The sequence below is a fragment of the Massilibacteroides sp. genome (assembly GCF_028705895.1).
Taxonomy (GTDB): Bacteria; Bacteroidota; Bacteroidia; order Bacteroidales; family Tannerellaceae; genus Massilibacteroides.
Map to the genome: position 1 here is coordinate 1 of NZ_JAQWCQ010000031.1, position 43,007 is coordinate 43,007.

Below are 43,007 nucleotides of genomic sequence, written 5' to 3' on the forward strand. Positions count from 1 at the left end.
TTTGCATCGTTCTATTATTTTATCATTATTATTAAAAGTTATCGTTTTATGAAAAAAGTTATTTTAAGTCTTTTAAGTTTATTAGTTGTTTCTGCAGTATCTGCACAATCATTTAACAAAGGTGATAAAGTCCTCAATCTTGGAATCGGATTAGGTAGTACCGTATATAGTGGTAGTGGGTATAAAATCACTATACCTCCTGTTTCTGCATCATTTGAATATGGTGTAGTTGATAATCTTTTTGATGAAAAAAGTTCAATTGGTGTTGGTGGATATTTGGGATATACAGCAAGTAAATATGAATGGGGTACTAACTATGATTATAAGTATTCAAGCGCCATTGTTGGAGTAAGAGGTAGTTTCCATTATTCATTTATAGAAAAATTAGACACATACACCGGCTTGTCTTTAGGATACAATATTGTTTCTGCTAAATCGGATTATAAAGAATTAGGCAGTTATAGTGCACAAGGTAGTGAAATGTATTTAGGTTGGTATCTTGGTGCTCGTTACTATTTCAAGGAAACATTTGGTGTTATGGCAGAACTCGGTTATGATATTGCCTACCTGAACATAGGTGTAGCATTTAAGTTCTAATTTCTTTATCTCTCAAATAGCAGTTTGTAGAACAAAAAGGGGAATGATGCAAAACATTCCCCTTATTTTCAAATAAAAACCTTAATGTGACCCGGGTGGGAGTCAAACCCACGACCTTCAGAACCGGAATCTGACGCTCTATTCACTAAGCTACCGAGCCAAAGACGTGCAAAAGTAAACATAATCCACCAGTAATACAAGGACTGTTTGAAAAATGACAAAATGAAAGCATTCGTTAAATTAATGCTTCCAATTTGTAAATAATAACCGTTTTCCATTGTTCTTGTTTCATTATTCCTTTATCTTTGTGCTCTAAAATAAACAAACACAAAGGAATAAACAGAATATGAGTTACCTGATTAAGCCAACAGGATACACGGCTTTGCTTAACCTATCCCAAACAGAATTAGGAATCAAAAAGATTAAGGACTTTTTCCAACAAAATCTTTCTTCAGAATTACGCTTGCGACGAGTAACTGCTCCATTGTTCGTGCTGAAGGGCTTGGGAATTAATGATGATTTAAATGGCATTGAAAGACCGGTGACTTTTCCGATAAAAGACCTGAACGACAATAAAGCTGAAATTGTACATTCTTTAGCTAAATGGAAGAGACTCACTCTTGCTGATTATGAGATCGAACCCGGTTATGGTATCTATACAGATATGAATGCAATCCGTTCTGATGAGGAATTGGGTAACCTGCATTCTTTATACGTGGATCAATGGGATTGGGAATTGGTTATGACCAATGAGGAACGAACTGTAAGTTTTCTGAAAGAAGTTGTGCAACGTATTTATGCTGCACTTGTACGAACGGAATATATGGTATTCGAGATGTTTCCGGAAATCAAGCCTATACTACCTAAACAGATTTACTTTATCCATTCGGACGATCTGTTGAAGAAATACCCTACATTATCTCCAAAGGAAAGAGAAGATGCGATTTGTAAGGAATATGGTGCTGTATTTATTATAGGAATAGGTTGTGATTTAAGTAATGGAGAAAAACACGACGGACGAGCTCCTGACTATGATGATTGGTCAACCGTTGCGGAAAACGGGCAAACCGGTCTGAACGGAGATTTGTTAGTCTGGAATACCATATTGAATAGAGCTGTTGAATTATCGTCTATGGGTATTCGCGTTGACAGGGATGCTTTAATTAAGCAGTTGAAATTGGCTAAGGCGGAGGATAGGAAAGAATTATATTTCCATCGTCGTTTGTTAAACAACGAATTGCCTCTCAGTATCGGAGGAGGAATCGGACAAAGCCGTCTTTGTATGTTTTATCTTCGCAAGGCGCATATAGGAGAAATACAAGCCAGTATATGGCCGGAAGAAATGAGAAGAGATGCTAAATTTGCAGGAATGCCACTAATCTAAATTAAAAGGATCATGAATGTCAAGATTGAACAGAGCTGGAAAGGACAACTGAAAGACGAGTTTGAGAAAGACTACTTCAAACGACTAACCGATTTTATTCGATTGGAGTATCAGCAACGACAAATATTTCCTCCTGGGCGAGATATTTTCAATGCATTCGAGCACTGCCCTTTCGATAAGGTAAAAGTTGTTATTCTTGGGCAGGATCCTTACCATGAACCGAAACAGGCTCATGGTCTTTGCTTCTCAGTTCAGGAAGGTACTCCTCCTCCGCCCTCATTACTAAATATCTACAAAGAAATCGAATCTGATCTCGGAAAGTCTGCGCCAAAAGATGGGGATCTAACTCGGTGGGCTGATCAAGGTGTTTTATTACTCAATGCGACATTAACTGTCCGTGCGCATCAAGCAGGATCTCATCAGAATAAAGGCTGGGAAACGTTTACTGATGCCGTAATTCATCGTCTTGCTGAACATCGTCAACATCTTGTCTATATATTGTGGGGATCTTACGCGCAACGCAAAGGGGCATTTATTAATACGTCAACCAACTTAGTCTTAAAATCAGTGCATCCATCTCCATTATCAGCATACAGAGGATTCTTTGGATGCAAACATTTCAGTAAAACAAATGATTATCTTATCGCAACAGGTCAAGCTCCTATCAACTGGTAAGTGATTAATACCAACTCTGTCCGTCTCTGTAATTGCTGCTTTGATCCCATTTCAGGTCTTTCAATAAAGAGGAGTTTACCGCTATAGAAAAAGAGTAGGTTTTATATGGCCCTATAGGAACAAAACTTGCGGTCATCTGCCAGCAGTGAAGTGAACGTGATATGTTGCAATTCATAAAGGCAATCTTTTTGTTATCAAAGTCATAGGTTGCATTAAAGTTAAATCGCCAGTTCTTTGTTGGCTGTATATTCCCGTTAAAGCTCAGGTTATGGGTTAATTTATACTTATACTCTTTATTCTTAATGTCAATCTTTTGATTGTCATATCCTAAATTCATGCTATAATTAAAAGACAAACTCCAGGGGACTTTATTCATATAATATCCATCTGCATCAGCGTCTGATGCTTCGTTTGACTGATCTTTTCGGAGTCTTCCTCCCGAAGCTGTTTCCGTTTCCTGTTGCCCCGTTTGTTCCTGTCCAAAATCATCCAAGCCCGTCTGTCCCTGTTCTTCTCCTGTACCGTCTGTTCCTTTTGCTCCTTTTTTATCAGAGCCTCCTCCGAACCATTTTGAGAACGTATCATTATTCAGGGTATAAGAAAAGCTGGTTCCGGTTGAACGTAAACGTCCAAAACCTTTCCCTGCTTCCCAGCGAGTCTTGTTTTGTCTGCTTAACGTTTTAGAAACTTCATTATACTCGTAAGTATATGTATCAAAAGTTGCATTCAGATTCAGCGTATAACTTTTTGATAATTTCAGACGTAGAGAAGAATTAATATCACTCCATTGAAAAGAGTCAGCCGCCAGATTATTACTAATAGAGAACGACAGTTTATCGATCAAACTAATCTTCCTAAATCCAGTAGAATCTTTGTCCGAACGAATCTTTGCTTCCACATTATTGGATACAGAAAAACTAACACTTCCTCTTTTCCCCTTGGAAGGATATCCGAATTGACCATTTTCAAAGGGACTATAAGAGTATTCTTTCTTTTCACCATTTATATCCTCATATATAAACCGTTCGTGATATCCATAATGAGAAGCGCCAAAATCAGGAGCGGCACTAAGTGAGACAGAAGGTTCGAAACGATGTCGTATCATCTGAACTTTGTCTCCGAATATTGTCCATGGTTTAAAGTTTCCATAAACTGTTGTCGATGCAGAAACCGATGCGTCGTAATCATATACCCGATAAAAACCATAGAGCGTATCTTTGGCAACAACGGAGTTGGTCTTTAAATCATATTCCTTATTCACTTTGTTAGAATACCAGCGTTCCGTATAATTTACACTTGGTGTAATATTAATATAGTTAAAGAGGGAGAATGTTGCACTTATCGGAATCTTATGTTGCATTGCATTCTTCCAATCTTTGATTATATTGGCATTAAGGAATTGATCTTCTTTCGTGTTTATGTTATTACGTAAATATCCTGTATAAGACATGGATATTTTTTCGTACCAACGTTCTGCTCCGACTCGTTGTTTTCTTTTGAATGGGAATATACGGCTCATAGTTACCGTAATGTCGGGAAGGGTAACCGCTAAGGATGAATCTTTCATACGTTGGTTTACACTCATTGTACCCGAAAGACTAAACGGGCTATTTGGAAAACGTTTCGTGATATTTACAGTAGAACTTTTGTTGTTTTCCGTTGCGTTCAGGTATCCACCTCCACTATTGGAATGTAATCCGTTTGCATTATTCCGGTCAAAACTACTTGTCGAGAAGTTTACACTTGCTGAGAATGTTAAGTATGGATTTGCTTTTGCATCTTGCGAATGCGACCAGTTTATTTTAAAGTCTTTTGACAAAGAATAATCAGGGAGTTTATCGCCACGGATCACATCACCGTAGCGTGAAACCTGATAAGCGGCATTGAAGCTGCCGGAATATTTGTATCGTTTCCGGTAGGATGAACGTGCCGCTAATCCCCAGGAACCCTTTGTGTAAATCTCACCGGTCAGGGCAAGGTCTATATAATCACTTAAAGCAAAATAGTATCCCCCGTCACGCAGATAAAAACCACGCGTGTTCTCCTCCCCGAAAGTCGGCATTAGTATTCCCGAAGAATAAGTGCTCGTAAAAGGGAAAAATGCAAAAGGTAATCCAATTGGATAGAGAGGTACGTCTTCGAGTACAAGATAAACCGGTCCGGTTACAATATCTTTTTTAGGCCTTACTTTAGCCTTAGTCATATGAATGTAGAAATGAGGGTGGTCGTGATTGTCACAAGTCGTATATCGTCCCGGTGCCATATTTAAAGCATCCGAAGGCATCTTTTTTGTGCGCCCCGAGGTTACATATCCTTCTCCTTGCTGTGTAATAACATCTGTAATAAAGCCCTTTTTGGATTGGAAGTTATAACGCATTGTCTTCGACTCATACTGTTGTTCTCCTTCTTTGAAAAGAGGATATCCAAATTCGAGTCCGGCAGAGTCTAAGCCAAAAGTAGCATATACAAGACTACTGTCCATATTCAACTCGATCTCTTCAGACTCAAGCTCAATGTTTTGATAAGTTACTTTCCCCTCTCCAAACAGGTAAGCCCAGTTTCCTGCGGTCATTACAATAGAATCTTTCGCCTGATAATTAACAGGAGCCTCTAATCCGGTCTTTTTAGGAAGAACAGTATCTGCAGGCGTCACATCCAGACTATCCGCAGGTGTAATACCTTCCTGAGCAGATGCGATGAAGCTTCCGGTTAAAAGAAAAAGCAGAATTATAAAGACTCTGTATTTTAAGAACATTTTGTTTACTTGACCGTTATCAAACTGCAAATGTATAACAAAATACTGCTTTAGACTTCTTTTATTCTCCTAAAAAGAGTTTACACCACGCCTCAAAGCGCGCTTCAGTTTCATTCCCATACTTGGAAAGCCCCTTTTTTATCTTGTCAATAGGCTTTTCTTTATCCAATTTTGTCTTACTGAAAAACTTATCGGCAAAACAAATGAGTTGCTCTTCCATTGAGACCGGCAACATGTCCCGATGCGGAAGAGGTAGTTCTTCTTTTTCTATCATTTCCAAAGAAATACCCGTTCCGGTATGACGCTCACAGACCAGAGCATGTTTTGGTAACCCCTCTTTACGTAATAACTCTGCCCCCAAATATCCATGACAGATATAAGGCGCTTCTCCATGGCAATCTATCCCCGGTGCATTACACAAGAAAACTCCTATGTCGTGCAGCATCGCAGCTTCTTCTATAAAGTTCGTATCCATGTCGAATTCCGGGTGCATAGCTGCGATAGCTAATGCTTTGTCAGCAACACTTCTACTATGAGAAACCAGTATTCGATATGCCTCAGAAGATGGATCGTAATATTTGGAAATAGTATCTAATGGATTCATAAATAAACGACTTAATTGTGATAATGAAAATATTTTTTAAGAACATTCTTTTTTATTAGTTTTTTAAATGAAAAAGAAATAAGTTTTGATAATCAATTGTTTATGAATGTTCTTTTTTAAATTCTTTTTTCTTTCTTTTCTTTTTTACCATTTAGGTAAACTATAGCGTCTGTTTGTTTTAGCACCTTCGGTATTTAGTTCGTTGTTTGCAACCATCGAATAGATGATCTTTCTTATTTCTTTTATCTCTGTATCCGGCAGACGAGCAGCAATATCAGAAATTTTGCTCTGAGAATACTTTTTAATATCTTCCACGATAAGCGCTTTTAGTGCATGAGGCTCTAATGTTTTAAGACTTGTTTTAATATTAACTTTAGCATTTCTAATTAATGTAGGATTCACATAAAACTGAGTTCCTTTTTTTATTCCACTTTTACAAATTATCCCATCTTTAAGTAAGCGTTCGGTATAACTTCTTAAGCGATCTTCCTCTGTTAATTGTAAATAGGATGAGAGTTGAGTTGAAGAGATTTTCTTTTCTCTGACAATAATGCCAAATGCAATGTATCCTTTTTGAGTTAGTTGATAATTCTCCAAAACGAAATCGAGTAACGGTAATGATTCAATATCTATAATTTCTGCAGATTGAGAAACTGTTACTTCATTATACGACGATTCAATAAATGGCTGATTTTTCGCCTCCATAGCATTTAATTCATAGATTAGATCATAACCAGACCCTTCGCCTTCCATCAATTCTAAAACACTCATAATCTCAATTAAATTCGGATTACGCCTGTGTTTTGCATGTAAAATATTGTCTTTAGTAATACCTAAAGGTAAACCTCCGGGATTTGATATTTCCAATCTATCAGGAAATACTCTGATCATTATATCGCTTGAGATAGTAAAGCTTTTATGCGCAAAAGCATTAACTAATAGTTCTCGAATTAATTTAGGATGATAATGACGGATCTGTTTTCTGAACAAGCCGCTTGGGAATTCGTAAGAATAAGTCAATTCTATGGCTTGTTTTTCTATCTCTAAAAGCAATTCTTTGGGGTTTAGTCGATTGTCGTGCCATTCTTCTTTTCTTACTTTCCTTTCTAAACTATCATATACAATATATTGTACAGTAATGGGATAAGAAATTGTGCTTCTCTGTTTGGCACTCCCCAACCAAAGTACACCTAAATTTGTGAGAAATCCATTGTCTATCAGATGATAATTTTCTGCGATTTCAATATCGTCTAATTGCTTAACGTGATCTTTGACTCTTGGCGAGCGCCGTATCTCGTTTGCGAGCAATTTCAAATTCTCTAATGTAGAATTCTCAAATTTAAACCGAGAATGAACAATTTCCCATTGATAAGTACCTTTTTCTTCACTCAATCTTTGTATATCTTCACTTCTTACCGGCTCACATTTATCAGCAACACGAAGATATATTTTCCCGTCAGAAGTTGTCGCAATAGACTTGGTGGAGGGGTACACGTATATTATAAAATATTGACTGTCAGTTTCGCTATTAAGGATTTCAGAGCTTGTTAATGCAACATTAAAGCAGAGGCTCCTGAGTTTTGTTATTGCGTCATTTACTTGAAGCAAAGATAACGTCTGACCAGATAAAGGTTTTTTCTTTTTATCATCGTAACCGATATAAATTTTCCCTCCTTGGGCATTTGCGAAAGCAACACAAGTTACGGCTAAATCTTTGAAACCTTTATCTCCTGTTTTTATCTTCTGAATACTTTTATACTCTGTTGTCTGTTTTTCACTATCCATTATTTGCTTATTTTGTGATAAACATTTCTGCAAATATAGTGATATTTATGCCATGAGTATCTATTAAATAAGTTTGTCCAATGCTTGTTCGATATCTGCGATCAGATCTTCGGGGTCTTCTAATCCTACGCTGAATCGGAAGAAGCCGAGGCTGAATAGATCGGGGTAGAGATATTGACGTTCATCGTCTGGCCCCAGGAATACAATCAGGCTTTCATCGTGGCCGAGCGATACGGCTGAGGTGATGACTTTCAGATGGCTTACGAATTTATTATGTTCATCGAAGTCGGTTTTAAGTCCGAATGCGATTAATCCCGAAAAGCCTCCTGTCATTTGCCGTTTGGCTATTTGGTGTCCCGGATGACTTGGTAAGCCGGGATACGACACAAAACTAATTAACGGATGGCTTTCTAAATAATGAGCAAGAAGAAGTGCATTATTGTTGTGTTGTTTCATTCTAAGGGGAAGTGTCACCGCTCCGCGCATAATCAACCAGGCGTTGAAAGGGCTTATTGCACCACCTACATTGATCATTGCTTCTTTGCGGATCCGATCGATCAGTTCTTTACTACCCAATACAGCTCCTCCCATTGCGTCACCATGTCCGTTGATGTATTTTGTCAGGCTTTCTACTATAAGATCAGCCCCCAATAGAATGGGTAATTGATTATAAGGAGAAGCAAATGTGTTATCCACCGAGAGCAAAGCCCCTGCTTTACGCGCAATGGCTGCGACAGCCTCAATATCGGTTATTCCCACAATGGGATTTCCCGGCGTTTCGATATGAATCAAACGAGTGTTCGGGCGTACGGCTTTTCGCACGGCTTCAATATCAGAGGTATCCACCAATGTTGCCGTGATATTGTATTTTTTTGGAAAATACTCGTTGAGAAGCCTATATACAGCGATATAAGAGATGGACGATGCGATTACGTGATCTCCTGAACGCAGAAATGTGAAAAACACACTGTGAAGCGCGGCGACTCCCGTTGCCAGAACAACGGCATCTTCAGTTCCGGACAAAGCTGCCAGTTTTTGTTGGAGGTATTCCTGGTTTGCTCCGCCATTCCGAGTGTATAGTTTTTCTCCCGCTTCACTCCAGTTTACATTTGTCGGATCATAAGGTAGGGCATAACTGTTTGCCATTGTAATCGGGCGACGTATCGCTCCTGTTTCACCATCAATCTCATTCCCTGTATGTATGCTTCTTGTTGCAAAACCAAAAGAAGCATCTATATTTTTTGCCATAATAATTAAAAGTTTATCTACAAAAATACAGACTTCTTTTGGTGTGTTAAATCACATAACTAAGGGATTTTCATACCATGAACAAGGTATTAGGCCTTCTTTCGCATCACACGTGCAGCTTCAACCATACGAATAAGAGAGTCTTTCGTTTCAGTCCAGCCACGAGTTTTTAGTCCGCAGTCCGGATTTACCCACAATTGTTCGGCAGGAATTACTTTCTTCGCTTTTTCCAACAAAAAGACCATCTCGTCCACGCTCGGAACGCGAGGTGAATGAATATCATAAACACCCGGTCCTATTTCATTTGGATATTTATATTTCACAAAAGCATCCAACAGTTCCATTTGCGAGCGTGAACATTCAATCGTGATGACATCTGCATCCATCAGTCCGATATGCTCTATAATATCATTAAACTCAGAATAACACATATGCGTATGAATCTGCGTTGCATTTTTTACACCCGCAGAAGAAATACAAAACGAACTAACAGCCCAGTCAAGATAGCTTTTCCAATCGGCCTTCTTCAACGGTAAACCTTCCCGAATAGCCGGTTCATCAATCTGAATGACTTTTATATCCGCCTTTTCCAAATCGCATACCTCATCACGGATAGCCAATGCGATCTGTTGACAAGTCACAGAGCGGGGCTGATCATTACGCACAAAAGACCATTGAAGGATGGTGACAGGTCCCGTAAGCATACCCTTTACCGGTTTAGTCGTCAAAGACTGCGCATATGTACTCCAATAAACGGTCATAGGAGTAGGACGCGAAACGTCACCATAAATAATCGGAGGTTTAACACATCTGGAACCATAACTTTGCACCCATCCATTTTGAGAAAACGTGAATCCCGATAATTGCTCTCCGAAATATTCCACCATATCATTTCGTTCGAACTCTCCATGTACTAAAACGTCCAACCCAGCTTCTTCTTGCCATTTAATAGCTTTTTTTGTTTCCTCTTTCAGGAGTCTGTCATATTCAGCATCTGATAATTCCTGTTTTTTATTGCGGGCACGCCAGGAGCGAACTTCCGTTGTCTGTGGAAACGAGCCGATAGTTGTCGTCGGATAAAGTGGTAACCCTAATTGCGCTTGTTGTAGGCCTTTGCGTTCACTAAACGGCTTTCCTCTTCTGGCATCCTCAGGACGTATTGCACTTACTCTTTCTTTTACCTCATTATTGTGAATAAGAGAAGAATTTTGTTTGTTGTAATTCGCCTGTTTATTAATGAAGAGTGCCTGTTTGGCTCTTTCCGGAATCGTTTCGTTTGTCAACTCTTTTAGTACGGTCAACTCCTGTACCTTTTGTTTTGCGAAAGCCATCCATTGTTTTATTTCCGGTGAAAGCACTTCTGTTTTTGTTTCCAGATCCAGATCATAAGGAACATGCAGAAAAGAAGAAGATCCCGCAATAAATATACGCTCCTTCCCAATGCTCTCTACAGCCTTTTTTACAATATTAGCTGCTCCCTCAAGATCAGAACACCAGATATTCCGTCCGTCAACAACGCCTAATGATAACCCTTTATCCAAAGGAAGCTGTTCCAACACATCGTCAAGTTGTTCGGGACATCTGACTAAATCAATGTGCAAAGCTTCAACCGGCAAATTGACAGCCAGATGCGTGTTTTCTTTCAGACCTTCAAAATAGGTTGTCAATATAATCTTGAGTTGGGGACAAGAACTGCTGATCAGGTCAAAGGCCAATTTATATAATTCTTTTGTTCTCTCGTCTATATCCAAAGCTAAGAAAGGTTCGTCGATCTGGATCCACGTCACCCCTTCCTGTTCCAATTCTTTCAGGTATTGAATATAAACCGGTAAAAGAGATTCGATCAAATCAAGACGATTGAACCCGTCCTCTTTTTCTTTTCCCAAGAGAAGAAAAGAAACAGGGCCGAGGATAACAGGTTTTGTCTCAATTCCGGCATGTTTTGCTTCTTTATATTCAGCAAGGGCTTTGTTGTAAAATAGAGAGAACTGTTGACCTTTAATAAACTCTGGAACAATATAATGATAGTTCGTATCAAACCATTTCGTCATTTCCATTGCAATCACATCGTGTCCATCCTGCTGAAATCCTCTTGCCATTGCAAAATATAACGATAGACGATCAGATTGAAGCGATTTATAACGAGCGGGAATAACACCCAATGACAACGATAGATCGAGTACCTGATCATAATAAGAAAAATCATTAGACGGAATGAGATCTATCCCGGCTTCCTTTTGCAATTTCCAGTTTTCCAAACGCAAACCTGCAGCCACTTGTTCCAGTTCCGGCGCTGTCGTTTTTCCTGCCCAGAAACTTTCGCAGGCCTTTTTCAGCTCTCTTTTACTACCAATACGGGGGTATCCCAGAATATTTGTCTTCATGTCTTAAATCATTTATTGAAATTCTTTACAAAAATAGAAATACAGATAATACAATCAACAAATTGATAAAATACAGAAAATATAACTAATTTAGCCTCTTAATTAAGAAAATATACAACAAAACAATCCCGAAACAAAACAAAATCAGAATAATTATCTATGGATAATCTTGACAATATCGACATCAGTATATTAAAGCACCTCCAAGAGAATTCGAATATCACGACAAAAGAACTGGCCCAAAAAGTTAGTTTGTCCTCAACGCCTGTTTTTGAACGAGTAAAACAATTAGAACGGAAAGGATATATAAAAAAATACATGGCCATTCTCGATGAAGAAAAACTGAACCGCGGTTTTATAGTTTTCTGTTTCATAAAACTGAAACAACACAGTAAGACATACGGACAAGATTTTATGAAAGAAATCAATAATATCGATGAAATCACCGAGTGTTATAATATTTCAGGAGAATTTGACTTTATGATAAAGGTGTACGTAAGAGATATGAAAGAGTATCAGGATTTTGTATTAAACCGTTTAGGATTGATTGATAGCATCGGAAGTTTGCAAAGCACATTCGTGATGGCAGAGACAAAACACAATTACGGCATTCCGGTTTTAAGCCGGCACTGACTACTATGTTTGTTTTATTTAATACAGGGTAAACTCTTTTTCCACATATGTGGAAAAACTTTATCACAGATATGGTAAAGTTTTACGATAACTATAGAAAAACTTTCCGACAGTTATTGAAAAAACGTTTGCTCTTTTATAGTCAGGAAAATATGTATCTTTACCTCACAAATGAAATAAGGAAAACGACATGGCAAAAGAGAAACCCCTTATCCTTATCACGAATGATGACGGAATAGGAGCGAAAGGTATTAATGAGTTGATAGTATGTCTGAAAGACTTGGGTGAATTAGTCGTTATGGCGCCTGACGGTCCTCGTTCTGGAATGGCGAGTTCGATTACTTCTTTGGTGCCGATAAAACACACCTTAATAAAAAAAGAAAATGACCTGACGGTTTATAGTTGTTCGGGAACACCTGTGGACTGTGTTAAATTAGCAATCAACGAGGTGTTGGATCGGAAACCGGATTTGTTGGTTTCCGGAATAAATCACGGAACCAACGTGGCGGTTTGCGTGCATTATTCAGGCACGCTCGGTGCTGCTGCTGAAGGATGTATATTCGGGGTGCCCTCTATTGGGGTCTCTCTAACGGATGGTGATCCCGATGCGGATTTTACAGAAACCTGTCGTTTTGCACGTAAATTATCCCGAAAGATATTAAGAAGTGGACTTCCCGAAGGTATTTATTTGAATCTCAATGTTCCGGATATGCCTCATGTAAAAGGAATAAAAGTATGCCGACAGGCAAGAGGTCGCTGGACGAATGAATTTGTTCATTCTCACAACGCAAAGAACGAAACAGTTTATTGGCTTTCCGGAAACTTCGAAAATGCCCGTCCGATACAACAAGACAATGATACGCTGGCTCTTGAAAACGGCTACGCATCTCTTGTTCCCTGTAAAATAGACGTAACCGACTATTCTTTCTTAGATCAATTAAAGGACATTATTAAAGACTAAAATCGTGAAGTACTACCTGATAGCGGGCGAAGCCTCCGGAGATTTACACGCATCTAATTTGATGCGTGCACTAAAAAACGAAGACCCGGAAGCGGAATTCCGTTTTTTTGGAGGAGACCTTATGTTGGCTGTTGGGGGAACATTAGTAAAGCATTACCGTGAAATGGCTTTTATGGGCTTTATTCCGGTATTGCTTAATTTACGTACGATATTTAAAAATATGGATATCTGTAAAGAAGATATCCGGAAATATCAGCCTGACGTTGTAATACTGATTGACTATCCGGGATTTAACCTGAAAATCGCAAAATTCGTTCAGACGGCACTCCATATTCCCGTACATTATTATATATCTCCCAAAATTTGGGCATGGAAACAATATCGGATTAAGGCTTTCCGCAAGTATGTGGACAGAATGTTTTGTATTTTCCCTTTTGAACCTGACTTCTTCAGTAAACTGAATTACAAGGTGGACTATGTTGGAAATCCTTCTGTAGATTCTGTTGAAGAATTCAGAAAAGGTTATACTGAAACGTTTAATGAGTTTACGACTAAACATGGGTTGGAAGGAAAACCAATATTGGCCTTATTGTCAGGCAGCAGGAGACAAGAGATTAAAGATAATCTCCCTACCATGCTCGAAGTAGCAGAGCTGTATCCGGAATTTCAACCCGTAATAGCAGGTGCTCCTGGCATTGAACCGGATTATTATAACCAGTTTATAGATCAATCCACTGCGCAAGTTATCTTTGGTGAGACCTATCCGTTACTTCAACAAAGTAGTCTCGCTTTGGTTACTTCGGGTACAGCCACATTGGAAACAGCTCTTTTTCGCGTACCTCAGGTAGTTTGCTACTATACTCCGATTGGGAAGATCGTCAGTTTTGTTTTCCGTCATTTCTTTCATACCAAATACATTTCTTTAGTCAATCTGATAGCAGACGAAGAAATCGTACAAGAATTGTTTGGTGCCCGTTTTTCAAAAGATGCAATCGCATCAGAACTTGACCAATTAGCAAATAATGCTGAATATCGTACCCAGATGCTAAACGGATACGATGAAATTATCCATCAGTTAGGCGATCCCGGAGCATCGTCACGTACTGCCCACTTAATATATAAGGACTTACAATCTTAATTCATTTCTTTGTCTTGACATCTTTTAACCATAAATAATGCAGCAAATCGCACTGCATATACATCTTCTTTTATGTAAAATGATAATAAAAGAGTCATAGAACAAATGAAAACATTTAAATTATTTTTGATGATAATAGGACTCGGACTTAGTTCGGTCTTATTTAATTCCTGTTTGAGTGATGATGACGGATACTCATTAGGTGATTTCTGGATTGATCTCGTAACCGTTGTCCCTATCGATGACACTACATATTACTTGCGGATGGATGACGGAACTACTCTTTGGCCGGCGGCAACGAACGTGCCGTATTACAACCCCAAAGAACAACAACGCGCTATGGTTAATTTTACCATTTTAGGCGATTCTACGACAACGAAAGACGGATACAATTACTGGATTAAAGTAAATCGTGTAGATACTGTACTTACAAAAGCAATCGCTGAAAATATCGGTGAAGAAAATGATGCTGTTTACGGTAAAGATCCGGTAGAAATAAAAGGTATCTGGGCCGGAGATAACTATCTGAATGTTTATTTCAAAGCCTATTTCGGCGGAAAAAAGAAACACTTCGTAAATCTGATTCCTTCAACAGACGAAGATGCCATGTTTGAATTCAGACATAACGCCTACGATGATCCGAATCCCGGATATACGCAGGGAGGCTTAGTCGCATTTGATCTTTCATCTCTTTCAGCCGAAAACAGTGATTCGGAAAACAACATTATTACTGTAAAAGTAAAAACATTCGAAGGAGATAAAATATATGAAATAAAATACACGCCAATGACAAAGACAAGCAATGTTAATGCTAAATCCTTAGACGATGTATTTCAAGAAGGCGTAAAATAACACCTTCCCACATAACTTTTATTTATATCATTTAGTTTGAAAGAGAGGCATTGTGAGAATGGCTCTCTTTTGTTATGTACCTGCTTCATTTAATATTCTTAAGGGTGAAAAAGAACACCCTCGGAATAAAATCCGTATTTTTGTAGTCATTATACAATGATTACGCGAAAATGACAAAATATCTGATTACTGTTCCGAATGGTTTACATCAAGAAACGATTCAGCTCCCAGCCTCGAAGAGTATTAGCAACAGAACCCTTATTCTGAACGCTCTGAGCTATAGCCCGTACGAGATAAAGAATCTATCGGATTGTGACGACACGGAAGTGATGATTGCCGCGTTAAATTCTAATGGTAATCAGTTTGATGTTAAGGCTGCGGGAACTGCGATGAGGTTTCTGACGGCTTTTCTTTCTAAAGTGGTGGGAGAATGGACTATCACCGGTACGGAACGGATGAGAAACCGGCCGATCAAATTACTTGTCGATGCTCTTACATCGTTAGGCGCGCGTATTGAATACATGGAAAAAGAAGGCTATCCCCCTTTACGTATTTTGGGAAGTGTTTTACAGGGAGGAGAGATTTCGTTAAACGGAAGTGTGAGCTCACAATATATTTCTGCGCTGTTAATGGTTGCTCCTCTAATGGAGAAAGGGCTTATTCTTCGTTTGGAAGGTGATATTATTTCCCGTCCGTATATCCATATTACATTGGAGTTGATGAGGCAATTCGGTGTTTCAGCCTCATGGGTAGATGATACTATTACGGTTGCTCCACAAGAATATACGCCGATACCCTTTGTTGTGGAATCGGATTGGAGTGCAGCATCTTATTGGTACACGATCTCTTGTCTTTCCGGTTGCTCTATGGAGCTTTCGGGTTTGTATAAAGACAGTCTGCAAGGCGATGCAGCAGGAGCTGTTTTATTCAAAGAATTAGGTGTTGAGACAACGTTTTCAACTGAGGGTGTACGCTTAACTCCGGGTGGAGCTTGCTGTAAAGAATTAGTTTATGATTTTGTGAACGAACCGGATTTGGCGCAAACCTTTGCGGTAGTTTCCGTGTTATTAAATATTCCATTTCGGTTTACCGGTTTACAATCGCTGAAGATTAAAGAAACAGATCGTATAGCCGCCTTAATGACCGAACTGGGAAAGTTAGGGTACGTGCTGCATGAAACTGAAGGGCATGGACTAAAATGGGATGGCGAACGAAGCGATCCGGAAAAAGAACCGGTAATTGCAACTTATGAGGATCACCGGATGGCGATGGCTTTTGCTCCGGCTGCATTAGTTATTCCCGAAGGAATCAGAATTGCAGAGCCTCATGTTGTTTCAAAGAGTTATCCTCACTTTTGGGAGGATTTGCGTAAAGTTGGGTTTAGGATTATTTAATTTGAATAGTATATGTGGTATATTGTCGTTTTTTCAGGCTTACTATTGCTCGGTATTATAGCCGCAATAGCCGGATATTTTCGTCATAAGAAATTGCAGGGAATGTTAGAAAGAGGTGAAATTTCTGAAATACCCGAACCTCAGGTTGTGGATGGAGAATGTTGCGGACAGCATGAAATATGCGAGCGCGATAGCTTGATAGCTGCTGTTAGTAAAAAGATCGAATATTACGACGACGAAGACTTAGATCGTTTTCAAGGCATTGAAGAAACCGATTATAACGAAGCTCAGATAAATGAATTCAGGGAAGTATTATATACCCTGCGCGAAGTGGAGGTAGCCGGATGGCTTCGTAGTTTGCAATTACGGCAAATCAATCTTCCGGAACTATTGAAAGATGAAGCTTTTCTAATCGTTGGCGAACGCCGTTTACATGCCTGATAGATGATAGAATTACTTGGATATGACTTTTTTCAGAATGCATTGTTAGGCAGTTTCCTGACGGCTATTGCCTGTGGTATTGTCGGAACATACATCGTAGCCCGCCGTTTGGTTTTTATCAGTGGAGGTATTACTCATGCTTCTTTCGGAGGACTTGGTCTCGGCTTTTATTTAGGAACAAACCCTGTGCTTATGGCCTTGGTTTTTTCTGTACTTTCTGCTCTTGGAGTGGAATGGGTTAGTAAGACGCAGAACGTAAGAGAAGATTCTGCAATAGCTGCTGTTTGGTCGTTAGGTATGGCACTGGGTGTGTTGTTTATCTTTTTAACACCGGGGTATAGTCCGAACTTGTCTGCCTATTTATTTGGAAATATACTCACCATATCATCTACAGATATCCTTTGGATTGCCATACTTGCTGTATTATTACTATTCATTGTCACGTTCTTTCTGCGTGAAATCATCTATGTGGCCTTTGATAATAGTTTTGCAACAACACAGAAACTGCCAGTAAAATTCATCGAGTATGCGATGATGTTCTTTATCGCAGTAACGATAGTTCTTTCCATCCGTTTGGTGGGTATTATGCTTTTAATGAGTCTGCTTACACTCCCGCAAATGATTGTCAACCAATTCACCTCCGATTTTAAGAAGATTATGTATGGAAGCATTATCGTGGGCTTTCTTGCCTGTGTTATTGGATTGGTTCTGTCGTATTATATAAATATTCCTTCCGGAGCATTTATCATTCTGGTTCTCACCTTACTCTTTTTCAGTGTCAAAGGCGTACTTGCTCTTTCAGGCAAACAATAAATCCGGTTGTTTTCAGTTTATATAATGATGAATTGTCTGCTATAGGGTGAAAAATGGATTTTATTATATAACCTCGTTAGTCCTGATTGGTTTGCTTGTTTCGTGTAGTACTAAGAAAAACACGAAAGCAAGCCGTTTTTATCATGCCGTAAACTCCCGTTACAATATTTACTATAACGGAAAGACCTCTTTTGATGAGGCTTTAGAAGCCATGCAGACCGGCTATAAAGAAAATTATTCGGAGAGAATTTACATGTTTCCCATCAGTGCCCAGCCGAAAGAGAAACAGACCACAGGAGGCGCTTTTGATCGGGCTATCGAGAAAAGCAATAAAGCCATCAAACTTCATTCCATAAAGACTAAACCTCCCAAGAAACCAGGATGGAGAAATAATCCGAAACAGGTCGCTATTCAGGAACAGGAAGAATATAATCCCTTTCTGAAACATTGTTGGCTGCTCATGGGGCAAGCGCAATTTTATAATGCTGATTTTTTAGAGGCATCTGCTACCTTTTCTTATATTGCAAGGCATTATGCAACAGATGAAGAGGTGGTTTCGGAAGCAAAACTCTGGCAGGCTCGTAGTTATTCTGAAATGAACTGGCTGTACGAATCGGAGAATATTCTCAACAAACTGAACACGAACGGTATTCATCCGAAGAAGTTAAAGTTGTATGCCACCGTCTATGCCGACTACCTAATAAAGAACAATCAGACAGAAGAAGCCATTCCTTACCTGCAGACAGCAATTAAAGCAGAAAAAAACGGAAAACAACGCGCCCGAATGAAGTATTTGCTGGGGCAGATTTATACTGAATTAGAGTTAAATAGTTTAGCATATAAAGCCTTTGGTGACGTAATTAAATCCAACCCTCCTTACGAACTGGAATTTGCTGCACGAATCAGACAGACTGAAGTTTTTGCCGGAAATAATTATATGAGCATGGTTAAAAAGCTCGAAGGCATGGCACGGAGTGATAAGAATAAAGATTATCTGGATCAGGTCTATTATGCCATAGGAAATATTTACATAACGCAAGAAGATACAACAAATGCAATCGTAAATTATCAATCAGGTATCGAGAAAAGTACTAAGAAAGGAATCGAAAAAGCGTTATGTGAAATACGTCTTGGGGATATTTATTTTAAACAAGGAGAATATGTAAAAGCACAACCCTGTTTTAGTGGTGCGTTGGCTTCTCTTCAAAAGGAGTACAAGGATTATAAACGTATTGCTAAACTTTCGGAAGTGTTGGATGAATTGGTAATTCATGTAGAAGCGGTTCATCTGCAGGATAGTTTGCAGACACTTGCCAAAATGCCGGAAAGTGAACGTTTAGCCGTCATTGATGCGATTATAGCTCAAGTGGAAAAGGAAGAGAAAGAGGCTAAAGAACAAGCGGATAAAGAGGCTTACCTTTCTGAACAAGAAGCTAAAGGAACGGGTATAGACAGACCGGGCACGGAAATTAATGTTCCTCTGATTCCTACGGGAAGTGATGGAAGTTCGTTCTATTTTTACAATGCACAGGCTGTAGCACAAGGGAAAACGAAGTTTCAACGCCAATGGGGAAGGAGGACTTTGGAAGATGACTGGCGCAGGAGAAAGAAAGAAATGGCCACCTTTATGGAGCAGTCCGATCAGGTTGCTGACACCAATCTATCAACAACAAACGATAGCATAATCGTAGGTGATTCTATCGTAGAAGGTCTTCCGGAAGAATTGACGGATGATCCGAAAACCCGTGAATTCTATTTACAACAGATTCCTTTTACTCCGGAAGATATTGAAGCTTCTAATCTGATCATTATGGATGGTTTATATCATATGGCGATGATTTATAAAGATAAATTAGAAGATTTCCGTCTTTCTATTGACGCTTTTGAAACCTTAGAGCGCCGTTTTCCTGATCATGAGTTTCGCTTAGAAAGTTATTATCAGATTTACCTGATGGCTTTACGACTGAAAGATGTGGATTTAGCAAACCGTTATAAGACGAAACTCATCAATGCATTCCCTGAAAGTAATTATGCTATTGCTATTGCCGATCCGAACTATGAATATAATATTCGTATGATGGATACAATGCAGGATTCTATCTATAGGGAAACATATCAGCATTATCTGAGTGAAGATATAGCAACGGTTCGTCGTAATTTCAAAACCGTGTCCGAAAAGTATCCGTTGGCCGGACTGATGCCTAAGTTTATGTTTTTAGATGCACTGACCTATGTACAGGAAGGGGATCCGGAAGGATTCAAAGAAGCCCTTAAAGCGTTGGTGGAAAAGTATCCTGATGCAGATGTTACAGAATTAGCAGGAGAGATGCTGAAGGGAGTTCTTCGTGGACGGGCTATGGTACAAGGTGGTGTGCGTGGAATGACCTGGAACCTTCGATTCGGTGTGGGGGAAGATGGTGCATTGTCGGCTGCCGATTCGGCCAGAGTTTTCAAAGTTGATCCGAACTCTCCTTATAAGATGCTCTTAATCTATCCGACTGATCGTGTGAATAAAAATCAGCTATTGTATGCTGTTGCAGCGTATAACTTTGCTAATTTCTTAGTGAAACAATTAGATATTTCAGTGGAACAGAATGGTCCGATGAGCATAATGACATTAAGTGAATTTGTCAATTTGGATGAAGCTACACAATACTACAAGATGATATACGGCAAAGAGGGTTATGCCAATACGTTGAATAAAGAAATTGCGATTCTTCCTATCTCCGGAGAAAATCAGGAAACGTTATTACGCGGTAAAACCTTAGATGAATATGTGACATTCTTTGCCGATAGTTTAGGACAAAAGATTCCGGAATTAAAACAACGTTGGGAAATTCGCCTGAATGACAATGAAGAGGCTGAAAAAGAAGAAGCAACAGAAACCGTTCTGCCGGAAGAGACTATAACAGAAGTTCCCGAACAAGTAGAAAAAACGGAAGAGCCTGAGATAAGTGTCGGACAAGATTCTATTCCTATAGTTTCTGATACGATAACGTTAATTCCGGAAGTTCCTGTTGTAACAGAAGCGCCGGACAGTACTGAAGTGACAATTCCTGTAGCTCCGGTAAATGAAGGGTTGACACTGAAACAAATTGAAGAAATTCGCAAACGTGAAGCTGAAGAGGAGGAGGCACGAAAGGAAGCTGCTCGTATCGCTTTTGAAGAAGAACAGCGTGCTGAACAGGAATTAAGGGAGCAAAAAACTCGTGAGCGGGAAGAACTTCTGAAAAAACAAAAAGAAGAAGAGGCTGCTCTGTTGAAAGCAAAAGCGGAACAGGAGAAACAACTTGAGAAAGACCGAAAAGCAAAATTAAAACAGCGGGAAGCCGAACGAAAAGCAAAGCTTAAAGCTCAACAACAACTTCGCAAAGAGAAAGAACGGGCATACAAAGAGCGGCAGAAGTTAAAAGAGAAGGAGCGCAAAGAAAAAGAGCGTGCCTATAAACAGAAGCTAAAGGAAAAAGAAAAGGCACGAAAGAAAGCACTCAAAGAAAAAGAGGCTGCTGCAAAAAAGAGAAGATAATAGTTTTAATATAATATTATGAATCGGATAATCTTATTTTTATTCATACTGATCAGTGTGAATTGTAATGCCCAGAGAATACATTATAACGCTTTCTCTCATAATGATTATTGGAGAAACAGGCCCTTGTTTGATGCTTTGGATTATGGTTTCAATTGTGTTGAAGCTGATCTTTGGTTGATTAATGGTGAATTATATGTGGCACACGACAGGCCTGAGCCAAATGATTCAATCCTTTTTAGTGAACTTTATCTTAAGCCTTTGTCTGAAAGGATAAAGGAAAACGGAGGAAAGGTTTTTCCAAGTAGTGACCGTCCTTTTTTTCTTATGGTTGACTGTAAAACGAACGGAGAAGAAATGTATCCTCTGCTAAAACAGCAGCTGAATTCATATAAGAATTTGTTCTGTAGTGTTGAGGATGGAGTCTATAAAGAAGGGGCTGTGTTGTTGTTTGTTTCGGGAGACCGCCCAATGGATAGCATCTTTGCGGAAACAAACCGGATTGCGTTCTTAGATGGTCGTATTAATGATCTTGGTAAAGATATCCCCAAAATAATTATGCCTGTTGTAAGTGATAATTACAATTCCTATATCTCATGGAGAGGAGAGGGGAAAATACCGGAAGAAGAATTAATGAAAATGCGAAAACTGATAAAACAGACGCACGACGAAGGGAAGTTGTTTCGTTGGTGGGGGGCACCTGACACTCCTGAATTCAAACGATTCTTTATCAAAGAGGGGGTGGATTTAGTTGGTGCCGACGATCTTCGCACGCTGTCCGACGTTCTGGAATAAATCAGATGAAAAAATCCCGCAGCTGTTAAGCTGACGGGATTTCTCACTCGCTAATCTAAAAAACATTACCATCCAAAATAATTCTTGGCATTGTAATAACTTATATTCTCTACCATTTGTTTTATAAATGGCAGTTCAGATTCAGGTAATTGTCCGTTCTCTACTTCACGGCCAAGTATATTACACAAGATACGACGGAAATACTCATGTCTCGGATAAGACAAGAAGCTTCTCGAATCAGTCAGCATTCCTACAAAACGACTTAACAATCCTAAAGCAGAAAGTGCATTCATCTGTCTTTCCATGCCATCTATCTGATCTAAGAACCACCAGCCCGATCCGTATTGCATCTTTCCGGGAACTGTCCCATCATTAAAATTGTATGCATTCGTTACCATCAATTCATTGTCTCTCGGATTTAGATTGTATAGAATTGTCTTGGCAAGGAATCCTTCTGTATTTAATTTGTCGAGTAAACGATTCATGGCTGTTGCTACTTCGTAGTCGCCAATTGCATCATAACCTGTATCAGCTCCTATCTGGCGGAACATTTTCGTGTTATTATTACGAATAGCGCCTATATGAAACTGTTGTACCCAGTTTGATTCGGCATCCATTACAGCCAGATCATACAACATAGCAGCTTGGAATTTATGATCTTCTTCTACTGTCGGGTTTTTACCGGAACGAACCTTTGCAAAGATCGCATTAATTTCCGCCTCTGTATAAGAATCACCGTAGAATGTGCTTAATCCATGATCAGAAAGACCACAACCTTGCTCTTCAAAGAATTTATGACGTTTCTCTAAAGCTGATAATAAATCCGCATAACTGGAAATCGTTGTATCTGACGCTGCTTCTAATTGTCCCAAATAATGATTATACGCTTCTGCATTGGCAGTCATCATGGCTTTATCCGGTCTCCAAGTAGGTAATACCTTCACCTTAAAGCCATTCTCACGTATGGCTTTATGATACTCCAATGAATCAGCTGGATCATCGGTTGTACAGACCAATTCCACATTCATTCGTTCCATAATTGCACGAGAGCGAAATTCCGGAGTCTGTAATTTAGCCGTACATTCTTCGTATATTTCACGAGCTGTTGCCGGATTAAGAACTTTGTCAATACCAAACACACGGCTCAATTCCAGATGCGTCCAATGATACAGCGGATTGCGCATTGCATACGGCATTGTCTCCGCCCATTTTTCAAACTTCTCGTAAGAGGATTTATTTCCTGTAATATATTCTTCAGGAATTCCGTTACCACGCATCGCTCTCCATTTATAGTGGTCTCCACCCAACCAGATTTCAGTCAGATCAGCAAACTGATAATTGTCTGCAATCATTTTGGGCACAAGATGACAATGGTAGTCAATGATCGGCATTTTTGCCGCATGTTCGTGATAAAGCGTACGCGCCGTATCCGAATAGAGCAAAAAGTCCGCATCTAAAAACTTTCTCATGGTTTCTTATATTTTAGTATTATAGTTAACGCATCGCTGCAAAGCTTTGAAATCGCATTCCAATCTTTCGCTTCGATAGCTGCCTTCGGGAATAACTTGGAGCCCATACCAACACAGGTTACTCCGGCTTTAAACCAGGCGGAAAGATTTTCTTCTGTTGGCTCTACTGCTCCTGTTGCCATAATCATAGACCAAGGCATGGGAGCTCTCATGTTGCTTACAAAAGAAGGGCCACCCACATTTCCGGCAGGAAATATCTTACATAAGTCACATCCTGCCTCCTGTGCAAATCCAATCTCTGAAACAGATCCACATCCCGGAGTATAAGGTACTAAACGACGATTACAAACCTTAGCCACTTCAGGATTAAATAGTGGCCCAACAACAAAGTTTGCTCCTAATTGGATATACAATGCAGCCGTTGGTGCATCTACGATAGAGCCGATTCCCAGAATCATATCCGGACATTCATTTACTGCGAATTTGGATAATTCAGCAAAAACCTCTTGTGCAAAATCACCTCTGTTCGTGAACTCAAACGCACGAACCCCTCCTGCGTAACAAGCCTTGAGAACTTGTTTAGCTGTTTCCGCATCACTGTTGTAATAAACAGGTACCATGCCGGTATTGGCAATTGCGGACAATACTTGTATTTTATTAAATCTGGCCATCTCTTATTTTTTAACGGGAAACGCGTCCTGATGCATCTCCACTCATTAGTTTTTCTACTTCTTCAACCGTTACCTGATTATAATCTCCGTAGATTGTGTGTTTCAAACAAGACGCGGCAACAGCAAAGTCAAGTGCTTTCTGAGCATCGCTCGTATATGTAATCAATCCGTAGATTAATCCACCCATAAACGAGTCTCCACCGCCAACACGATCCACGATATGCGTAATATCATAACGTTTAGATTTATATAATTTACCTTCTGTATATAGTACACCTCCCCAGGTGTTATGGTTAGCGTTGATTGAACCACGCAAGGTAATAATCACTTTCTTAGCGCGGGGGAATTTCGTCATTAGTTGGGTGCAGACAGATTCAAATTCGGCAGCATTAACTTCTCCTTCAGTCTGTGCAACATCAAATCCTTCGGGTTTGATTCCGAATACCTTTTCTGCATCTTCCTCGTTGCCGAGAATAACATCACATCCGGCAACTAATTCGGGCATCACATCTGATGCTTTTTTCCCATACTTCCAAAGATTCTTACGATAATTCAAATCGCAAGAAACAGGAACACCTAATCTGTTTGCAGCCTGAATAGCTTCTAAACAAGCATCTGCTGCTTCTTGAGAAATAGCCGGCGTAATACCGGTCCAATGAAACCAAGAGGCATCTTTCAATACTTCCTCCCAATTGATCATACCCGGTTCAATTTCCGATATAGCAGAATGTGCCCGGTCGTAAACCACTTTACTGGCACGGGCAACAGCTCCGGTTTCAAGAAAATAAATTCCAAGACGTTCACCTCCATAAATAATATCAGAGGTATCCACTCCATATTTTCTAAGATCCATCACACAAGCACGTGCAATATCGTTCTTCGGTAAACGAGTTACAAATGATGCATTTAATCCATAATTAGCCAATGAGACAGCAACATTCGCTTCACCGCCACCAAACGTGGCATTTAGTTTGTCACTCTGGTTAAAACGAAGATAGTCGGGGGTAGCAAGACGGAGCATGATTTCTCCAAAGGTTACAATTTTCTTTTTCATGAATTTAGATATATGTAGTTTTTGCACAAATATATAGTTTATCTTTTATAAAGATTTGGTGCGCGCCCACAAAATAACAGAACATAGAGAAGATTAACCTATTATTCCATTCTTTATAAAAACAGTTGTTGTTATTCTGATACCAATTCTTTTACATCTTCACCATAGGCATCTTTGACAGTTCCTTTTATCCGAATCAGAACGATCCATTTTCTAAAAGCTCCTACAAAAACAATCAACATCAGAACCATTGCAATAATAGCTAATGTTGCCAACAGGTATTGTTCATTCGGAATATAGGCGGATGTTACTTGAATATAACCAGCCCAAAAAGTAATTATGGCCATAAAAACGCCGGGAATTGCTGTGCAGAGACTATACAATCCTCTATTCATTCGTAGTAACATGGTGGTTGAAACGATCAATGCACAAGCAGCGAGTAATTGATTACTCATACCGAACAGTGGCCATATACTATTGATGTTCCCGGTATAAACCAGATACCCCCAGGTGGCGGTGAAAGCAACACTGGTAATAATAACACCGGGCAACCAGTTCTTGTCATTAAATTTAGGAACTACGCGGCCAAGCATTTCTTGCAGGAAGAATCGTCCTACTCTTGTCCCCGCATCTATAGCAGTGAGGATAAAGACAGCCTCAAACATAATCGCGAAATTATACCAATACGCCATCAGCTGATCCATAAACGGGATATTGTTAAAAATATGTGCCATACCTACAGCTAAGGACACAGCTCCACCGGTACGACCATGCAGGTCAACTCCAATCTTATCGATGAAATGCTGCAGATCAACTGCTTCCATTCCCGGATTGGCTGCTAAGAAAGCAGGATACGCATCTGTTGCTGTATTGATCGCGAAATAATCTCCGGGCATTAATGTACAAGCAGCAATCAACGCCATCAGGGCAACAAATCCTTCCGTAAGCATTGCGCCATAACCGACAAAGAGCATTTCCTTTTCATTCCCGATCATTTTAGGGGTTGTACCTGTCGCAATTATTGCGTGGAATCCGGAAATAGCCCCGCAGGCTATTGTAATAAAGATAAAGGGTAGGACAGGACCACTTATTACCGGACCTCCTCCGTGAATAAATGAAGTGACAGCCGGCATTTGTAAGACAGGATGTACGAAAATTATACCTACGGCCAACATAAGGATTGTACCAATTTTCAGATAGGTGGATAAATAATCACGGGGTACGAGCAGGAACCATACAGGAAGAACCGATGCAAAAAAACCATAGATAGGAACGGCTATCGAGATTGTTTCCTTGCTCCAGTCGAACATGCTACTAAGTATGCTGGACTGCATCAGGTTATGACCCGAAATAATACCGATCACCAATAATGCAACGCCTAAAATACTGGCAAGCCATACACTATTCTTCCGATACCGCATAATTAGCCCCATTAAAATCGCAATAGGAATGGTAATGATTACAGTAAATAATGACCAGGGTGCATCATGCATAGCACTTACACAAGCAAGCGATAGTCCCGCCAACGTGAGGATCAGAATAAAGAGAATGGCAAAACCGGCTACGGTTCCCGTCATAGGACCGATTTCTTTGGATGCAATAGACGCCAGACTTTGTCCTTTATGGCGCATTGATGCAAAAAGAACCACCAAATCATGCACTCCTCCTCCAAGCACACACCCCACAAGTATCCAAAGTGCTCCCGGGAAAAAACCAAATTGTGCTGCGAGAACAGGACCTACAAGCGGACCTGCAGCAGCGATCGCTGCAAAATGATGTCCGAATAATACGTTTTTATCAGTGACTACGTAATCCTGTCCGTCTGCAAACCTTACAGCAGGGGTAATACGTTTTTCATCTAATCTCAATACTTTATTGGCTAAAAAAACGCCATAGATACGATAGCCTATGGCAAAAATACATACAGCAGCAAACACTAACGTCAGTGCATTCATTCCATCTAATGCTTCCACGGGATTTTAGTTTATTGTTTTTCTAAATATGATTTTAAGGTCTCAACAAAGATTCTTTCTTAATGCTCTAATGCAAGTAATTTTTCTTTTATATCCATGCCTCCGGCATAGCCTACCAGTTTTCCGTTAGAACCGATAATTCGATGACAAGGAATAATAATTGCTATCGGATTTCTATTGTTTGCTAATCCAACGGCTCGGCATGATTTGGGATTCCCAATATCTTCTGCTATCTGTTTATATGTGCGTGTTTCTCCGTAATGAACACGCGTAAGTGCTTCCCATACAGCTTTTTGAAAAGCAGTTCCTTTCGGATTCAGTGGGAGATTGAAAGACATTCTTTGTCCATCTAAATATTCATCTATTTGGCGGGCAGCTTCCCGGATAAGTTTTGTTTCCTTTTCTTCATAGTCATTTTCCGGTTTTTTAAACGATACTCTCGTTATCTGGTTATCTTCTTCACATATCCAAATCTGGCATATGCTTGTCTGGTAAGAATAGTAGTTTTTCATGGTAAAGTAGTCACAATTAAATTAATACGATCTATATCCAAATCGTAAAGTTAATATTTCTCGTGAATTATTGCTATTCTGGGAGAAAATATTCCACTAACTGTCCACTGAGTTGTAAAAGAGATATTTCGCATATTTTGGTAGAATATTCTGCAATAGAACGACGTTCTTCTGCATTCAATAAACTGTTCTGGGCTTCACGTAGTTCGATTCCCGACAGATCTCCTAACTTATAACGTTCAATTGCAATATCATAATTTTCCTGCGCAGCAACCAGATTTTCTTTTTCTAAAGTCCACAATTCAAGATTGTTCTTATAAGCCATCCAGAGATTACTCATATCCGCACGCAATGATAAATCCAATTCTTGTAAACGCAGGTTCTTGTTTTCGATCTGAAGACGCACATTGCGTTGTTCACGGCGACGATTAAAACCATCAAATAAATTAAAACCAATTGTCACTCCATAGTTCAATCCCAACCTTTGTTGTAGATCGGTAGTGCCTACCTCATACCAATTGGCCGTATAACCATAACCTGCATTAAGTTTTACATACGGGTAATTACGGCTACGTGCTTTTCTATAATCCAATTCCGAAAGAAGAACGTTTTTCTGGGCAATTTGCAAGGGAACATTAGATGTTTGTGTGTTGTGCCATAGTTCTGCTTCATCCAGAAATTCATTCGGAATAATCAACGAGTCTTTTAGCTGGATACGCTCTTCTACATTTTCCAGAGCCATCAGTGTGTTGAGTTGTACTGACGCCCGGTGTAAAGTTTCCAATTGATTCAGAACATTCGAACTGTCGGAATTAAAGTCCACTTGTGCCTGCTGTAAATCCAACCGCGACATGGAGCCGATAAAGTATCGCTCTTCTACAATACGAAGTCGTTCTTTGGATAATGCTAATGTTGCTTTTAAGTTACGTAGGCGGATTTTTTGACGGATCAGGTTGTAATACTCAGCAGATAAAGAAGCTATAAAATCCTCTATTGCCATGCGGGTATTCAGTTCTCCGAGTTGTTTCAGTTCCTTCAGTGTTTCATATGTAGCCTGTATGCCGAACCCGTCGAATATTGTCCAGTTTACATTCAGGCCTACATTTGCCGTCTCACTGTTTACCCCCGTCGTTTTTTCGGTTGTACCGTCGGTCAACTTATTTCGCGTATCGTAAACCGTTCCGCTAAATCCTCCGTTCATATCCACAGTCGGCAGATAGCCCGCATTACCCGGTGTTGCATTGTTCTCGCTGATCGCTTGCTCGTTGCGGATAATACGGATAGAATAGTTTTTCTCTAATCCAATCTCAAGACATTTATGAAGATCAAACTCCTTTTCCTGAGAAAATACAGGAAGAGAAACAAATGTAATAGTCAGAAAAAATAAATATAAAATTTGTTTCATAGCTTATTAATTTGTTTGAGAATCAGTTTTTGCAATCCGTACTCTCTGGCGATCCGTAGATATATAGGTGTACATAGCCGGAATAATGAATAAAGTCAGAAACGTGGAGACTAACATACCTCCCACTACGGCAACTCCCATGGCAATACGCCCTTGTGCTCCTTCTCCTGATGCAAAAACTAACGGAATAAGTCCTAAAATCGTAGAAGCACTGGTCATCAGAATAGGACGAAGGCGCTGAATAGATGCGGAACGAATAGCCTCCTGGAAATTATACCCTGCAATTTGGCGTTGATTGGCAAATTCCACAATCAGAATTCCATTTTTTGTCACTAATCCGATCAACATGATAATACCTATCTGACTGAAGATATTCATGGTTATACCTCCTAAATTCATAAAGAACACAGCTCCTGCAATCGCAAGCGGAACGGTCACCATTACAACCAATGGATCCTTGAAGCTTTCAAACTGAGCGGCTAAAACAAGATAAACCATAATCAAAGCAAGTATCAAAGCAAACATAAGGCTGTCTGAACTTTCCCGGAATTCTTTCGATTCTCCCGATAACGCAGTACGGAATGACTCATCTAATGTTTCCGAGGCTATGCGATCCATTTCTTCCAATCCGTCACCAATCGTGTATCCTTTGGCTAAACCGCTCGATACAGTTGCCGACACAAACCGGTTGTATCGGTATAGTTGAGGAGGAGCTACATTCTCTTCCAAAGTAACCAAGTTGTCCAATTGTATCATGGCACCATTGTCACTGCGTACGTAAATGGATTTCAGATCGACCGGCGTATTTCGTTGTTGACGATTAATTTCTCCTAATATCTGATATTGCTTACCGTTCATATAGAAATAGCCCATTCGTTGGCCACTCAAAGCATATTGCAGTGTTTGCGCTATGTTTCTCGTACTTACACCAAGTAGAGAGGCTTTATCCCGATTGATTACAATACGCGTTTCCGGTTTTGTAAACTTGAGATTGACATCTGCCATCTGGAAAACAGGACTTTCATTTACTTTCTGCATAAAATGAGGTAGGGTTTCCTGCAACTTTTCAAGAGAAGTAGATTGCAGAACATACTGTATAGGCATTCCTGCTCTACGTCCGCCGAAAGTAGACTGTTGTTGCACAAAAGCGCGGGCTTTTGTTTCTTTCTGGACACCCTTTGAAAGACTTTCCGCAACACTCATCTGCGTCCACTCACGCTCTTTAATATCCGGAAGGATGATGTTGACAAATCCTCCCGAACTCCACGCTCTGGCAATAACAGCCTCCCGTTCCGGAACAACAGAGTCCACAAGCGTCTCTATGCCTTCGCCATAATCCCTCAGAAATTCAAATGTCGCTCCTTCAGGACCTCTTATATTTACTGTGATCGTAGAACGATCTTCTAAGGGTGAAAGTTCTGCCGGTATTTTATTCCAATAATATCCGATAGCAACTAAGAGGAGAATAATTATAGGGAAAGACCATTTCTTATGCCTCAGAAAATAATCCAGACTTTTTTCATAGATACTATTAATACCGCTAAAGAAGGGTTCTGTTTTCTCATACAGCCAGTTTTGTTTTTGCTGCTTTTTCAGGATTTTAGTGGCAAGCATAGGAGTAAAAGTTAACGCAACAAATGATGATATCACAACTGAACCCGCAATAACAATACTAAACTCCTTAAAAAGACGCCCTGTCATTCCATCCATAAATACAATTGGAAGGAATACTGCAACTAATGTTACTGTGGTAGATATAATCGCAAAAAAGATCTCTTTACAACCTTCTATTCCTGCTTCCTTTGGGGTGATCCCCTGTTCAATACGAACGTAAATATTCTCCGTAACAACGATTGCATCATCAACAACCAAGCCCACTGCCAACACGATAGCCAGCATAGTAAGTACATTGATGGAAAATCCTGCCAGATACATCACGAAAAATGTTGCAATGAGTGATACGGGGATAACAACAACTGGTATCATCGTTACGCGCCAATCGCGCAGAAAAAAGAAAATAACTAACGCTACAATTATGAATGCTATGTAGATCGTTTCTTGTACTTCCGCAATAGAAGCACGGATAAAACGAGTGTTGTCATAAATCATTTCAATGGTAACATCATCCGGCAAATCTTTCTTTAGTTGTTCGATGCGGTTGTATGCTTCATCTGCAATCTCTATATGATTCGCTCCGGGTTGAGGTATGATAACATCAATAACCATTGGTTCTCCGTTCTTTTTCAGAATGCTCCTCATATCTTCCGGCGCAAGTTCAGCGTATCCGATGTCACGAAAACGAACAATATTATTGTTGCTTTCTTTAATAATAAGATCATTGAATTCCTTCGCGGTATGCATCAATCCAAGAGTACGTATCGAAAGATCAATCGTATTTCCTTCAATACTCCCCGAAGGTAATTCTACATTTTCGCGATCTACCGCGTTCTTTATATCAATCGGAGTAACCCCATAACCCGCCATTTTAGCGGGATCTAACCAAAGGCGCATGGAATAACGCTTTTCTCCCCAGATATTTACGGCACTTACGTTTGGAATTGTTTGTAAACGCTCCTTCACGGTTAGTTCCGCTATTTCACTCAACTCCATAAGTGAACGTTTCCTGCTTTGTATGCCGATCTGCATAATCGGAGAAGCATCGGCATCAGCCTTCGATACAGTTGGAGGGTCACAATCTCGCGGCAAATATCGTTGAGCGCGGGATACCTTATCACGCACATCGTTGGCAGCCGTTTCCATATCTACCGAAAGTTCAAACTCTACCGTAATACGGGAACTGCCCTGACTACTAACACTGCTCAGCGAACGAATACCCGGAATCCCATTTATGTTCTGCTCTAAAGGTTCGGTGATCTGATTCATAACTACATCTGCATTCGCACCCGGATAAGATACATTTACAGAAATAATTGGCTGGTCCACACTTGGAAACTCACGTACACCAAGGAATTTGTATCCAATAATACCAAATAACAGGAGGACAAGAGTCATCACTGTGGAAAGAACCGGTCTGTTTATGCTTATTTCAGAAAGATTACTCATAACTCAATAAAGGTTTTAATACAAATTATCGATTGAAACCTTCATCCCCATGCGTAACTGCATTACTCCCGAGATGATTACTGTGTCTCCCAGATTTAAGCCGTCGATAACTTGTACGCGACTTTCCGTACGGATTCCCGTTTCTATTTCTACGGGATGAGCTGAGGCGTTTGTGTATTTATACACGATGTTCTTTCCCATTTCGGGAATCACAGCCTCACTTGGCACAGTCAGAGCATCTTTTATCTCCTGTTTCGTAATCTCAACAGAAGTCAACCTGCCGGGCAAAATATCTTCTTTTATATTCGGATAAGTTGCACGTACATTCAACGTACGCGTGTCTAAATCAATCTTGCTCTCTACGGCATACACGGACGCGTATAACTTATCTACAGTACCATCATTCCGTTCCATGCTAAAAGAAATACGCGTTCCGGGACGGACCTCCCCGGAATAGCGTTCAGGTATAGAAAAGTCAATTTTTAGAGGTGATATTTTAGTTAATTTGGCGATTATTGTTGAGGGAGAAGTATAAGCTCCTTCACTGACGTTTCTCAATCCGATAACACCATCGAAAGGTGCTCTAAGTTCTGTCTGAGCGATATTGGCCTTGACTAAATCAATATCTGCTTTTAATTTATCCAACTCCGTCTGTACCTGCTCAAAAGCTTCTTGGCTGACTGCATCTTTTGCCAGAAGGGCACGTTGCCTGTACACCCGGTCTTGCGCAAGAGGTATTTGCGCTTCTAATTTCTTTAACTGTGCTTGTAAAGGATTGTCATTAATCTTTGCGAGCAAATCCCCTTTACTAACATGACTACCTTCCGTAAAATAAATAGCCACAACTTTACCCGAAGATTCAAAAGACAAGTCCACTTCCTCATCGGGAATTACTGTTCCTGCAGTAATAACCTTATCTGATAATGATTGATATTTTAATACTTCAGCATTAATATTCAAAACTCTGTTGCGTAAAGATGTTCCCTGAGGTACAGGAGCCTCAAAACCTCCTTTCTTTGAAATCAACAACTGTTTAACCCTTGGGAAAGCAATCATCCCCGCTATCAGGAGCACAATTACGGCCGTAACGCCCCATTTTGCTTTTTTTGTCATAAGGCCTTAAATTCTTTCTCTTAATTAAAAAGTCTACATATCTATCCAATTGCTTAGACCGGAAAAAGGAAAAAAGGTTTAAGACCTTTCTGTGAAAAATTCAAAGAGCCTCAACATTCATTACCAGGCGCCTTTATTTTTTTTTGAAAAGACATATCGTCAAGACCTTTGCTTTGTCTCATAATAATTTACTTTTTAAACTATAAACTTTTTTCAGTACAAGACACAATGGACTTTCTGTGGCAAGCTTACAGTTCAAATATCCTTACGGAAGAAGATTGTAATCGGTTTATTTCTCAGGTTTTGTCGAAGGGAAGTAAATTTCCCGTAAAAGAAATTAAGGACTTTACTCCAAGGTTTATTTTCTAAGACAGAACGATAAGAACTATACGAATTACATGCCTGTTTTCGATAAAAATAAATAACTTCGTATTACTTTTATGTTTTATCAAGGATTTTATAAACAAGGAGAAAATGGAATATTCGATTAAGGAGGTTTCTCATATTGTTAACGCGAAAGTTGAGAAATTGACTGAGGCCTCCATTAGCATATTACTGACAGATAGCCGGAGATTAACGTTGCCGGAGCAGAGTCTTTTTTTTGCTCTTAAAACAAAAACGAACGATGGACATAAATACATAGGGGAACTCTATCGTTTGAAAGTCCGCAATTTTGTGGTGTCTGAAAGACTCCCGGAGTTTGACTCCATGAAGGAGGCTAACTTCCTTGTCGTTAAGGATACGCTTAAAGCGCTTCAAAAATTAGCGGCATATCATCGTAAACGCTTTTCTATTCCTGTGATCGGCATTACAGGAAGTAACGGAAAAACAATCGTTAAAGAATTTCTTTACCAATTATTACACAAAGAGTTTAATATTGTACGTTCCCCGAGAAGCTACAACTCACAGATCGGTGTTCCTCTTTCGGTCTGGCAGATGAATGAGAAGCACACCTTAGGCATTTTTGAAGCGGGCATATCACAACCTGACGAAATGGAATGTTTGCAGCCTATCATTGCTCCCACTATCGGCATATTTACGAATATCGGGGAGGCGCACCAGGAAAACTTTTTTTCCATGACGCAGAAATGTATGGAAAAATTAGCCTTGTTTTCTGATTCTGAAGCGATTATTTATGATGGAGATGATGCGTTCATTGCCAACAGTATAGAAGCGGCTTTACTATCTCATAAGGCTATTGGGTGGAGCCGTACGGATTCAGAAGCGCCTCTGTTTATCGAATTAATCAAAAAGAAAGAGGCTGAAACAGAAATTCATTGTACTATGCTGGGACTACATAGACGTTTTGTAATCCCTTTTACCGATGATGCATCTATAGAGAATGTTATACATTGTTTAGCGCTAATCTTGTATCTGAAACCGACCAGTGTAACAGATGAATCAAGAACGTCGTCTTTAGAACCGGTAGATATGCGTTTGGACGTTAAGCAAGGGATAAACAATTGTTTATTGATTAACGACACTTATAATTCAGATATTAATTCGTTAGATATTGCGCTGGATTTTCAGGCCAGCCGCAAGGTAAATAAGAAACTGAAGAGCACACTGATTCTTTCCGACATACTTCAGTCAGGAACATTACCTAAATCCCTGTATAAAAAAGTTGCCGATATGGTCAGGCGTAAGAAAACAGACCGTATCATCGGCATTGGACGTGATATAAAAGAATATGAAGCGTCATTTGACATCCAAAAGGAATTTTATCTGACAACGGATGAATTCATCAAATCGCCTTCATTTAAGTCATTCAAAGACGAACTGATACTGATAAAAGGTTCTCGTCGTTTTCATTTTGAACGTATCACCGAATTACTTGAAAAGAAAGTACACGAGACGATTCTGGAAGTAAATCTGGATGCAATCGTGCATAATTTTAATCATTATCGTTCTCAATTAAAACCGGAGACAAAGATTGTTTGTATGGTGAAAGCCTTTGGATACGGCGCAGGTTCATATGAAGTGGCAAAGACTTTACAGGAGTACCGCTGCGATTATCTGGCCGTTGCCGTTGCAGACGAGGGAGCAGATCTTCGCAAGGAAGGTATTTCTATCCCAATCATTGTCATGAATCCGGAGTTCAGCAGTTTCAATGTTCTGTTCGACAATCTATTGGAACCGGAAATATATAGTTTCCGTCTGCTCGATGCCCTGATTAAAGAAACCGAACGACGAGGGATTACCTCTTATCCTATACATATAAAGATAGATACAGGTATGCATAGGTTGGGATTTCAGCCAGACGATGTTCCGGAGATCTGCAACCATCTCAAAGAGCAATCCGGCGTTGTTGTTCGTTCGGTCTTTTCTCATTTAGCCGGAAGTGATTCATCGGAACATGATGCTTTTACTCGTCAACAATTTGCCCGGTTTGAAGAGGCTGCAAAAACATTAGAAGAAGGGTTGCAACAAAAAGTGACCAAGCATATTCTTAATTCTGCCGGAATAGAACGATTTCCTGAACATCAAATGGATATGGTACGACTTGGAATTGGTTTGTATGGAGTGAGCGCATCCGGACAAAAGGGATTACGGAATGTAAGCACACTTCGTACAACTATTCTGCAAATCCAACAAGTACCGGCAGGAGAATCCATCGGATATGGGCGCATGAGTTATGTAAAGAGAGATTCCATGATTGCAATTATCCCCATCGGATATGCTGACGGACTGAACCGACATTTCAGTAATGGAGGAGGTGAAGTAGTTATTAACGGAAAGCGCTGCCCTATCATTGGCAATATATGTATGGACGCTTGTATGATAGACATAACGGATATAAAAGCAAAGGAAGGAGACAGTGTGATTATATTTGGAGAAGAGCTGCCGGTCAGCGAGCTTTCGGGAAAACTAAAAACAATATCTTATGAGATTCTCACCTCTGTATCGCCACGAGTAAAAAGAGTATATTACAGGGAATGATTGCCATATTGCGCATTTTTCGTATTTTTGTGCGATATTAATTAAACAATAAGGTATGAGTCATAATTTATTAAAAGGCAAACGTGGTATTATCTTCGGTGCGTTGAATGACATGTCAATTGCTTGGAAAGTGGCAGAAAGAGCAGTAGAAGAAGGCGCTATGATAACACTTAGTAATACCCCGATCGCTGTCCGCATGGGACAAGTAGAAGAATTAGGCGAAAAACTGAATGCTACGGTTCTGCCTGCAGACGCGACAAATGTAGATGACTTGAATATGGTCTTCTCTGAATCCGTAAAGATACTTGGAGGTAAAATAGATTTTGTTCTTCACTCTATCGGAATGAGTCCGAATGTACGTAAAAAGCGTACATACGATGATTTGGATTATGACCTGTTAGAGAAAACGCTGGATATATCAGCTATTTCTTTCCATAAAATGCTTCAGGTGGCAAAAAAACAAGATGCAATCGCTGAATATGGTTCTGTCGTAGCGCTTAGTTATGTTGCTGCTCAGCGCACGTTCTTCGGATACAATGACATGGCAGACGCAAAAAGCCTTTTAGAGTCTATTGCGCGCAGCTTTGGCTACATCTACGGACGTGAAAAGAATGTACGTGTAAATACGATTTCACAATCTCCTACGATGACTACAGCTGGAAGCGGTGTGAAGGGGATGGAACATTTGATGGATTTCTCGGAACGTATGTGTCCGTTGGGTAATGCTTCGGCAGATGAATGTGCAGACTATTGCATTGTCATGTTCTCCGACCTGACAAAGAAAGTAACGATGCAGAACCTATTCCACGACGGAGGTTTCTCCAGCATGGGTATGAGTCTGCGTGCTATGACGCAATACAGTAAAAGTATTGAAGACTATTCTGATGATGCAGGAAAACCGATTTACGGTTAAGCTATATAGGTAGAACGAGAGTGTGTTAAAAAACTGATCAATACTTTTTTTGCACACCCTCATTCCGGTTTACTAATTAAATTCTAATACTTTTGTTTTATGTTCATCAAGATTTATCCGGAAAATCCTAATCCCAAAGAAATAGATAAAGTCGTCAGCGTATTACGTGACGGCGGACTTGTGGTATATCCGACAGACACGGTTTATGCCATAGGATGTGATGCACTGAACGTACGTGCTGTGGAGAAAATCTGCAAGATGAAAAATATTAACCCGCAAAAAAGTAATCTTTCTATTATTTGTTATGATCTATCAAACCTCAGCGAGTATGCCAAAGTAAGTAATTCGGCGTTTAAACTAATGCGAAAAAACCTGCCCGGAGCATTTACGTTTATTCTACCAACCAGCAGCGAATTACCTAAGATATACAAGAATAGAAAAGAGGTCGGAATTCGTGTTCCTGACAATAATATTATTCGTCTTCTTGTTAAGGAATTGGGAAATCCGATTCTAACTACGTCTATCCATGACGATGACGACGAAATACTTGAATACACAACGGATCCGGAGTTAATTTTCGAAAAATATGAACATTCAGTCGATGTTGTTATTGACGGAGGTTACGGGAACCTGATACCTTCAACGATAGTTGACTGTACTACCGATGATTTTGAAATAGTAAGACAAGGAAAAGGCGAACTCTTATTGTGATTTTTTTATCTTTGTTCCCATAAACGTATAATACAAACGACATATGGAGAACACTCCGTCTAAAGTACCTTCCCCACTCCTGTCTCTACTTCCTCTTGCCGTATTGGTCGGTCTTCTCTTTGTTACAATTTCCATATGGGGTGCGAATGCTCTGGAAGGAGCCAGTCAGGTTGTTCTGCTTATTTCAACCGCTGTTTGCTGTCTGATAGCCATGCTTTTCTTTGATGTACGATGGAAGACTATTGAAGCATCGATAGTCAACAACATCACCGGCATAAGTATCGCTTTAATTATTTTACTTATAATCGGAGCCTTATCTTCCTCCTGGATGATCAGCGGAGTTGTTCCTACATTAATCTATTATGGCGTTCAGATAATTCACCCCAACTTCTTTCTTGTATCTACCTGTATTATCTGTGCTTTAGTATCTATAGTAACCGGCAGCTCATGGACCACAGTAGCTACAATCGGCGTCGCGCTATTCGGGATTGGAAAGGTACAAGGCTTTGAAGAAGGCTGGATTGCAGGAGCTATCATTTCGGGTGCATATTTTGGAGATAAAGTTTCTCCATTGTCTGACACAACCGTTCTTGCAGCTTCTGTCTCTGATGTTCCGATTTTTAATCATATCCGCTATCTGATGATTACAACTATTCCATCTATGGGTTTAGCCCTGTTAATCTTTACAATTGCAGGATTCAATCATCAAGGAATGGACACGACGCATATTATCGAATTTAAAGAAACATTAAGTAATGCCTTTACGATTTCTCTTTGGCTTCTGATTGTCCCTGTTATCACCGGGATATTAATAGCGAAGAGAGTTCCGGCAATTATTACGCTATTTACCTCGTCTATCCTGGCTGTGCTCTTTGCAATTATCTTCCAACCTGACATTCTGAGTGAGATTTCCGGAGTGACAGAGGTTAGCTCCAAAAGTCTGTTCACCGGGTCGTTAACGGCCTTATACGGTAGCACACAAATAGAAACCGGTAATGCAGCAATTAATGATCTTGTTTCAACCCGAGGTATGGCCGGAATGATGAATACTGTATGGCTTATATTGTGTGCGATGTGTTTTGGAGGTGCAATGGTGGCCAGCGGGATGTTAACAAGCATAATTTCTGTTTTCCTTCGTTTTATGAAAAATACGTTTGGTTTGGTTTCTTCCACCGTGCTTTCCGGTTTGTTCTTTAATATTTGCACTGCAGACCAGTATATCTCTATTATTCTTACCGGAAAAATGTATAAAGAAACATACCAGAAGAAAGGATATGAAAACAGATTGCTGAGTAGAACAACGGAAGACGCAGTAACCGTAACTTCTCCATTGGTACCGTGGAATAGCTGCGGGCTAACGCAATCGACCGTGCTGGGCGTTGCAACGTTAACTTATCTCCCCTATTGTTTCTTTAACCTGATCAGCCCACTAATGAGTATGTTCGTTGCGGCAATAGGATATAAGATTGTGAGAACAACCACTCCTGAATCTAAAGATAAAAAACAGCTGTAGATATTGAATCATAAACAAAATTGATAAACTATTTGTGATAATCAATTGTTTATCTTATAAAAGAAAAACAAAGCATATGGCACTAACATTTAAAGACGCTTTAAAAAACCGAAGAACCTATTATACAATAACAAATGAGTCTCCGGTATCAGAGAAAGAAATAAAAGAAATTCTGGAGCATGCCCTACTGCATGTTCCATCTGCATTTAATTCCCAAACTACGCGTGTAGTTCTATTATTAGGTGATCAACATAAAAAGCTGTGGGAAATAACCAAGGATACTCTTCGTAAGATTGTACCTGCAGAAAATTTTGGAGCAACAGAATCTAAAATAGACGGAGCTTTTGCTTCTGGTTATGGCACAGTTCTTTTCTATGAAGACACAGAAGTAGTGGAAGGACTACAAAAGGCCTTTCCATCTTATAGCGACAATTTCCCTGTTTGGTCGCAACAAACATCAGGTATGCATCAGTTAGCTGTTTGGACAATGTTGGAAGAAATAGGCTTTGGAGCCTCTCTGCAACATTATAATCCATTAATTGATGCAGAAGTTGCTGAGACTTGGGGCATAAGTCCAAAATGGAAACTTATGGCGGAAATGCCTTTCGGTAAACCCTCCGCAACTCCGGGAGAAAAGGAATTCCAGCCGTTGGAGAAACGTTTACTGACATTCCGTTAACAGAACAGGAAAGACTTTGTGTATGATGGGGCTATCTGATTTCAGGTAGCCTCATTTCTTTATCCTCCATTTACAAATTAAAGGTATTATTCCTATATTTGCATGAGATGTACATTTAAAGAGCCGCGTAAAGATGAAACCCGAAAACAGTACGGATAATAACAAAGAGGAATTAAACGAACCAGAGTCAGATTTTAATAAAAACGAGAAAGAAGCGTCAGAGAACACGCATTCGGACTATAAAATTCCCGGAAAAGCCGGGGGGAGATCTTCTTATCATTTGTCCGGAATGTATCAGGATTGGTTTCTTGACTATGCGTCTTATGTTATTCTTGAACGGGCTGTACCTCATATAAATGACGGCCTAAAGCCGGTCCAACGACGTATTCTGCACTCCATGAAGCGTCTGGATGACGGACGATACAATAAAGTAGCCAATGTCGTTGGTCATACCATGCAGTTTCACCCTCATGGTGATGCCTCTATCGGAGATGCGCTTGTCCAATTAGGACAAAAAGACCTTTTGATTGATTGTCAGGGAAACTGGGGGAATATACTAACGGGCGATGGCGCAGCAGCTCCTCGTTACATTGAAGCACGTTTATCCAAATTTGCACTTGAAACAGTTTTCAACCCTAAGACGACCCAATGGCAACCTTCTTACGACGGACGAAACAAAGAGCCTATCACGTTGCCTATTAAATTTCCACTTTTACTTGCACAAGGAGTAGAAGGTATTGCAGTCGGTCTTTCATCGAAAATACTTCCCCATAATTTTAACGAACTGCTTGATGCATCAATCGCTTATTTAAAAGGAGAAGAATTTACTCTTTATCCCGACTTCCAGACGGGAGGCTATGTTGATGTATCTAAATACAATGACGGAGAACGGGGCGGTTCGGTTAAAGTACGTGCCAAGATCAGTAAGTTGGACAATAAAACGCTTGTTATCACCGATATCCCATACGGAAAAACAACCTCTACGGTTATTGAATCGATTCTGAGAGCGAATGATAAAGGCAAGATAAAAATTCGCAAAATAGATGATAATACCGCTCGAAATGTTGAAATCCTGATCCATCTTGCTCCAGGCGTTTCCTCAGACAAAACAATTGATGCGCTTTATGCCTTTTCTGATTGCGAAATCAGCATCTCACCGAATTGCTGTGTCATAAGAGATAACAAGCCTCATTTTCTTACCGTCAGCGAGGTGCTGAAGCATTCGGCTGATCAGACCTTGATCCTACTCCGCACGGAACTCGAAATAGAAAAAGCAGAAAAGGAAGAAGCATTATTCTTTGCTTCGCTTGAAAAGATATTCATAGAGGAGCGCATCTATAAGGATAAAGAATTTGAGAACGCTAAAGATATGGATGAAGCGATAGCTCATATTGACCTTCGCTTAGAACCGTTCAAACCTCAGTTTATACGTGAGGTAACACGCGATGATATTCTGAAATTAATGGAGATCAAAATGGGACGCATCCTGAAGTTTAATTCAGATAAAAGCAATGCCGTTATCGCCCAGATTCAGGAAGACATCAAAGCGATTGATAAACACTTGGACACCATTGTTGATTATACTATCGACTGGTTTTCCATGCTGAAAGAAAAGTATGGAAAGAACTATCCGCGCATGACGGAAATAAGGAATTTCGATACGATAGAAGCAACAAAAGTAGTTGAAGCTAACGAAAAATTATACATCAACCGTGCCGAAGGTTTCATTGGAATGAGCCTGAAAAAAGATGAATATATCTGTAATTGTTCCGACATAGATGATATTATCATCTTCTACCGCAACGGCATGTATAAAGTTGTTAAAGTAAGCGATAAGATGTTTGTAGGAAAAGATATTTTATACGTCAATGTCTTTAAACGTAACGATAACCGTACAATCTACAACCTGATCTATCGCGACGGAAAAGCCGGTTGTAACTATATTAAACGTTTTGCTGTGACAGGTATTACGCGCGACAAGGAGTACGATATGACAAAAGGAACAGAAGGTTCTCGCGTGCTTTATTTCAGTGCAAACCCAAATGGAGAAGCAGAAACAGTCAAAGTTATTCTTAAACCACGCCCACGCCAAAAGTTACTCTTATTTGAGAAAGATTTCAGTGAAATAGCAATTAAGGGACGTGGTTCGATGGGAAATATACTGACGAAAGCGGATGTACATAAGATTACGTTGAAACAAAAAGGAAGTTCAACGCTCGGCGGACGAATGGTTTGGTTCGACAGAGATGTGCTTCGTCTTAACTACGATGGAAGAGGCGAAGAATTAGGTGAATTCCGTAGTGAAGACCAAATTATTGTTGTATTACAAAATGGCGATTTTTACACCACAAGTTTTGACTTGAGTAATCACTACGAAGACAACATCTTAATTATTGAGAAATTCGATGCAAACAAAGTCTGGACGGCTGCGCTGTTTGACGCAGATCAAGGTTACCCTTACCTGAAACGTTTCCAGATGGAAGCAGGAAGCAAAAAGCAGAATTTTTTAGGAGACAATGCAGAGAGCCGGTTACTCTTACTTACCGATGAAGCATATCCACGAATAGAAGTTGTATTCGGTGGACACGACGATTTCCGCGAACCTCTTATAGTTGAAGCCGAAGACTTTATAGCCGTAAAAGGATTTAAAGCCAAAGGAAAACGGATTTCCACGTATGACATAGCAACAATCAACGAGCTGGAACCCACGCACTATCCAACCCCAGCACAACAACCAGCAGAAACTGAAGAAGAAACAAACGAAGAAGATCAAGAAAGCGCAAGCGACATCCTCGACGAAATCACAGGACAAATGAAGCTTTTTGACAAATCAAAAGAAGAATAGACGATTTTTCATGTCGGAAAAATCATCAAAACATTTGCATTTGAATAAAAAAACTCTACCTTTGCACCGCAATCAGCAGCGGCTGTGGTGTAATTGGTAGCCACGCCAGACTTAGGATCTGGTGCTTCACGGCGTGGGGGTTCGAGTCCCTTCAGCCGCAC

31 protein-coding genes and 2 tRNA genes are annotated in these 43,007 nt (G+C 39.9%); 19 read left to right on the forward strand and 14 right to left on the reverse strand.

Annotated features, from left to right (window positions below; genetic code table 11):
- On the forward strand, positions 1 to 597 hold a 597-nt coding region (locus tag PHT93_RS09205; RefSeq protein WP_300242078.1), incomplete at its 5' end, for a hypothetical protein.
- Between the two features lie 87 nt (positions 598 to 684).
- Here the strand turns inward: PHT93_RS09205 and PHT93_RS09210 are convergent.
- A tRNA-Arg gene (locus PHT93_RS09210) sits at positions 685 to 757 on the reverse strand.
- A gap of 186 nt (positions 758 to 943) precedes the next feature.
- Here PHT93_RS09210 and asnA point away from each other — a divergent pair.
- Both asnA and ung read left to right on the forward strand, forming a co-directional pair.
- Complete coding sequence (asnA, locus tag PHT93_RS09215; protein ID WP_300242080.1) at positions 944 to 1,981, forward strand: aspartate--ammonia ligase; 1,038 nt, start codon at positions 944 to 946, stop codon at positions 1,979 to 1,981.
- 12 nt (positions 1,982 to 1,993) lie between these two features.
- Complete coding sequence (gene ung, locus PHT93_RS09220) at positions 1,994 to 2,656, forward strand: uracil-DNA glycosylase (protein WP_300242082.1); 663 nt, start codon at positions 1,994 to 1,996, stop codon at positions 2,654 to 2,656.
- A 4-nt stretch (positions 2,657 to 2,660) separates the two neighbouring features.
- Here ung and PHT93_RS09225 read toward each other — a convergent pair whose 3' ends face one another.
- The 5 genes from PHT93_RS09225 to metE form a co-directional block, all read right to left on the reverse strand.
- Positions 2,661 to 5,411: a putative LPS assembly protein LptD gene (locus PHT93_RS09225; RefSeq protein ID WP_300242084.1), complete on the reverse strand. Its 2,751-nt coding sequence runs from the start codon at positions 5,409 to 5,411 to the stop codon at positions 2,661 to 2,663.
- Between the two features lie 61 nt (positions 5,412 to 5,472).
- Entirely contained in the window at positions 5,473 to 6,015 is a 543-nt protein-coding gene (locus tag PHT93_RS09230) for an HDIG domain-containing metalloprotein (protein WP_300242086.1), read from the reverse strand.
- Between the two features lie 144 nt (positions 6,016 to 6,159).
- The gene (locus PHT93_RS09235; protein ID WP_300242088.1) at positions 6,160 to 7,800 is read right to left on the reverse strand and encodes an ATP-binding protein; all 1,641 of its coding nucleotides are present in this window, start codon (positions 7,798 to 7,800) and stop codon (positions 6,160 to 6,162) included.
- Positions 7,801 to 7,863: 63 nt separating this feature from the next.
- The gene (locus PHT93_RS09240) at positions 7,864 to 9,048 is read right to left on the reverse strand and encodes an aminotransferase class I/II-fold pyridoxal phosphate-dependent enzyme (RefSeq protein ID WP_300242090.1); all 1,185 of its coding nucleotides are present in this window, start codon (positions 9,046 to 9,048) and stop codon (positions 7,864 to 7,866) included.
- An 89-nt stretch (positions 9,049 to 9,137) separates the two neighbouring features.
- Entirely contained in the window at positions 9,138 to 11,432 is a 2,295-nt protein-coding gene (gene metE / locus PHT93_RS09245) for a 5-methyltetrahydropteroyltriglutamate--homocysteine S-methyltransferase (RefSeq protein ID WP_300242092.1), read from the reverse strand.
- Between the two features lie 159 nt (positions 11,433 to 11,591).
- On the opposite strand from metE, the gene PHT93_RS09250 reads away from it, so the two are divergent.
- The 9 genes from PHT93_RS09250 (at position 11,592) to PHT93_RS09290 (ending at position 21,985) form a co-directional block, all read left to right on the forward strand.
- Complete coding sequence (locus tag PHT93_RS09250) at positions 11,592 to 12,065, forward strand: Lrp/AsnC family transcriptional regulator (protein ID WP_300242095.1); 474 nt, start codon at positions 11,592 to 11,594, stop codon at positions 12,063 to 12,065.
- A gap of 190 nt (positions 12,066 to 12,255) precedes the next feature.
- On the forward strand, positions 12,256 to 13,026 hold the full coding sequence (gene surE / locus PHT93_RS09255; RefSeq protein WP_300242097.1) for a 5'/3'-nucleotidase SurE: 771 nt from the start codon (positions 12,256 to 12,258) through the stop codon (positions 13,024 to 13,026).
- A gap of 4 nt (positions 13,027 to 13,030) precedes the next feature.
- The gene (gene lpxB, locus PHT93_RS09260; protein WP_300242100.1) at positions 13,031 to 14,164 is read left to right on the forward strand and encodes a lipid-A-disaccharide synthase; all 1,134 of its coding nucleotides are present in this window, start codon (positions 13,031 to 13,033) and stop codon (positions 14,162 to 14,164) included.
- A 129-nt stretch (positions 14,165 to 14,293) separates the two neighbouring features.
- Positions 14,294 to 15,016 (forward strand): NigD-like protein, encoded by a 723-nt coding sequence (locus tag PHT93_RS09265; protein ID WP_300242102.1) that lies wholly within the window; start codon positions 14,294 to 14,296, stop codon positions 15,014 to 15,016.
- Positions 15,017 to 15,186: 170 nt separating this feature from the next.
- On the forward strand, positions 15,187 to 16,410 hold the full coding sequence (locus tag PHT93_RS09270) for a 3-phosphoshikimate 1-carboxyvinyltransferase (RefSeq protein ID WP_300242104.1): 1,224 nt from the start codon (positions 15,187 to 15,189) through the stop codon (positions 16,408 to 16,410).
- Between the two features lie 12 nt (positions 16,411 to 16,422).
- Positions 16,423 to 16,851: a phospholipase gene (locus PHT93_RS09275; RefSeq protein WP_300242106.1), complete on the forward strand. Its 429-nt coding sequence runs from the start codon at positions 16,423 to 16,425 to the stop codon at positions 16,849 to 16,851.
- Between the two features lie 6 nt (positions 16,852 to 16,857).
- Complete coding sequence (locus tag PHT93_RS09280) at positions 16,858 to 17,664, forward strand: metal ABC transporter permease (RefSeq protein WP_300242136.1); 807 nt, start codon at positions 16,858 to 16,860, stop codon at positions 17,662 to 17,664.
- 46 nt (positions 17,665 to 17,710) lie between these two features.
- Positions 17,711 to 21,190: a cell envelope integrity protein TolA gene (locus tag PHT93_RS09285; protein WP_300242108.1), complete on the forward strand. Its 3,480-nt coding sequence runs from the start codon at positions 17,711 to 17,713 to the stop codon at positions 21,188 to 21,190.
- A gap of 18 nt (positions 21,191 to 21,208) precedes the next feature.
- A complete protein-coding gene (locus tag PHT93_RS09290) occupies positions 21,209 to 21,985 on the forward strand; it encodes a phosphatidylinositol-specific phospholipase C/glycerophosphodiester phosphodiesterase family protein (protein ID WP_300242110.1) in 777 nt (258 codons plus the stop codon).
- Positions 21,986 to 22,050: 65 nt separating this feature from the next.
- On the opposite strand, the gene uxaC is transcribed toward PHT93_RS09290, so the two are convergent.
- The 8 genes from uxaC to PHT93_RS09330 all read right to left on the reverse strand — a co-directional run bounded on the left by uxaC (position 22,051) and on the right by PHT93_RS09330 (position 33,245).
- Positions 22,051 to 23,454: a glucuronate isomerase gene (uxaC, locus tag PHT93_RS09295; RefSeq protein ID WP_300242112.1), complete on the reverse strand. Its 1,404-nt coding sequence runs from the start codon at positions 23,452 to 23,454 to the stop codon at positions 22,051 to 22,053.
- The gene (locus PHT93_RS09300; RefSeq protein WP_300242114.1) at positions 23,451 to 24,125 is read right to left on the reverse strand and encodes a bifunctional 4-hydroxy-2-oxoglutarate aldolase/2-dehydro-3-deoxy-phosphogluconate aldolase; all 675 of its coding nucleotides are present in this window, start codon (positions 24,123 to 24,125) and stop codon (positions 23,451 to 23,453) included. Before PHT93_RS09300 ends, uxaC begins: the two co-directional genes overlap by 4 nt.
- Positions 24,126 to 24,135: 10 nt before the next feature.
- Complete coding sequence (locus PHT93_RS09305; protein WP_300242116.1) at positions 24,136 to 25,179, reverse strand: sugar kinase; 1,044 nt, start codon at positions 25,177 to 25,179, stop codon at positions 24,136 to 24,138.
- 131 nt (positions 25,180 to 25,310) lie between these two features.
- Entirely contained in the window at positions 25,311 to 27,152 is a 1,842-nt protein-coding gene (locus tag PHT93_RS09310) for a carbon starvation protein A (protein ID WP_300242118.1), read from the reverse strand.
- 59 nt (positions 27,153 to 27,211) lie between these two features.
- The gene (locus PHT93_RS09315) at positions 27,212 to 27,664 is read right to left on the reverse strand and encodes a methylated-DNA--[protein]-cysteine S-methyltransferase (protein ID WP_300242120.1); all 453 of its coding nucleotides are present in this window, start codon (positions 27,662 to 27,664) and stop codon (positions 27,212 to 27,214) included.
- A 73-nt stretch (positions 27,665 to 27,737) separates the two neighbouring features.
- Positions 27,738 to 29,069 carry a TolC family protein gene (locus PHT93_RS09320; RefSeq protein WP_300242122.1) on the reverse strand — a complete coding sequence of 444 codons (1,332 nt, stop codon included), beginning with the start codon at positions 29,067 to 29,069 and terminating at the stop codon, positions 27,738 to 27,740.
- A gap of 6 nt (positions 29,070 to 29,075) precedes the next feature.
- On the reverse strand, positions 29,076 to 32,132 hold the full coding sequence (locus PHT93_RS09325; RefSeq protein WP_300242124.1) for an efflux RND transporter permease subunit: 3,057 nt from the start codon (positions 32,130 to 32,132) through the stop codon (positions 29,076 to 29,078).
- Between the two features lie 15 nt (positions 32,133 to 32,147).
- Positions 32,148 to 33,245: an efflux RND transporter periplasmic adaptor subunit gene (locus PHT93_RS09330; protein ID WP_300242126.1), complete on the reverse strand. Its 1,098-nt coding sequence runs from the start codon at positions 33,243 to 33,245 to the stop codon at positions 32,148 to 32,150.
- Positions 33,246 to 33,719: 474 nt separating this feature from the next.
- Here PHT93_RS09330 and PHT93_RS09335 point away from each other — a divergent pair, with 474 nt between their 5' ends.
- The 7 genes from PHT93_RS09335 (at position 33,720) to PHT93_RS09365 (ending at position 43,006) form a co-directional block, all read left to right on the forward strand.
- Positions 33,720 to 36,185 (forward strand): bifunctional UDP-N-acetylmuramoyl-tripeptide:D-alanyl-D-alanine ligase/alanine racemase, encoded by a 2,466-nt coding sequence (locus tag PHT93_RS09335; protein WP_300242128.1) that lies wholly within the window; start codon positions 33,720 to 33,722, stop codon positions 36,183 to 36,185.
- A gap of 55 nt (positions 36,186 to 36,240) precedes the next feature.
- Complete coding sequence (locus tag PHT93_RS09340; RefSeq protein ID WP_300242130.1) at positions 36,241 to 37,098, forward strand: SDR family oxidoreductase; 858 nt, start codon at positions 36,241 to 36,243, stop codon at positions 37,096 to 37,098.
- Between the two features lie 99 nt (positions 37,099 to 37,197).
- Positions 37,198 to 37,809: an L-threonylcarbamoyladenylate synthase gene (locus PHT93_RS09345; RefSeq protein WP_300242132.1), complete on the forward strand. Its 612-nt coding sequence runs from the start codon at positions 37,198 to 37,200 to the stop codon at positions 37,807 to 37,809.
- Between the two features lie 43 nt (positions 37,810 to 37,852).
- Positions 37,853 to 39,322 carry a Na+/H+ antiporter NhaC family protein gene (locus PHT93_RS09350; RefSeq protein WP_300242133.1) on the forward strand — a complete coding sequence of 490 codons (1,470 nt, stop codon included), beginning with the start codon at positions 37,853 to 37,855 and terminating at the stop codon, positions 39,320 to 39,322.
- Between the two features lie 76 nt (positions 39,323 to 39,398).
- Positions 39,399 to 40,001, forward strand: a complete 603-nt coding sequence (locus PHT93_RS09355; RefSeq protein WP_300242134.1) for a nitroreductase family protein — start codon at positions 39,399 to 39,401, stop codon at positions 39,999 to 40,001.
- A 133-nt stretch (positions 40,002 to 40,134) separates the two neighbouring features.
- On the forward strand, positions 40,135 to 42,846 hold the full coding sequence (locus PHT93_RS09360) for a DNA gyrase/topoisomerase IV subunit A (protein WP_300242135.1): 2,712 nt from the start codon (positions 40,135 to 40,137) through the stop codon (positions 42,844 to 42,846).
- Between the two features lie 78 nt (positions 42,847 to 42,924).
- Positions 42,925 to 43,006, forward strand: a tRNA-Leu gene (locus tag PHT93_RS09365).
- Position 43,007: the final 1 nt, after the last annotated feature.

Bases quoted from the DNA above. Each gene is read 5' to 3' on its own strand.
- asnA (WP_300242080.1), top strand. From the start codon at position 944: ATGAGTTACCTGATTAAGCCAACAGGATACACGGCTTTGCTTAACCTA.
- ung (WP_300242082.1), top strand. From the start codon at position 1,994: ATGAATGTCAAGATTGAACAGAGCTGGAAAGGACAACTGAAAGACGAG.
- PHT93_RS09225 (WP_300242084.1), bottom strand. From the start codon at position 5,411: ATGTTCTTAAAATACAGAGTCTTTATAATTCTGCTTTTTCTTTTAACC.
- PHT93_RS09230 (WP_300242086.1), bottom strand. From the start codon at position 6,015: ATGAATCCATTAGATACTATTTCCAAATATTACGATCCATCTTCTGAG.
- PHT93_RS09235 (WP_300242088.1), bottom strand. From the start codon at position 7,800: ATGGATAGTGAAAAACAGACAACAGAGTATAAAAGTATTCAGAAGATA.
- PHT93_RS09240 (WP_300242090.1), bottom strand. From the start codon at position 9,048: ATGGCAAAAAATATAGATGCTTCTTTTGGTTTTGCAACAAGAAGCATA.
- metE (WP_300242092.1), bottom strand. From the start codon at position 11,432: ATGAAGACAAATATTCTGGGATACCCCCGTATTGGTAGTAAAAGAGAG.
- PHT93_RS09250 (WP_300242095.1), top strand. From the start codon at position 11,592: ATGGATAATCTTGACAATATCGACATCAGTATATTAAAGCACCTCCAA.
- surE (WP_300242097.1), top strand. From the start codon at position 12,256: ATGGCAAAAGAGAAACCCCTTATCCTTATCACGAATGATGACGGAATA.
- PHT93_RS09265 (WP_300242102.1), top strand. From the start codon at position 14,294: ATGATAATAGGACTCGGACTTAGTTCGGTCTTATTTAATTCCTGTTTG.
- PHT93_RS09270 (WP_300242104.1), top strand. From the start codon at position 15,187: ATGACAAAATATCTGATTACTGTTCCGAATGGTTTACATCAAGAAACG.
- PHT93_RS09275 (WP_300242106.1), top strand. From the start codon at position 16,423: ATGTGGTATATTGTCGTTTTTTCAGGCTTACTATTGCTCGGTATTATA.
- PHT93_RS09290 (WP_300242110.1), top strand. From the start codon at position 21,209: ATGAATCGGATAATCTTATTTTTATTCATACTGATCAGTGTGAATTGT.
- uxaC (WP_300242112.1), bottom strand. From the start codon at position 23,454: ATGAGAAAGTTTTTAGATGCGGACTTTTTGCTCTATTCGGATACGGCG.
- PHT93_RS09300 (WP_300242114.1), bottom strand. From the start codon at position 24,125: ATGGCCAGATTTAATAAAATACAAGTATTGTCCGCAATTGCCAATACC.
- PHT93_RS09305 (WP_300242116.1), bottom strand. From the start codon at position 25,179: ATGAAAAAGAAAATTGTAACCTTTGGAGAAATCATGCTCCGTCTTGCT.
- PHT93_RS09315 (WP_300242120.1), bottom strand. From the start codon at position 27,664: ATGAAAAACTACTATTCTTACCAGACAAGCATATGCCAGATTTGGATA.
- PHT93_RS09320 (WP_300242122.1), bottom strand. From the start codon at position 29,069: ATGAAACAAATTTTATATTTATTTTTTCTGACTATTACATTTGTTTCT.
- PHT93_RS09325 (WP_300242124.1), bottom strand. From the start codon at position 32,132: ATGAGTAATCTTTCTGAAATAAGCATAAACAGACCGGTTCTTTCCACA.
- PHT93_RS09330 (WP_300242126.1), bottom strand. From the start codon at position 33,245: ATGACAAAAAAAGCAAAATGGGGCGTTACGGCCGTAATTGTGCTCCTG.
- PHT93_RS09335 (WP_300242128.1), top strand. From the start codon at position 33,720: ATGGAATATTCGATTAAGGAGGTTTCTCATATTGTTAACGCGAAAGTT.
- PHT93_RS09340 (WP_300242130.1), top strand. From the start codon at position 36,241: ATGAGTCATAATTTATTAAAAGGCAAACGTGGTATTATCTTCGGTGCG.
- PHT93_RS09345 (WP_300242132.1), top strand. From the start codon at position 37,198: ATGTTCATCAAGATTTATCCGGAAAATCCTAATCCCAAAGAAATAGAT.
- PHT93_RS09350 (WP_300242133.1), top strand. From the start codon at position 37,853: ATGGAGAACACTCCGTCTAAAGTACCTTCCCCACTCCTGTCTCTACTT.
- PHT93_RS09355 (WP_300242134.1), top strand. From the start codon at position 39,399: ATGGCACTAACATTTAAAGACGCTTTAAAAAACCGAAGAACCTATTAT.
- PHT93_RS09360 (WP_300242135.1), top strand. From the start codon at position 40,135: ATGAAACCCGAAAACAGTACGGATAATAACAAAGAGGAATTAAACGAA.